Source organism: Plantibacter lichenum (genome assembly GCF_050587525.1).
Taxonomy (GTDB): Bacteria; Actinomycetota; Actinomycetes; order Actinomycetales; family Microbacteriaceae; genus Plantibacter.
This window is the reverse complement of record NZ_JBOBFT010000007.1, coordinates 169,154-225,874: the sequence shown is the minus strand read 5'-3', so window position 1 is coordinate 225,874 and position 56,721 is coordinate 169,154. Positions and strand designations below refer to the sequence as shown.

60 protein-coding genes (2 of these 60 only partly in view) are annotated in these 56,721 nt (G+C 67.2%); 58 read left to right on the top strand and 2 right to left on the bottom strand.

Annotated features, from left to right (window positions below; all coding sequences use genetic code 11):
- From ACQ3HB_RS11790 to coaA, 56 genes are all read left to right on the top strand, one after another.
- A protein-coding gene (locus ACQ3HB_RS11790; RefSeq protein WP_430920245.1) for a WXG100 family type VII secretion target crosses the window boundary here: on the top strand, nt 1–11 show its final stretch. Its footprint begins 286 nt before the window's first position; the window shows 11 of its 297 coding nt (coding positions 287–297); the start codon falls outside the window, past its left edge; its stop codon occupies nt 9–11.
- Nucleotides 12–202: 191 nt separating this feature from the next.
- A complete protein-coding gene (locus ACQ3HB_RS11785) occupies nt 203–697 on the top strand; it encodes a WXG100 family type VII secretion target (protein WP_430920243.1) in 495 nt (164 codons plus the stop codon).
- The gene (locus tag ACQ3HB_RS11780) at nt 694–1,740 is read left to right on the top strand and encodes a hypothetical protein (RefSeq protein ID WP_430920242.1); all 1,047 of its coding nucleotides are present in this window, start codon (nt 694–696) and stop codon (nt 1,738–1,740) included. Before ACQ3HB_RS11785 ends, ACQ3HB_RS11780 begins: the two co-directional genes overlap by 4 nt.
- Entirely contained in the window at nt 1,737–3,389 is a 1,653-nt protein-coding gene (locus ACQ3HB_RS11775) for a hypothetical protein (RefSeq protein ID WP_430920241.1), read from the top strand. The genes ACQ3HB_RS11780 and ACQ3HB_RS11775 overlap by 4 nt, the downstream gene beginning before the upstream one ends.
- Nucleotides 3,390–3,429: 40 nt before the next feature.
- Nucleotides 3,430–3,930 (top strand): hypothetical protein, encoded by a 501-nt coding sequence (locus tag ACQ3HB_RS11770; protein ID WP_430920240.1) that lies wholly within the window; start codon nt 3,430–3,432, stop codon nt 3,928–3,930.
- A 2-nt stretch (nt 3,931–3,932) separates the two neighbouring features.
- Nucleotides 3,933–4,754, top strand: a complete 822-nt coding sequence (locus tag ACQ3HB_RS11765; RefSeq protein ID WP_430920239.1) for a PP2C family protein-serine/threonine phosphatase — start codon at nt 3,933–3,935, stop codon at nt 4,752–4,754.
- Between the two features lie 11 nt (nt 4,755–4,765).
- The gene (locus ACQ3HB_RS11760; RefSeq protein WP_430920238.1) at nt 4,766–6,097 is read left to right on the top strand and encodes an FHA domain-containing protein; all 1,332 of its coding nucleotides are present in this window, start codon (nt 4,766–4,768) and stop codon (nt 6,095–6,097) included.
- Nucleotides 6,097–7,758, top strand: coding sequence for a protein kinase domain-containing protein (locus ACQ3HB_RS11755; protein ID WP_430920237.1), 1,662 nt, complete (start codon nt 6,097–6,099; stop codon nt 7,756–7,758). The genes ACQ3HB_RS11760 and ACQ3HB_RS11755 overlap by 1 nt, the downstream gene beginning before the upstream one ends.
- Nucleotides 7,759–7,880: 122 nt before the next feature.
- Nucleotides 7,881–8,666, top strand: a complete 786-nt coding sequence (locus ACQ3HB_RS11750; protein ID WP_430920236.1) for a hypothetical protein — start codon at nt 7,881–7,883, stop codon at nt 8,664–8,666.
- A gap of 172 nt (nt 8,667–8,838) precedes the next feature.
- Nucleotides 8,839–14,097, top strand: coding sequence for an Ig-like domain-containing protein (locus ACQ3HB_RS11745; protein ID WP_430920234.1), 5,259 nt, complete (start codon nt 8,839–8,841; stop codon nt 14,095–14,097).
- A 44-nt stretch (nt 14,098–14,141) separates the two neighbouring features.
- Nucleotides 14,142–15,110, top strand: coding sequence for an AAA family ATPase (locus ACQ3HB_RS11740; protein WP_430920233.1), 969 nt, complete (start codon nt 14,142–14,144; stop codon nt 15,108–15,110).
- The gene (locus tag ACQ3HB_RS11735) at nt 15,107–16,444 is read left to right on the top strand and encodes a DUF58 domain-containing protein (protein ID WP_430920232.1); all 1,338 of its coding nucleotides are present in this window, start codon (nt 15,107–15,109) and stop codon (nt 16,442–16,444) included. The genes ACQ3HB_RS11740 and ACQ3HB_RS11735 overlap by 4 nt, the downstream gene beginning before the upstream one ends.
- Nucleotides 16,441–18,867 carry a transglutaminase TgpA family protein gene (locus tag ACQ3HB_RS11730; protein ID WP_430920231.1) on the top strand — a complete coding sequence of 809 codons (2,427 nt, stop codon included), beginning with the start codon at nt 16,441–16,443 and terminating at the stop codon, nt 18,865–18,867. The genes ACQ3HB_RS11735 and ACQ3HB_RS11730 overlap by 4 nt, the downstream gene beginning before the upstream one ends.
- A gap of 67 nt (nt 18,868–18,934) precedes the next feature.
- Complete coding sequence (locus ACQ3HB_RS11725; RefSeq protein ID WP_430920230.1) at nt 18,935–19,582, top strand: spermidine/putrescine ABC transporter substrate-binding protein; 648 nt, start codon at nt 18,935–18,937, stop codon at nt 19,580–19,582.
- Nucleotides 19,583–19,733: 151 nt separating this feature from the next.
- Complete coding sequence (locus ACQ3HB_RS11720) at nt 19,734–21,320, top strand: hypothetical protein (protein WP_430920229.1); 1,587 nt, start codon at nt 19,734–19,736, stop codon at nt 21,318–21,320.
- Nucleotides 21,321–21,706: 386 nt separating this feature from the next.
- Nucleotides 21,707–22,081: a 30S ribosomal protein S12 gene (rpsL, locus tag ACQ3HB_RS11715; RefSeq protein ID WP_347867121.1), complete on the top strand. Its 375-nt coding sequence runs from the start codon at nt 21,707–21,709 to the stop codon at nt 22,079–22,081.
- The gene (gene rpsG / locus ACQ3HB_RS11710; RefSeq protein WP_430920228.1) at nt 22,081–22,551 is read left to right on the top strand and encodes a 30S ribosomal protein S7; all 471 of its coding nucleotides are present in this window, start codon (nt 22,081–22,083) and stop codon (nt 22,549–22,551) included. The genes rpsL and rpsG overlap by 1 nt, the downstream gene beginning before the upstream one ends.
- A 93-nt stretch (nt 22,552–22,644) precedes the next feature.
- A complete protein-coding gene (fusA, locus tag ACQ3HB_RS11705) occupies nt 22,645–24,759 on the top strand; it encodes an elongation factor G (protein WP_430920227.1) in 2,115 nt (704 codons plus the stop codon).
- Nucleotides 24,760–24,897: 138 nt separating this feature from the next.
- Nucleotides 24,898–26,088 carry an elongation factor Tu gene (tuf, locus tag ACQ3HB_RS11700; RefSeq protein ID WP_430920226.1) on the top strand — a complete coding sequence of 397 codons (1,191 nt, stop codon included), beginning with the start codon at nt 24,898–24,900 and terminating at the stop codon, nt 26,086–26,088.
- A 290-nt stretch (nt 26,089–26,378) separates the two neighbouring features.
- Nucleotides 26,379–27,335: a hypothetical protein gene (locus ACQ3HB_RS11695; protein WP_430920225.1), complete on the top strand. Its 957-nt coding sequence runs from the start codon at nt 26,379–26,381 to the stop codon at nt 27,333–27,335.
- 580 nt (nt 27,336–27,915) lie between these two features.
- Nucleotides 27,916–28,224 (top strand): 30S ribosomal protein S10, encoded by a 309-nt coding sequence (rpsJ, locus tag ACQ3HB_RS11690; RefSeq protein WP_005050520.1) that lies wholly within the window; start codon nt 27,916–27,918, stop codon nt 28,222–28,224.
- Nucleotides 28,225–28,248: 24 nt separating this feature from the next.
- The gene (gene rplC, locus ACQ3HB_RS11685; RefSeq protein WP_430920224.1) at nt 28,249–28,905 is read left to right on the top strand and encodes a 50S ribosomal protein L3; all 657 of its coding nucleotides are present in this window, start codon (nt 28,249–28,251) and stop codon (nt 28,903–28,905) included.
- Between the two features lie 4 nt (nt 28,906–28,909).
- Entirely contained in the window at nt 28,910–29,575 is a 666-nt protein-coding gene (gene rplD / locus ACQ3HB_RS11680; RefSeq protein ID WP_430920223.1) for a 50S ribosomal protein L4, read from the top strand.
- Nucleotides 29,572–29,871, top strand: coding sequence for a 50S ribosomal protein L23 (rplW, locus tag ACQ3HB_RS11675; RefSeq protein WP_430920222.1), 300 nt, complete (start codon nt 29,572–29,574; stop codon nt 29,869–29,871). Before rplD ends, rplW begins: the two co-directional genes overlap by 4 nt.
- A gap of 28 nt (nt 29,872–29,899) precedes the next feature.
- Nucleotides 29,900–30,739, top strand: coding sequence for a 50S ribosomal protein L2 (gene rplB / locus ACQ3HB_RS11670; RefSeq protein WP_430920221.1), 840 nt, complete (start codon nt 29,900–29,902; stop codon nt 30,737–30,739).
- 12 nt (nt 30,740–30,751) lie between these two features.
- Nucleotides 30,752–31,033, top strand: coding sequence for a 30S ribosomal protein S19 (gene rpsS / locus ACQ3HB_RS11665; RefSeq protein WP_064296700.1), 282 nt, complete (start codon nt 30,752–30,754; stop codon nt 31,031–31,033).
- Nucleotides 31,034–31,059: 26 nt separating this feature from the next.
- On the top strand, nt 31,060–31,455 hold the full coding sequence (gene rplV / locus ACQ3HB_RS11660; protein WP_430920220.1) for a 50S ribosomal protein L22: 396 nt from the start codon (nt 31,060–31,062) through the stop codon (nt 31,453–31,455).
- On the top strand, nt 31,455–32,243 hold the full coding sequence (rpsC, locus tag ACQ3HB_RS11655; protein WP_430920219.1) for a 30S ribosomal protein S3: 789 nt from the start codon (nt 31,455–31,457) through the stop codon (nt 32,241–32,243). Before rplV ends, rpsC begins: the two co-directional genes overlap by 1 nt.
- A 2-nt stretch (nt 32,244–32,245) precedes the next feature.
- Complete coding sequence (gene rplP, locus ACQ3HB_RS11650; protein ID WP_430920218.1) at nt 32,246–32,665, top strand: 50S ribosomal protein L16; 420 nt, start codon at nt 32,246–32,248, stop codon at nt 32,663–32,665.
- Complete coding sequence (rpmC, locus tag ACQ3HB_RS11645; protein ID WP_430920217.1) at nt 32,665–33,006, top strand: 50S ribosomal protein L29; 342 nt, start codon at nt 32,665–32,667, stop codon at nt 33,004–33,006. The genes rplP and rpmC overlap by 1 nt, the downstream gene beginning before the upstream one ends.
- 2 nt (nt 33,007–33,008) lie before the next feature.
- Nucleotides 33,009–33,329 carry a 30S ribosomal protein S17 gene (gene rpsQ, locus ACQ3HB_RS11640; RefSeq protein WP_430920216.1) on the top strand — a complete coding sequence of 107 codons (321 nt, stop codon included), beginning with the start codon at nt 33,009–33,011 and terminating at the stop codon, nt 33,327–33,329.
- A 35-nt stretch (nt 33,330–33,364) separates the two neighbouring features.
- Nucleotides 33,365–33,733 (top strand): 50S ribosomal protein L14, encoded by a 369-nt coding sequence (rplN, locus tag ACQ3HB_RS11635; protein WP_056008123.1) that lies wholly within the window; start codon nt 33,365–33,367, stop codon nt 33,731–33,733.
- A gap of 2 nt (nt 33,734–33,735) precedes the next feature.
- Entirely contained in the window at nt 33,736–34,095 is a 360-nt protein-coding gene (gene rplX, locus ACQ3HB_RS11630) for a 50S ribosomal protein L24 (protein WP_430920215.1), read from the top strand.
- Nucleotides 34,095–34,679: a 50S ribosomal protein L5 gene (rplE, locus tag ACQ3HB_RS11625; protein ID WP_430920214.1), complete on the top strand. Its 585-nt coding sequence runs from the start codon at nt 34,095–34,097 to the stop codon at nt 34,677–34,679. The genes rplX and rplE overlap by 1 nt, the downstream gene beginning before the upstream one ends.
- A gap of 153 nt (nt 34,680–34,832) precedes the next feature.
- A complete protein-coding gene (gene rpsH, locus ACQ3HB_RS11620) occupies nt 34,833–35,231 on the top strand; it encodes a 30S ribosomal protein S8 (RefSeq protein ID WP_430920212.1) in 399 nt (132 codons plus the stop codon).
- 6 nt (nt 35,232–35,237) lie between these two features.
- On the top strand, nt 35,238–35,774 hold the full coding sequence (rplF, locus tag ACQ3HB_RS11615; RefSeq protein WP_430920211.1) for a 50S ribosomal protein L6: 537 nt from the start codon (nt 35,238–35,240) through the stop codon (nt 35,772–35,774).
- A gap of 2 nt (nt 35,775–35,776) precedes the next feature.
- Nucleotides 35,777–36,136, top strand: coding sequence for a 50S ribosomal protein L18 (gene rplR, locus ACQ3HB_RS11610; RefSeq protein ID WP_430920210.1), 360 nt, complete (start codon nt 35,777–35,779; stop codon nt 36,134–36,136).
- A complete protein-coding gene (rpsE, locus tag ACQ3HB_RS11605; RefSeq protein WP_430920209.1) occupies nt 36,133–36,840 on the top strand; it encodes a 30S ribosomal protein S5 in 708 nt (235 codons plus the stop codon). The genes rplR and rpsE overlap by 4 nt, the downstream gene beginning before the upstream one ends.
- A complete protein-coding gene (gene rpmD, locus ACQ3HB_RS11600) occupies nt 36,840–37,025 on the top strand; it encodes a 50S ribosomal protein L30 (protein ID WP_022883265.1) in 186 nt (61 codons plus the stop codon). The genes rpsE and rpmD overlap by 1 nt, the downstream gene beginning before the upstream one ends.
- On the top strand, nt 37,025–37,672 hold the full coding sequence (gene rplO, locus ACQ3HB_RS11595; protein WP_430920208.1) for a 50S ribosomal protein L15: 648 nt from the start codon (nt 37,025–37,027) through the stop codon (nt 37,670–37,672). The genes rpmD and rplO overlap by 1 nt, the downstream gene beginning before the upstream one ends.
- Nucleotides 37,673–37,765: 93 nt before the next feature.
- Nucleotides 37,766–39,091: a preprotein translocase subunit SecY gene (gene secY / locus ACQ3HB_RS11590; RefSeq protein ID WP_430920207.1), complete on the top strand. Its 1,326-nt coding sequence runs from the start codon at nt 37,766–37,768 to the stop codon at nt 39,089–39,091.
- The gene (locus ACQ3HB_RS11585; protein WP_430920206.1) at nt 39,088–39,729 is read left to right on the top strand and encodes an adenylate kinase; all 642 of its coding nucleotides are present in this window, start codon (nt 39,088–39,090) and stop codon (nt 39,727–39,729) included. The genes secY and ACQ3HB_RS11585 overlap by 4 nt, the downstream gene beginning before the upstream one ends.
- 7 nt (nt 39,730–39,736) lie before the next feature.
- A complete protein-coding gene (gene map, locus ACQ3HB_RS11580) occupies nt 39,737–40,579 on the top strand; it encodes a type I methionyl aminopeptidase (protein ID WP_430920280.1) in 843 nt (280 codons plus the stop codon).
- A 65-nt stretch (nt 40,580–40,644) separates the two neighbouring features.
- Nucleotides 40,645–41,538, top strand: a complete 894-nt coding sequence (locus ACQ3HB_RS11575) for an aminodeoxychorismate lyase (protein ID WP_430920205.1) — start codon at nt 40,645–40,647, stop codon at nt 41,536–41,538.
- A gap of 186 nt (nt 41,539–41,724) precedes the next feature.
- A complete protein-coding gene (gene infA, locus ACQ3HB_RS11570; RefSeq protein WP_017885304.1) occupies nt 41,725–41,946 on the top strand; it encodes a translation initiation factor IF-1 in 222 nt (73 codons plus the stop codon).
- A gap of 79 nt (nt 41,947–42,025) precedes the next feature.
- Nucleotides 42,026–42,139, top strand: a complete 114-nt coding sequence (gene rpmJ / locus ACQ3HB_RS11565; protein WP_021759549.1) for a 50S ribosomal protein L36 — start codon at nt 42,026–42,028, stop codon at nt 42,137–42,139.
- Between the two features lie 149 nt (nt 42,140–42,288).
- Complete coding sequence (rpsM, locus tag ACQ3HB_RS11560; protein ID WP_430920204.1) at nt 42,289–42,663, top strand: 30S ribosomal protein S13; 375 nt, start codon at nt 42,289–42,291, stop codon at nt 42,661–42,663.
- 42 nt (nt 42,664–42,705) lie between these two features.
- Nucleotides 42,706–43,104, top strand: a complete 399-nt coding sequence (gene rpsK, locus ACQ3HB_RS11555) for a 30S ribosomal protein S11 (protein WP_430920203.1) — start codon at nt 42,706–42,708, stop codon at nt 43,102–43,104.
- A 126-nt stretch (nt 43,105–43,230) separates the two neighbouring features.
- Complete coding sequence (locus ACQ3HB_RS11550; RefSeq protein WP_430920202.1) at nt 43,231–44,220, top strand: DNA-directed RNA polymerase subunit alpha; 990 nt, start codon at nt 43,231–43,233, stop codon at nt 44,218–44,220.
- Nucleotides 44,221–44,270: 50 nt separating this feature from the next.
- On the top strand, nt 44,271–44,822 hold the full coding sequence (gene rplQ / locus ACQ3HB_RS11545; RefSeq protein ID WP_430920201.1) for a 50S ribosomal protein L17: 552 nt from the start codon (nt 44,271–44,273) through the stop codon (nt 44,820–44,822).
- A 127-nt stretch (nt 44,823–44,949) separates the two neighbouring features.
- Nucleotides 44,950–45,981 carry a GNAT family N-acetyltransferase gene (locus tag ACQ3HB_RS11540; RefSeq protein ID WP_430920200.1) on the top strand — a complete coding sequence of 344 codons (1,032 nt, stop codon included), beginning with the start codon at nt 44,950–44,952 and terminating at the stop codon, nt 45,979–45,981.
- A complete protein-coding gene (locus ACQ3HB_RS11535) occupies nt 45,971–46,891 on the top strand; it encodes a tRNA pseudouridine synthase A (RefSeq protein WP_430920199.1) in 921 nt (306 codons plus the stop codon). The genes ACQ3HB_RS11540 and ACQ3HB_RS11535 overlap by 11 nt, the downstream gene beginning before the upstream one ends.
- A 174-nt stretch (nt 46,892–47,065) precedes the next feature.
- Nucleotides 47,066–47,512: a 50S ribosomal protein L13 gene (rplM, locus tag ACQ3HB_RS11530; protein WP_430920198.1), complete on the top strand. Its 447-nt coding sequence runs from the start codon at nt 47,066–47,068 to the stop codon at nt 47,510–47,512.
- 31 nt (nt 47,513–47,543) lie between these two features.
- Nucleotides 47,544–48,029: a 30S ribosomal protein S9 gene (gene rpsI / locus ACQ3HB_RS11525; RefSeq protein WP_430920197.1), complete on the top strand. Its 486-nt coding sequence runs from the start codon at nt 47,544–47,546 to the stop codon at nt 48,027–48,029.
- A 21-nt stretch (nt 48,030–48,050) separates the two neighbouring features.
- Nucleotides 48,051–49,412, top strand: a complete 1,362-nt coding sequence (gene glmM, locus ACQ3HB_RS11520; protein WP_430920195.1) for a phosphoglucosamine mutase — start codon at nt 48,051–48,053, stop codon at nt 49,410–49,412.
- 88 nt (nt 49,413–49,500) lie between these two features.
- Complete coding sequence (coaA, locus tag ACQ3HB_RS11515; RefSeq protein ID WP_430920194.1) at nt 49,501–50,454, top strand: type I pantothenate kinase; 954 nt, start codon at nt 49,501–49,503, stop codon at nt 50,452–50,454.
- Nucleotides 50,455–50,540: 86 nt separating this feature from the next.
- Here coaA and ACQ3HB_RS11510 read toward each other — a convergent pair whose 3' ends face one another.
- Nucleotides 50,541–51,914: an APC family permease gene (locus ACQ3HB_RS11510; RefSeq protein ID WP_430920279.1), complete on the bottom strand. Its 1,374-nt coding sequence runs from the start codon at nt 51,912–51,914 to the stop codon at nt 50,541–50,543.
- 288 nt (nt 51,915–52,202) lie between these two features.
- The gene (locus ACQ3HB_RS11505) at nt 52,203–53,300 is read right to left on the bottom strand and encodes an alcohol dehydrogenase catalytic domain-containing protein (RefSeq protein ID WP_430920193.1); all 1,098 of its coding nucleotides are present in this window, start codon (nt 53,298–53,300) and stop codon (nt 52,203–52,205) included.
- A gap of 169 nt (nt 53,301–53,469) precedes the next feature.
- Between ACQ3HB_RS11505 and ACQ3HB_RS11500 the strand changes: the two genes are divergently transcribed.
- Both ACQ3HB_RS11500 and glmS read left to right on the top strand, forming a co-directional pair.
- Entirely contained in the window at nt 53,470–54,906 is a 1,437-nt protein-coding gene (locus tag ACQ3HB_RS11500; RefSeq protein ID WP_430920192.1) for a PucR family transcriptional regulator, read from the top strand.
- 50 nt (nt 54,907–54,956) lie between these two features.
- A protein-coding gene (glmS, locus tag ACQ3HB_RS11495; RefSeq protein WP_430920190.1) for a glutamine--fructose-6-phosphate transaminase (isomerizing) crosses the window boundary here: on the top strand, nt 54,957–56,721 show its 5' portion. 83 nt of this gene lie beyond the right edge of the window; 1,765 of the gene's 1,848 nt are visible here — the first part of the coding sequence; it begins with the start codon at nt 54,957–54,959; the stop codon falls past the right edge of the window.

Here is a 56,721-nt window from a genome sequence, read left to right as displayed (position 1 = left end):
CCGGTCACTGAGTCAGCTGAGCTGAACCAGCCGCACTGAACCAGCACCGGTTTACCAACCGAACGGTCCGCTCGCACCGGCATCACACCGGGCAGCCGACCATCAGGCCATCGAGACCATTCGTCCGAGTCCCTGAACGCAACACGCACACCACCGGTGTGCGCCGAGCGTTCAGGGACCGGCCCGCCCGAGGAGCGACGTCGTGTACGGGGACACCCAACAGATCAGGCTGCGAGCCGCCGAGTTCCGCACGCTCGCAAGCGATGTCCGTACCAGGGCGACGCAGTTGCGAGCCGCGACGGGCCTCGAATGGACCTCGACGGCAGCAGACAGATTCACCGAGGACCTCACGGAACAGGCGACGAAACTCGATGCCTCCGCCCGGCAACTCGACGACGCGGCGACGAAGCTCGACGCCCACGCCGACGCCGTCGACCACGTGAAGCAGGCCATCGAGGACGCCGCCCGCTGGGTCGGCGACCGCTGGCACGACGCGACGAAGCTCGTCGGCGGGGCCGTTGAAACCGTCAAGGACGGCGTCGGGAAGGTCTTCGAATTCTTCGGCCAGGAGGTCCCCGACTTCCTCGTCCACCAAGCCAAGGAGATCGTCTCCTCCACACCGGCGCTCCCCAGCCCGGGCAGCAAGGACTGGCTCGACCTGTCCGACCTCTACCGCAACCGAGGATGGACCCCGTGACCGGATCGAACAGCAGCACGACGAACAACACCTCGAGCAACACCTCCAACAGCACCTCGAACGGCAACTCGAACGGCAACGGCATGACGGGTCCCGGAGCATCGGCCGCCGCGTTCCTCCTGTCGGCGGACGAACTCCACGTCCTCGAGAGCCGCAGCCCCCACATCGTCCTCCCCGCAGCGTTCAGCACGCGCTGGGAGTCGAGCCTCGACCCGGCCGAGATCGATGCGCGTGAACGCACCGCCGTCGAACGCTTGACGAGCCGCGGCATCCTGAGCGCAGGCAGCGCAGCTACCAGCCACACGAGCCCGATCCCCGCTGATCTGACGGACCGCGTCAATCCGGACTTCGGCCGGTTCATCTCGATCCCTCAGTTCGCGACCGTCACGATCGATGCGACGTCGTGGACACTCGACCGCACGGCCGTCCAGTCGATCTCCGCACTCGGGGGGTTCGCCGTCGAACTGCTCCGCACCCAGCGCGTCGACCACACACGCGTCGCTGACGGGAAGGGCGCGGCAGCGCAAGACGAGGACGCCGTGGAGATCCGCGCGTTCACGATCGACGGCGTCGCCGATCAACTCCTCCGCCCGCTCACCGCCTGGGACGACTCCACGGAACGTCCCGGCCGCACCCGTGAGACGGTCGTCCTGTCGCTCATCGACGCGGAAGCACTCGTCCTCGCGCTCCGCGACGCACGCCCGGAGGTCCTCGCGGCCGTCCTCGACCGTCTCCAGAGCCCCGGCGCATCGGCCGTCTTCGGCGGCATCGCAGCGCGCATCGACGGCGGGTTCCGCTTCGATCTGCTCTCGCGCGTCTCCGGCAGCCGGATGACCCGCGTCTGGCTGCGGAGCGCCGACGGCTGGGTCGCCGTCGCGATCGACCACCCGGACGTCACTCCGGACACGACGACGGAAGCGTTCCGGGACGGCACCAGGGTCGCCGTGAAGGCGGTCCGGAAGGCGGACATCGTGTCGGAGATCCTCACCCTCGGCGCACTCCTCGTCGGAGAAGCCGCACGACTCCAGGGAGACGCAGCATGAGCGACGTGACCGTTTCCGGAGGCGCGGGAGGCATCGGCGCCAAGCTCGACGACATGCGCCTGCAAGCGCAGCAGTTGTCGTCGCTGTCCTCCGACCTCGTCGAGCAGGCGATCGCCGCGGGCGGCAAGGCGGCCGACGGCGACCTCCTCGAATCGATGGTCCTCTCGCCTGTCACGGGCGCAGCGGCGGAGGGCGCGATCGTCGTCGCCTCCGGTTCGCTGCTCCTGGTGGCCACGCAGACGGGTGTCGCCGCGATCTTCCTCGAGGGCGCCGTCATCGCCTATGAGACAGCCGACCAGGCGCTGGCAGCCCTGACGACAGCCCTGCACAACGGCGTGGCGTTCGTCATCGGTGTCGTCGCCATCCCGTTGGCCCTCGTGACCGCGGCTGGCGCGGCCGCGGTCGGCATCGTGTACGCCGTGGGCGTCGCGGGCTACAACGTCGTCGCGGAGGGTGTCGAATCCGTCGTCGAGGGCGCCCAGAAGACGCTCGACCAGGTCGGCGAGAACCCCTGGCTGCTCCTCAGCCCCGCAGGCGTCGCCGGTGTCTTCGCGAGCAACACCATCCAGTCCTACTCGCCGCAGGAGGTCGTGGACCGAACGCTCGCCACCTACGCCGCATCGCTCGCCGCCCTGCAGGCCATGGCTCCAGGCGTCATGCAGGACGTCAACGAATGGCTCGGCGAGAACGCGTGGATCGCGGACATCCTGACCGATGGCGCGCCAGGGCTCCTCGCCGGTCTCACCTTCGTCGGCGGCCCGTTCCAGCCGCTCGTGAACGCAGGCATGAGTGCGCTCACCGGTCAGCCGTGGCCGCCGCTCAGCTACGAGGACGCGATCGCGGCCATCGCCGGCGGCGGAGGGACGTTCGGGCTCTTCGACGACGGCACGGGCGGGCTCGCGGTGGACCCGAACGATCCGTCGAAGCCGCTCGCGGTGACACAGGACCGCGACGTCAACGGGCTCGGTGACCTGCTCCAGGGGTCGGCGGACATCGATAAGGGCGAGAGCGAGCTGAGCAGCATCCGCGTGATCCACTCCGACGGTCCTCCGCCGAGCTGGATCGTCCAGATCCCGAGCACGCAGGTGTGGGATCCGCATGGCGGCGCGATCTCCAACGACCTCACCTCCGACATCGCCGCGATGCAGGGGAACCAGACGGCCCTGGCCCAAGCGGTCAAGGACGCGATGATCGCCGCGGGTGTCAAGCCGACGGATCCGGTGATGCTCGAAGGATTCAGCCTGGGCGGCATCACGGCCGGTCAGATGGCGTCGGACCCGAACCTGGGGTTCAACGTCACGCATGTCGTCACGGCCGGATCGCCGATCGCCCGGTTCGACATCCCGAGTGACGTGCAGGTCATGTCGCTCGAGTTCCATGAGGACCCGGTGGCTCGTCTCGACGGTCGCGGCAACCCGGATTCCGGCAACTGGACCACGGTCCAGAGCGATGCGCCGAGACTCGGCGGGAAGAATCCGGAGACGGTCGATCCCGGTATCGCCGGCGCGCACAACGCACAGCGCTATGAGATGCTGGCCGACCAGGCGACCACGTCGGGCGATCCCAGCGTGGACGCGTACCTGGATTCCGCGAAGGGCTTCTTCAGCGGTGACCAGACCGTGACCGACTACAGTCCGACCCGGAAGTGACGGGGCGGCGACTCCGCCGCACCAGACAGTGAGATCCTCCATGCGCACCAGCACCATCGTCAGATCGGGCATCGCCTCCGTCGTCCTGATCGCAGTCCTGAGCGGGTGCGCGATCGGCGCCCCGTCGGCGAAGCGGTCGCCGTCCCGGTCGCTCGCGACGGTCGAAGCGGCCGTGGCGGAGGTACCGGGGGCGACGTTCTCTGCGGCGAGAGCCTGGGACGGGACGACCGCGTACGTGACTGCGACGCTGAAGGCGTCGGACGCGTTCACCGGCGATCCGGCCCAGCTCGTCGACTACTCACTCGCCCAGCTCGCTTCGCAGGACGAGGTCGACCGTGGTCGGTTCGTGCGTTTCGCCTTCGAAGCCCCGGGGCAGACGGTCGAGACGACGAGGGCGCTCCTCGCCTCCCTGGACGTCGATTCGGACCAGTACGCGGGTGGTTCCTCGCTCGAACTGGCGAGTTCGGACCTGGACAAGCGCTACGGCGCCTGGCCGGCGGCGGTCCCGGAGCTTCCCGCGTCGCTCGGCGCGACCGGCTGACCGTGCAGGTCATCGACACGCCGCGCTCGACGCACACGATCCGGAGCGAGGGGCGCACGGACGTCGGGCACACGCGTGCGCTCAACGAGGACGCGTTCTACGCGGGAGCGCCCGTCTTCGTCGTCGCGGACGGGATGGGCGGTCACGAGCGGGGCGATGTCGCGAGCCGCGAATTGGCGGCGGCCGTGCAGCGCGGCATCCCCACGGGCTCGCCGACGACGACGGAGGCCGTGGTCACGACGATCGTCGCCGCGAACTCCGTGATCCGCGCGATCCCGACGCCGCAGGGCATCGTCGGCACGACCGTCGCGGGGCTCGCTCTCGTGACCCTCTCGCCGCAGACGGACAGCCACTGGATGATCTTCAACGTGGGCGATTCGCGCGTCTACACCTGGACGGACGGTGTGCTCCGTCGCATCACGGTCGATCACTCTGCGGTGCAGGAACTCGTCGACGCCGGCACGATCACGGAGGCGGAGGCGTCTGTCCACCCCGACCGCAACATCGTCACGAAGGCGATCGGCGTAGAACTCGGTATCGACCCGGACGTCTGGCTCATGCCTGCCGTGGGCCGACAGGGTTTCCTGCTGTGCTCGGACGGGCTCACGGGTGAACTCTCGGACACCCGCATCGCCGAACTCATGGGCGACGGATTCGACGGCGCGGCGGAACGCTTGGTGCAGGCTGCGCTCGACGCCGGCGGGCGGGACAATGTGACGGCGCTCGTCGTCGACGTGCAGTCCTCGTCGACGGAGGAGGCCGGACCCGGATACGATGACGGCGATCATCTCGGGTATCTTGAAGAGACGATTCCGCGAACCTAGGAGGGTGGGCCGTGTTCTCGTACGATGCGGAGCCCGCCGGTACCCGGCGCTGGCTCGCCACGGCCGCGGCCGGGAGGCTGTTGCTCGTCGACTGCGCCGGTGACGCGGAGGCCGCCGCCGCGTTCGCGGCGACCGTCCCGGACGACGCGTCGCTCGCTCTCGTCCTCGACCGCCTCGCCGCTGGAGGACTGTCCTCGACCCCGTCGTTCGCCGCTGCCGCCTGGGACGCCGACGGGGTGACCGTCATCGTCCGCGGTGCTGCGACCGCGACGGTCGTCTCGGCCGACGGCGCCACCACGGTGAGTGCCCCGCAGGCCACGACCTGGATCGAGGAACGGCATCCCGCCGCGACCTCGGTCGTTCTGAGTGGATCGACAGGAGGCCCGGGGACGCCGTTGCCGATCGGCTCCGGCTCGGTGTGGGCGAGCAGCATCACGGCGCCGCTCGGTGCTGCGAACGGTGCGCCTGAGCGGGTTGCGGCTGCCGTGGCGGCGCCGGCTGTAGCAGCGCCGGCCGTCGCACCGCCCATGGCCCCGGCCACCGCCGAACCCGAATCGCGGCCCGTGCCAGACACCCGTGCTCCGGAGGAGACGCAGTTCTTCATCGACGGCGACGACGACCTCGACGGGGCGGAGGCTCCGCCCGTCGACCCCGCGAACGATGAAGCCGATCTCGGTTACGACTACCTGTTCGGGCAGACGGTCGTCCGGCCGGTGGGCGCCGCCGCCGTCCACGAGCCCGGTTCTGAGGCAGAGCGTGATGCGGCACAGGCCGTGCAGCCCGCAGTGCAGGCCGCTGTGCCCGCGCCAGCATCGAGTCCTGTGCCCGAACCCGTTGTGCCCGAACCCGTTGTGCCCGCAGACGAGGCGACCCCGCTCGGGGACCACGACGGACACACGATCTTCGCCGAGGACCTCGCCGCTCTCCGAGCAGGTCGTGCGCAGCAGCCCCAGTCGCAGCAGACGCAGCATCCGCAGCAGTCGCACTCGTCACCGACCCCCGCCGTTGCACCGCGCATGTTCCTCGAACTGCCGGGCGGACGCCGACAGTCGCTCGACACCCCGGCCGTCCTCGGTCGTGCGCCGAGCGTCTCCCAGGTACCGGCATCGGTCGTTCCGGCCCTCGTGACGGTCGCGGGGGAGGACATCTCCCGCAGCCACGTGCGCGTCGGCGTCGAGGGCGGAACAGTCGTCGTGACCGACCTCCACTCGCGGAACGGCACGCAGGTCGTCCTGCCCGGCCGCGATCCGCAGTCGCTCCGTCCGGGCGAACCGACCCCGGTCATCGTCGGCACCGTCATCGACCTCGGCGGCGGCGTCACGCTCCGCGTGCGGGAGGGCTAGTGCGGCGCTCACCATCGACGCCGCCCCAGATCCCCGGGCTGCGCTTCGAACGGCTGCTCGGCTCCGGCGGGTTCGCCGACGTCTTCCTGTACGAGCAGCAGCTGCCGAGACGTCAGGTGGCGGTCAAGGTCATGCTCGCGGAGCATCTCACCGAGCAGACGCGTGAGGCGTTCGTCGCGGAGGCGAACCTCATGGCGCAGCTGTCCGCGCACCCGTACATCGTGACGATCTACACGGCGGACGTCGCGCCGGACGGTCGTCCGTACCTCGCGATGGAGTACTGCGCGGGTCCGAGTCTCGCCGAGCAGTACAAGACCCGAGCGTTCAGTGCGGCAGACGCCCTGCGCACGGGCGTCCGTCTCGCGAGCGCGGTGGCCACCGCCCACTCGGCGGGCATCCTGCACCGCGACATCAAACCGGCGAACGTCCTCACGAACGCCTACGGGTGGCCGGCCCTCACCGATTTCGGGATCTCCTCGACGGTCGAGGTCGACCTTCCGACGCAGACGGTCGGTGCAGCTGCCGATGCCGACGGCGCGTCGGGGACGAGCGGTACGCAGTCGGTGGGCATGTCGATCCCGTGGTCGCCGGCGGAGATGTTCGACGACGCCCCGAAGCCCGATGTGCGCTCGGACGTCTTCTCGCTCGCGGCGACCGTCTACACGCTTCTCGCCGGACGGACGCCGTTCGAAGTGCCAGGGCAGCCGAACGGCGCCGCGGACCTCATCAGCCGCATCGAACGCGGAACCGTCACCCCGCTCGGCCGTGATGATGTCCCACGTTCGCTCATCGCCGCGCTCGACAAGGGACTGTCACGCGATCGCGGCGACCGATTCGACACGGCCGTCGACTTCGCCAGGGCACTGCAGCGGGTCGAGATGGAGCTGTCCTACGCGCCGACCCCCATCGACGTCCCGAACCTCGTCCAGCCGCAGCACGGTCGTCAGACGACGGGCGCCGCGGGCGCTACGGGCGCCTCGGCCGATGAGACGAAGGTTCGCGCGGTTCCCACGATCGAGGCGCAGCCGCTCCGTCCTGCCGCACCGGGAACCGCCGCACCCGGGACGACCGTCGACGAGACCGTGGTGCGCGGTGCCATCCCGCACGCCGTCCAGCCGGTCGCGCCGCCGGACGAGACGGTCCGCCGGAAGACGTCCATCGCGCCGTCGAACGGTCCGGCCGCGCGTGCAGCATCGACCGACGCACGTGCGAGCACTCCGTCCGAGCAGACCCGCACTGGCCTCGGCCGCGGCGCGAAGGGGTCGATCATCGCCGCCGTGGTCGTGCTCGTCGTCGGGGGAGTGACCGCGGGGATCGTCCTGCCGATGCTGTCGCCGGCACCGGCGCCGACGAACGGTCCGAACGCCACGGGAGCGCCGATCCAGGTGGACGCCGTTCCAGCTCCGGAGCCCGTGAGCGTCGAACCCAACGCGGACGGCACGGCCGTGACCTTCGTCTGGAAGAACCCGGACCCCGAGGACGGCGACCGGTTCGTCTGGCAGCGCACCGACGGCCGGAAGGACACGCGGAAGACGCCGACGACCGAACCGACCGTCACGATCAGCGAGCTGACGCCGGGCCAGAACGTCTGCATCGAGGTCTATACGGTGCGTGCGGGGGTCACGTCCGCCGATGCGCTGGAGTCCTGCCTCGACGGCTGAGCGAGACAGCACCGCCCGAAGGAACACTGCACCGCCCGAAGGAATACAGCAGCACCCGAAGCATCACTGCACCACCCGAAGACAGCCCACACCGAACGACACAGGGGAACGGATCGGAACCGATGAGCGTGCATCTCGAATTCTGCGGCGAGCACTACCAGGTGAGCGAGGACGCACCGTTCCTCATCGGCCGTGAAGGCGATCTCGTCGTCGACGAGAACCCGTTCCTGCACCGCACCTTCCTCAGCATCACGCACGAGAACGGCCTCTGGTGGCTGTCGAACATCGGCAACGCCCTCTCGGCGACCGTGACCGATGCGACGGGCAACGTCCAGGCGTGGCTCGCGCCGGGTGCGCGGTTGCCGATCGTGTTCCCCGAGCTGCAGGTGCTCTTCAGCGCGGGGACGACGACCTACGACTTCACGATCTTCTCCGATCGTGAGTACTTCACGCCGTCGCAGTTCACGACGACCGATGCGGGGACCACGACCGTGGGACCGATCCACCTGACGAGCAGTCAGCGGCTGCTCATCGTGGCGCTCGCCGAACACGTGCTCACGCAGTCCTCGCCCGGCAGGGGCGAGATCCCGGCATCGGCCGCTGCGGCGAAGCGCCTGGGGTGGAGTCAGACGACGTTCAACCGCAAGCTCGACAACGTGTGCGACAAGCTCGACAAGTTCGGCGTGCAGGGGCTGCGCGGGGGACCGGGGAAGCTCGCGACGGGGCGCCGCGCACGACTCGTGGAGTACGCCGTTTCGACGCGCATGGTCGACGTCAACGACCTGCCCCTGCTGGATCGCGCGGCGGCGGAAGCGGCCGAGGCGGCTGGTGCGGTGGCCGGCGCAGGGCCAGCCGCGGCAGCAGGCGGCACTCCCGCCGCCGGTCTCCGGAAGCCCGCCGCACGCTGATCGAACGGTTCTCGGGGGTAGCCCGGATGTGAGCTGGGCGAGGTGAGGGTAGGGCCTCTGAGATCGATTTCGGCGAACTCTGCAACCCGTGCAACAAATTCACAGGTGTTTGTTAGAGTGGTCCCCGGTCGCGGCCGGGGGCTTCGGCGAAGCGACGATCAGACGGGGGAACGTGAGTAACTGGAGCGGATGGCTGCGCAAGCGGAAGACCGCTGCATCGGTCACGGCGTTGTCCCTCCTCGTCGGTGTTCCCGTCGCGGCGGCGATCATCCACCAGGGGTTTCCCGTCACGGAAGTCGACCTCTCCGCCCGTGACGTGTGGGTCACGAACGGCGAATCGCTCCTCGCCGGCCGCCTGAACAAACAGATCTCCGAACTGGACGGCGCCGTCTCGACCGCATCGAACAACACGGATGTGTTGCAGAACGGCGACGACGTCTTCCTCCAGGACAAAGCCCTGTCGTCCCTCGAACGCATCGATCCGGCGTTCACGAGCCTCGTCCAGCGGGTGACGCTCCCGGTCGGCGCTGCGCTGTCCTACGGCGGCGACCGCATCGCCGTCGTCGCCGGCGAGACGGGCAAGCTGTGGTCGGTCGACACCGCCGGCGAACTCCGGTTCGATCCGGTCGAGACGAAACCGGTCGCGAAGATCGGCAAGAGCGGTCAGGCCGTCGTCACATCGAAGGGCACGATCCTCGCGGTCTCGCCGACGAAGAAGCTCCTGTACCGGATGGCCGTTGACGGCAAGCTCACCTCGAGCGCCCTGCCCTCCCTCGACGACGGCTACCAGCTGAGTGCCGCCGGCGAACAGGCCGTCATCCTCGACGTCAAACGGCACGAGCTCATCCGCCAGGACGGGACGACGACGGAGCTCCCCGGCAAGCCGCTCAAGATCCAGGCGCCCTCCGCCTCCGATGACGCCGCCGTCGTCGCGACCGGTGAGAGCCTGCTCAAGGTCCCGCTCGGCGGCGGCGACATCGAGACGCTCGACGCCGAGATCGTCACACCCGCGAAGACGGCCGACGAGGTCACGGCGCCCGTCTACCTCGACGGCTGCATGCACGGCGCGTGGGCGTCCGCGAGCCGATATGCAGCGGAGTGCGCGGGCGAGAAGCCCGTCACCCCTGAGATCACTCCGGAGACGGTCGGACAGCAGCTCGTCTTCCGGGTGAACAAGTCCGTCATCGCGCTCAACAACGTGCAGACGGGCAGTGCGTGGCTCGTGCAATCGAACATGCGCCTCGTCGACAACTGGGACGAGGTGACGCCGCCCCAGCAGGAGGACGGCGAGGAGGGCGACGAGAAGGCGTCGGAGCAGTCCTTCGAGGACACGCTCGCCGAGCGCACGGAGGAGAACCGGCCGCCCATCGCGCGCGACGACACCTTCGGCGTCCGCCCGGGCCGGGCCACGGTCCTCCCGCTCCTCGACAACGACTCAGACCCCGACGGCGACGTCCTCACGATCCAGAACCACTCCGACATCGCTCCGGAGGCGGGGACGCTCGAGACGATCGACGGAGGTCGCGCCCTGCAGTTCACGCCGGCGGAGGGCTTCACCGCCGGCACAACATCCTTCCGCTACTCCGTCAACGACGGGCGTCCAGGCGGCGTCGCCGAGGCGGCCGTCAGCATCACGGTCCGCCCGCCGGAGGTCAACGAACCGCCCGCCTCGCACCGCGAAGCAGCCGTCTCGGTCGAAGCCGGGCAGACCGTCACCTACAACGTGCTCGCGGACTGGCGGGATCCCGATGGTGACGACATCTTCCTGCAGTCCGCCTCACCGGCTTCCGGCGACCTCGTGCGGTTCACCCCGGACGGCTTCGTGACCTTCACCCACACCTCGCCCGAGATGGGCCCGCGCGACGTGAAGTTCGTCGTCTCGGACGGCACCGTGTCCGCAGAGGGCACGCTCAAGGTCGACGTCCAGCCCGCCGGTGCGCTCAACCCCATCGGAACGCCCGACTACGTCTCGACCTTCGTGGGCGAGCAGGCGGTCGTCCTGCCGCTCAAGAACGACCTCTCGCCGAGCGGTGCCCCGCTGAGCCTCCTCGGCGTCGAGGCGCTGCAGGGCGGCGTCGTCGCAACCCCGAGCCTCGAGAAGCAGTCGGTCACGGTCTCGGCCAACGAGGCCGGCTCCTACTACCTCAAGTACACGCTCGGCGCCGGCATCGCATCGAGCATCGGCCTCATCCGGGTGGAGGTGCGCGAGAAGCCGGACACGGTCGTCCCGCCCATCCCCGTCAAGGACACGGGCTACCTGCGCCCGAATGAGACCATCACGATTCCGGTGCTCACGAACGACGTCTCACCGAGCGGGCAGGTGCTCGCCGTCCAGTCCGTACAGGTGCCGGACGAGTCGAAGGCCCTCTCCGTCGAGGTCCTCTCGAGTGCCGTCATCCGGGTCTCGTCATCGACGCCGCTGACGGGACAGCTGCAGTTCAGCTACACGGTCTCCGACGGCACGGGCACGGCGGATGCAGCCGTCACGATCGTCCCGGTGCCGCCGCTCGCGAAGCATCAGGCCCCCGTCGCGAACGACGACGTCGCAGTGGTCCGAGCGGGTGACATCGCGAACGTCGCCGTGCTCGCGAACGACTACCACCCGGACAGTGCGGCGATGCTCGTCGACCGCGAACTCGTCGAGGCGCCGAGCGCCGGCCTCGCGTTCGTCGACGCGGACCAGGTGCGCTTCCAGGCGCCCATGGAGCCGGGCACGTACACCGCGACCTACCGGGTGACCGACACCTTCGGCGAGGCCGATACGGCGACCGTCACGTACAACGTCGTCGGTGAGGACAAGAAGAACAACCAGGCGCCCGTCCCGCAGGTGCTCACCTCCCGCGTGTTCGCCGGCGCGACCGTCAAGGTCGAGGTGCCGCTCGACGGGCTCGACCCCAACGGCGACTCCGTCGTCCTCGACGACATCGCGTCGGCACCGCTCCTCGGCCGCGTCATCTCGAAGACGAGCACCGGCTTCGTCTACGAGGCGTCGCCGGACGCGTCCGGCACCGACACCTTCCAGTACCGCGTGCGCGACACCTACGGCGCCGTGGCCGTGGCATCGATCAAGATCGGCGTCATCGGTCGCCCCGCGGTCGACGGCCAGCCGAACGCCGTCGACGACTACATCGAGCTGCAGCCGGGCAAGGTCGCCTCGGTCCCCGTCCTCGAGAACGACTCCGACCCGAACGGCTACCGGCTGAAGACGTCGCCGAAGCTCCTCGCCGTGGACGAGGGGCTCACCGCCGAGGTCGCGAAGAACCGCGTCATCGTGAACGCGCCGGAGGACGAGGGCTTCTTCACCGTCCGCTACGAGATCACGAACGGCAAGGGCGGCATCGACAGCGCGTTCGTGCAGGTCAACGTCACGAAGGACGCGAAACCGCAGTACCCGTCGGCGATCGACCACGTGATCGAGGTCGCGGACATCGTCGGCAAGCAGACGATCGACATCGACGTCCTGAAGGACGCGCAGAACCCCGGCGGACTGATCGACGACCTCGTGCCGACGCTTGAAGGAGCGAACGCCGCGTCCGCGGCCGTGCGCGACGGCGGGACCATCCGGGTGACCCTCGGCGAACGACGCCAGGCGATCGCGTACCGGCTGACCGACCCGGTCACCAAGCTGAGCGGGGCCGCGTTCCTGATCGTGCCTGCGGCGACCGACGGCATCCCGCCCTCGCTCAAGGCGAACCTGCCCGAGCAGATCGTGAAGGTCAACGAGACGCGGCAGTGGAAGCTGGCCGACTTCGTCCAGTCGTCCTCCGGCGCCAAGGTCACGATCGGCGATCGCTCCACGGTCTCCAACTTCAAGGGCGACGGGACGTCGAGTTACGTCGACGACGACACGATCACCTTCACGCCGTTCAAGGACTACCGCGGCCCTGCATCGGTCAGCTTCGAGGCGACCGACGGCAAGCAGAGCGCGATGCTGACGCTCCCGATCACGGTCGGCGACCCGAACCTCGAGGACGTCCCGCCGACCTTCACCCCGCCGGACGTGACGATCGAGGCCGGCGAAGCGCCCATCACCCTCGACCTCCGCTCCTCGAGCAACCACCCGAACCCGCGTGTGCTGGCGGCACTCAACTACTCGGGCCTCACGGGCTCGACGGCCGGGGTGCAGGCGACGCTGTCCGGTTCGCAGCTGACCGTCTCCGCCCCCATCGGGACGCAGCCGGGCACCGCAGCGACGCTCGGGGTGACGGTCGGATACAAGGAGTTCTCCGTGCCCGGCACGATCAACGTGCGCGTCGTCTCCTCGACCCGTCCGGTCGCCAGGGCCGCGGACGACGTCGTGCAGGAGGGCCGCAAGAACAAGGCCGAGACGATCGACGTCACGGCCAACGACTTCAACCCGTTCCCGCAGACGCCGCTCAAGGTGCTCGACGCGACGGTCGACGCGGCACCGCCCGGCGGGGCGACCGCCGTCGTCACGAACAACAAGATCGTGGTGACGCCGGGCCCGTCGAAGAGCGGCACCGTGAGCGTCGTCTACACGATCCAGGACGCGACGCTCGACCCCGCACGCAACGCGAAGGGGCGGGTGACGGTCACGGTGAAGGACGTGCCTGATGCGCCTGGGATCGCGGTGAGTCGCACGGCGACGGGCAAGGTCTACGTCGTCGTCGAGGGGTCGAAAGCGAGCAACGGCGCAGAGATCACTTCACATACCGTCTCGTGGAGCGGCGGGGAGAACAGAGTCTGCCAGCCGGGTGTCGAGTGCTCCTTCGACACGACCAACGGCAAGAGTTATACCTTCAGCGCGTTCGCGACGAACTCCGTTGGCAACAGCCAGTCCTCGTCTTCAGTGAGTGCCACTTCGTACGGGCAGCCGGGTGCGCCGACCGGGCTGAGCATCTCCAGTAGCGGGGATGCGCCAGCGGTCCTGACCTCGAGCTGGACACGTCCAGCCGATGACGGCGGCAACATCGAGAAGTACGTGTACCGGGTTATGAAGGGCGGCTCCACCTTCGCCGGCACGGACTACGGGAACACTCGCGTGACCAACGGTGGCGCGAGTGCTGGAACCTACGACCTGTACGTGCAGGCGTGTGGCAAGGGCGGATGCGGTCCAGAAGCCGGCCCTGTCTCCGTGTCCGTGAAGGATCCGCCGCCGCCCGCGCCGACCGCTTCACTCTCGAAGTCCGGACCCCCGATCGCGTGCGGAACCGGTGGCGGCGGTTGCCACCGCGTCGGCGTCTCCTACGCGGACCTCCCGAACGGCAACTACAACGTCGACATCCTGCGGGGCGGATCGCCCATCGGCACGACCATGAACATGACGGTCGGCGGTTCCGGTTCCTTCGTCCACGTCAATCACCTCGGCGTGATGGTGAATGACACCGTCTCCGTCCGGTTCTACAACACGGCCAACGGGCAGAGCTACACGCTCGGCACCATCTCAGGCGCCGCCTGGGACGCGATGTAGCCGGGCCCACCCTTCCCCATCCCCAACCCGAAAGACACACACCCATGGCAGTCACGCAAGAGCAGGCCGACTGGTTCGCCGACGCGTTCGGCAAACTGGTCGACAACGTGGAACAGGCGATCCTCGGCAAGGAGCACGTCATCCGACTCGTCGTCACGGCGATGCTCTCCGAAGGGCACGTGCTCCTCGAGGACTACCCGGGGACGGGCAAGACGGTCCTCGCGAAAGCGCTCGCGAACACGCTCGACGGCACGAGCTCACGCATCCAGTTCACCCCAGACCTCCTGCCGTCCGATGTCACGGGCGTGACGATCTACGACCAGGGCAAAGGGATCTTCGAGTTCCACAAGGGCCCGATCTTCGCGTCGATCGTGCTCGCCGACGAGATCAACCGTGCGTCGCCGAAGACGCAGTCAGCGCTCCTGGAGGTCATGGAGGAGGGCATCGTCACGATCGACGGCACGGGCTACGACGCCGGCAAGCCGTTCATGGTGATCGCCACGCAGAACCCGATCGAGCAGGCGGGGACCTACAAGCTGCCCGAGGCGCAGCTCGACCGCTTCCTCATCAAGACGACACTCGGCTACCCCGACCGTGAGACGTCCGTGAGCCTCCTCCTCGACGCCTCGAACCGGGCACGCGCCACCAAGGTGCATCCGATCATCGGCTCGTCCTCCGTCATCACGATGGCGCAGCTCGCCTCCGAGGTGCACGTGGACCAGAGCATCCTCGAGTACGTCGCCGACGTCACGGCCGCGACCCGCACCGACAAGGACGTCGCGCTCGGCGTCAGCATGCGCGGGGCCCTCGCCCTCGTGCGAGCGATGAAGACGTGGGCGATCTCGCAGGGCCGCACCTTCGTCACGCCGGACGACGTGAAAGACCTCGCATCGGCCGTGCTCGCGCACCGCATCATCATCGACCCGGAATCCGACTTCGCCGGCGTGACCGCCGAGGACGTCATCAGCCGGGTCATCGTCGGCATCGATCCTCCGGCGTACCGCGCCGCATGAGCATCAGCACCCCGCCCGCCGAGACGCAGCAGGAGGCGCCCGTCGAGGCATCGCGCCAGACGGATGCCGAGTCCGCTGCGTCTCCGGCGCGCCCGACGATCCGTGAGCGGGTCGTCGGAGCGGGTCACTCGGTCGCGCGGGTGGCCGGTCCGTGGCTGCGGGTGCTCTGGAGCTACATCCGTCCGGTGGCAGAGCTCGTCAGCCCGCTCGGCTGGGTCGTGCTCGTGGTCGGTCTCGTCTGCACCGTCACTGGCCTCGTACTGGGCTGGTCCGAGCTGCTGTTCCTCGGCCTCGTCCCGCTCGCGGCGCTCGTCGTCTCGATCGCGTTCCTCTTCGGCCGGTCGACCTTCGCCGTCTCCATCCACCTGAATCCGACGCGCGTCGTCGTGGGGGAGCGGGCGTTCGGTCAGGTCCTCGTCTCGAACCCGGGGAGCCGTGCGACGACGCCGACCCGCCTCGAAGTTCCTGTCGGGAACGGGATGGCCGAGTTCGCTCTGCCGGCCATCGCGGCGGGGGACGAGCACGAGGAGCTGTTCGCCGTCCCCACGAACCGTCGCGCGGTCATCCTCGCCGGCCCTGCGGTCTCCGTGCGCGGCGACCAGCTCGGCCTGCTCCGCCGCGAAGTGCGCTGGACGGGGCTCGTCGAACTCTTCGTGCACCCCCTCACGACCCGACTGCACCCCACGGCCGCCGGACTCATCCGCGACCTCGAGGGCCAGGTCACCAAGAAGATCACCAACACCGACATCTCCTTCCACGCGCTCCGCGGCTACGTGCCGGGCGACGACCGTCGCTACATCCACTGGAAGTCGTCCGCCAAGACGGGCGAGCTCATGGTGCGGCAGTTCGAGGAGTCCCGCCGCTCGCAGCTGACGATGGTCATGACGAGCGACGAGCGCTACTACGCCGACGCGGACGAGTTCGAACTCGCGGTCTCGCTCACGGCCTCGATCGCGACGCAGGTCATCATCGACCAGGTCCAGATCAGCGTCGTGACCGATCAGCTCGCGCTCCGCACCCACACCGTGACCTCCTTCCTCGACGACTCCTGCCGCCTGCAGCTCGTGCGCGACGTCCACGACACCCCGCGGACCTTCGCGCGGGAGACGACGAAGCGCCTGCCCGCGCCGAGCGTCGTCATCATCGTCGCCGGATCGCACCTGCAGGCGCCCGAGTACCGCGGCATCCAGCGGCTCTTCGGGCCGGACGTCAACGTCATCGGCATCCGTGTGGAGACGGGTGCCAAGCCATCCATCAAGGACGTCGCGGGCATGTCCGTCATGACCCTCGGCAGCCTCGGCGATCTCGCCAGAGTGATGGCGAGGGCGATGTGAGCGAGGAGCAGACCCGGGTCCGGCCGCAGAGCGCCTCGACGGCGGCGGACGTCAACGTCCAGGGCATCGTGCCCACCTTCGTCGCCCCGTGGCCATTGCCTGCGCGCTCCTGGATCGACCTCGCGGTCGTCTTCGTCCTGGCCGGGATCGGCATGCTCGGTTTCGGCGCTGCGCTCGGCGGGACCGGGTTCCTCCTCGCCGGTCTCGGCGGCCTCGTCGTCGGCCTGGCCGTCGGCGTCGCCTCGCACGCGCTCAAGCTCGGTGCGGTCCTCACCGCCCTCGCGACCGTCGTCGCCTTCTTCCTCTTCGGCAGTGCGCTCGCGATGCCGGCGGCCGCGACGATCGGCTTCCTTCCGAACCTCACGACGCTCAGCGGCCTGAGCATCGGCTCGGTGTTCGGCTGGAAGGACTTCGTCACCCTCGCCGCACCGCTCGAGGCGCCCGCCTACATCATGACGCTGCCGTACCTGTGCGGCCTCATGATCGGTGTCGTCGCCGCGGTTCTCGCCGTCCGCTGGCTGCCGCGCCGACCGCAGCTCGCGAGTCGTTGCGCCGTCGTCCTGATCGGCCCGATCGTGCTCTTCGCGACCTCGGTCCTGCTCGGCACCTCGACGCCGTTCTTCGCGGCCGTCCGCGGCATCCTGTTCGCGGTCATCGCGCTCGTGTGGTTGGGCTGGCGTCCCGCCGCGGGACGTGGCGAGAACGTCGCGGCATCGACCTCCGCGGTCCTCCGGCGCAAGAAGTTCCTCGGCGTGAGCCTCCTCGCCGTGTGCGCGATCGTCCTCGGTGGGGGAGCCGCCTTCGCGGCGACGCCGCCGACCGACGGGCGGTTCGTGCTCCGCGAAGCGATCACCCCGCCGTTCGACCCTTTCGACTACCCGAGCCCGCTGTCCGGCTTCCGCTCTTACACGAAGGACCTCGACGACACGACGCTCTTCACGGCGACGGGACTGCACCCCGGCGACCGCCTGCGCATGGCGGCGATGGACAGTTACGACGGCAAGCTCTGGACGGTCGCCGGGCCGTCCGACGCGACCGACGGATCCGGCGCGTTCCAGCTCGTCGGCTCCACGATGCCCGAGCCGAAGCTGCTCACCGAGGGCGGCACGCGCGACGTGACGATCGACGTGAGCGGCTACCACGACATCTGGCTGCCCGGCGTCGGCTACCTGTCCTCGCTGCAGCTCGACGGGAAGACGGCGAAGCGATCCGAGGACGTCCGGTACAACGCGACGAGCGGCGCCGCGGTCCTGACGAGCGGCGTCCGCGCGGGCGACCGGTACGAGGCGACCGCCGAGACGCAGCGTGTGCCGAACGACACGGCTCTCGCATCCACTCCGACGGCCGACGTCACGCTGCCGCCCGTCACCAACATCCCCGACATCGTCGTCGCGAAGGCGTCGGAGCTGGTCGGCTCGGAGACGGCGCCCATGGCGCAGCTGCGGGCGATCGAGCAGACGCTCCGCACCACGGGCTTCCTGAGTCATGGTCTCGCCTCGGACACGACGCCGTCGCGCGCCGGGCACGGCGCCGACCGGATGGCGGAGCTCTTCACCCGCACGCCCATGGTCGGCGATGAGGAGCAGTACGCGTCCGCGTTCGCGCTCATGGCCCGTTCCCTCGGTTACCCCGCACGTGTCGTCATGGGGTTCGCACCGGAGGTGACCGAAGGGCAGTCGAGCGTGAAGGTCACTGGGCACGACGTCACCGCGTGGGTGGAGGTCCCGTTCGAGGGCTACGGCTGGGTGGCGTTCTCGCCGACGCCGGACGAGACCGAGATCCCGCAGGACCAGGACCCCAAACCGAAGACCGAGCCGCAGCCGCAGGTGCGTCAGCCCCCGCGCTCCGACAACATCGACGACAGCCTGCTGACCGACGCCGACATCGATGACGGCGACGACAAGGACAAGCAGAATCCGTTCGTCGTCCCGGAGTGGGTCTGGTGGCTCGCGGGGGCGATCATCGTTCCGTTGGCCGTCTACGGCATCCCGTTGCTCGCGATCCGCGCCGCAAAGCGCCGACGTCTGCAGCGGCGCCGTGGCGCCCCGACGGGTGATGCGCAGGCCGCAGGGGCGTGGGACGAGCTCATCGATCGGTATGCGGAGGCCGGGTACACGATCCCCGAGCACAGCACACGGAGCGGGATCGCCACGGCGGTCGGCGCGCAGCTGGTCGAAGCCCCGGCTGCGCTCCCGGCGCTCGCCCGCGAGACCGATGCCGCCGTGTTCTCCGGCGACGACGTCGATGCGGCGACGGCCGATCGCCTGTGGGCCGAGGCCATCGCGACGAGCGAGGCGGCGACCGCGGAGCTCGGCTGGTTCCGACGACAGGTGAGCCGATTCCGCCTGCGGACGAAACGCAGTCTCGGCTCCGTGCTGCGTGTGCCGGACCGACTCGCGAAGCGCATCGGCCAGCGTGACTGATCGGGATCATCGCATCGCCCGTGCGTCCGTTCCGCTCATCGGGCCCGACCCGGTAGCGTAAGGCCCCATGGAGCGTGTCCTCGACACTGCGGTCGCCGGGGCCGTCGACGCCTGGTTGCGTTGGCTGCCGCGTTGGCACCCGTCGAGCCATCGGGGCCGCACGAGGGTCTGCCGCAGGTGTCTCGGGTCGCCCGTCCTCGCCGCCGCCGGTCTCACGACCGACGTCCCGCACGCGGTGCAGCACGGGCTCGCGACGCGCATGAAGACGATCGTCGATCACGCCGTCGCCGAGTACACCGACCGCAACCTGCCGCTCCTCCGCGGTGAACTGCGCGATGCCGACGCCCGTGCGGCGGCCAAGGCCTACCGTCCGGGGGAGGGCCTCGACCCCGAGTTCGACGGCCTCCAGCTGGACCCCGATCCCGACCCAGAGCAGCCGTACCTCTTCACCCTCGCCGAACTCGGCACCGAGCCCGCCGACATCGTGTCCCAGCCGGTCCCCGCGCCGCTCTCCGACGCGGAGAAGCAGGCCCTGCGAGCAGAGATCGCCCTCGCCGACGAATGCGCGAACGATGTGGGGCGGCGCGTCTGCGAGTTGCTCATCGGTCATCGGCGCCGCATCCACGACGGCATCGCCCGCTATGTGGAGCCACAGGTGGCAGCGCTCCTCGACGACCTCTCGCTCGAACTGGACTCGCCCAGATCCCCCTGGTGATGCCCGTCGCTGCCGCGCGGATCGGCGCGTCCCTGGCCTCCCTGAATGGGGAGCTCTCCCCATGGTCGGCGGTCGAGGCCGTCACTATACTTTCACCCAATGCACAGTTTTCTGTGCAGGCACATTCCACTGCCTTTGGGGGCGCAGCACCATGACGAACACCGACAACCCGAACCAGGCACCAGAGGAACCGGAGCGTCAGCCCGAGCAGAGCGGTGCGCAGGAGCCCGTCGCGCCCGTGTCTCCGGTGCAGCAGCCTGTGCCTCCGGTGCAGCAGCCCGCGCCTCCGGTGCAGCAGCCCGCAGCCCCCGCGCAGAACACCTTCGCGCGCCCCGATCAGAACGCGCCGCAGCCTCAGCCTCCGGTCCAGCCCTCTGCGCCGCAGCAGTTCGGCGGACCGCAGCACACCGGCCAGCAGCCGACCGGTCAGTACGGCCAGCAGCCGACCGGCCAGTACGGCCAGCAGCCGACCGGTCAGTACGGCCAGCAGCCCTCGCAGCCGCAGCGCCCGTACGGCCAGCCTCAGCAGCAGCAGCCCGGTCCCGTGAACCCGAACCAGACGCAGCCGACCGTCGCCTTCGGCGCGCCTCCCCAGCCCGGTCAGCCCGGTCAGCCGGGTCAGTACGGCCAGGGTCAGCCGGGTCAGTACGGCGCCCCCGGAACGCCTCAGAACACCGGCCAGTACGGGTGGAACGGGCAGCCGCCGCAGCCCCCGAAGGAGAAGAAGCGGCTCAGCAAGGGCGCGCTCACGGGCATCATCGCTGGCGGCAGCGTCCTCGTCCTCCTCATCGTCGGCGGGATCGTCGGCGTCGGCATCGGCAACGCGACCCACGCGCCCGAGGTGACGGTCAAGGCGTACCTCGACGCGCTCAAGGCAGGCAAGGCCGAGCAGGCGCTCTCGATGACGGGCGCGGAGCGCTCCGACGCCGACGTCCTCCTCACCGATGAGGCGTACTCGCAGGCCACGCAGCGCGTGAGCGCGTACACGGTCGGCCGCACGCGCACGAGCGGCGACACCGCGACCGTCGCGGTCCGGATCAAGCAGGCCGGTGAGACCTTCGAGCAGGACTTCACGCTCACCCGCACCGGCAAGGACGCGGTCATCTTCGACAAGTGGAAGCTCAACGCACCGGAGCTCACGACACTCGAGGTCGACGTCGCGGCTCCCGCCGACGCTGGCGTCACGGTCGCCGGCGTCGAGCTGAAGGACGTCGAGCCCGTCACCGACGGCGTATACGAACTCCGCGCGTTCCCCGGCACCTACGACGTCGCCCTCGCGGACAGCAAGTGGTTCTCCGCGGAGGAGTCCGAGGCGACGGCGCTCGGCTTCGGCCAGGCCGCCGCGCCGGCGCTGCTGACCGCGACGCTCACCGACGAGGGCACGAAAGCGGCCGACGCGGCCGTCAACGCCTACATCGACGGCTGCGGCGCAGCGACCACCCTCGAACCGGACGGCTGCCCCTTCGGCATCAAGAACGACACCGGCTACACGCCCTCCGACGTCAAGTGGACGTTCGACACCCGGCCGACCTTCTCGGTCGGCGAGTTCTCCGGCGGCTCCTGGAACGTCGACGGCGAGACAACGGGCCGCATGTCGATGACCTGCACGCTCACCAACCCGGCGAACGGCGCGACCGGCCCCGGCTACAGTGTCGCCCCGGTCAACTTCCAAGTGCGCGGGACGATCACGGCCTTCGACGACAAGGGCGCGACGTTCGTCCCCGCACCCGTCCTGTAGCGCCAGTCACCGCTCCACCCGGACATGCAACACGCGCTCGGCGCGGGCGCACCACGCGGTGCACCCGCGCCGAGTCTGTGAACGGCCCCCGACTGTTTGACCGCGTTCCCACCAGCGGCTAACATTGATTCAGTGTGCGCTTTTGTCGTGCGCTCTCGTGATGTCCGGATTCGCAAGAACCCGGAGGTCCGGAGAACGTCAGGCCGCAGGCACATACGGGTGGATCCGGGAACCGGATCGCCCCCACGGCATAACCCACCACGCTAGGCAAGGCACACTCGTGCTCTGCCGGTGGGTCCATATGACCTCGCGCAGCGGGCAACCGCAGCGCGAATGCTGACATTCAGTACCGCTGTCACCGTGCAGTAACCATCAAGGAGCAAGTAGTGCCAACCATTCAGCAGTTGGTTCGGAAGGGCCGCAGCCCCAAGGTCACCAAGACCAAGGCGCCCGCCCTGAAGAGCAACCCGCAGCAGGCCGGCGTATGCACTCGTGTGTACACCACCACCCCCAAGAAGCCGAACTCGGCAATGCGCAAGGTCGCCCGCGTGAAGCTGCGCAACGGCACCGAGGTCACCGCGTACATCCCCGGTGAAGGCCACAACCTCCAGGAGCACTCGCTGGTCCTGGTTCGCGGCGGTCGTGTCAAGGACCTCCCCGGTGTCCGCTACAAGATCGTTCGCGGCGCCCTCGACACGCAGGCCGTCAAGAACCGCAAGCAGGCTCGCAGCCGCTACGGCGCGAAGATGGAGAAGAAGTAATGCCTCGCAAGGGTCCAGCTCCGAAGCGCCCCGTCGTCGCCGATCCCGTATACGGCGCACCCATCGTCTCCCAGCTCGTCAACAAGATCCTTCTTGATGGCAAGAAGGGCCTCGCCGAGCGCATCGTCTACGACGCACTCGAAGGCGTTGCGGCGAAGAACCAGCAGGACGCCGTCGTCACCCTGAAGAAGGCGCTCGACAACGTGCGCCCCACGCTCGAGGTGCGTTCGCGTCGTGTCGGTGGTTCCACCTACCAGGTGCCGGTCGAGGTCAAGCCTCACCGTGCCAACACCCTCGCGCTGCGCTGGCTCGTCAGCTACGCCAAGGGTCGCCGCGAGAAGACCATGACCGAGCGTCTCCAGAACGAGATCCTCGACGCGTCGAATGGTCTCGGTGCAGCCGTCAAGCGTCGTGAAGACACGCACAAGATGGCCGAATCGAACAAGGCGTTCGCTCACTACCGCTGGTAGTCGGCGCCTGATGAGGAGGCCGACCGCGAAAGCGTCGGCCTCCTCATCTCTGAGAGTTTCAGCTCCAATCCACCCAATTCCCGGAGGAACCCCGTGGCACAAGACGTGCTCACCGACCTGAACAAGGTCCGCAACATCGGCATCATGGCCCACATCGATGCCGGCAAGACCACCACCACTGAGCGCATCCTGTTCTACACGGGCGTCAACCACAAGATCGGCGAGACCCACGACGGCGCCTCGACCATGGACTGGATGGCTCAGGAGCAGGAACGTGGCATCACGATCACGTCCGCTGCAACCACCTGTTTCTGGGACAAGAACCAGATCAACATCATCGACACCCCCGGTCACGTCGACTTCACGGTCGAGGTGGAGCGTTCGCTCCGCGTCCTCGACGGTGCCGTCGCAGTGTTCGACGGCAAGGAGGGCGTCGAGCCCCAGTCCGAGACCGTCTGGCGCCAGGCCGACAAGTACGACGTCCCCCGCATCTGCTTCGTCAACAAGATGGACAAGCTGGGCGCCGACTTCTACTTCACCGTCGACACCATCATCAACCGCCTCGGCGCAAAGCCGCTCGTGCTCCAGCTCCCCATCGGCGCCGAGTCGAACTTCGAAGGCGTCGTCGACCTCGTCGAGATGCGCGCGCTCACGTGGCGCGGCGACTCCAAGGGTGACGTCGAGATGGGCGCCAAGTACGCCATCGAGGAGATCCCGGAAGACCTCAAGGAGAAGGCTGCTGAATACCGCACCGCCCTCCTCGAGACCGTCGCCGAGACCGATGACGCACTCATGGAGAAGTACTTCGGTGGCGAAGAGCTGACCGTCGCCGAGATCAAGGCTGCGATCCGCAAGCTCACCGTCAACAGCGAGATCTACCCGGTCCTCTGCGGCTCGGCGTTCAAGAACCGCGGCGTTCAGCCGATGCTCGACGCCGTCATCGACTACCTGCCTTCGCCGCTCGACGTCCCCGCCATCGAGGCGCACGACGCTCGCGACGAGGAGAAGGTCGTCCTCCGCCACCCCGACGCCACGGAGCCCTTCACGGCTCTCGCGTTCAAGGTCGCCGTCCACCCGTTCTTCGGTCGTCTGACCTACGTTCGCGTGTACTCCGGTCGCCTCGACAGCGGTGCGCAGATCATCAACTCCACCAAGGGCAAGAAGGAGCGCATCGGGAAGATCTTCCAGATGCACGCCAACAAGGAGAACCCGGTCGACTTCGTCACCGCCGGTCACATCTACGCGGTCATCGGCCTGAAGGACACCACCACCGGTGACACCCTGTCCGACCCGAACGCGCAGGTCGTCCTCGAGTCGATGAGCTTCCCGGAGCCCGTCATCGAGGTCGCGATCGAGCCGAAGACCAAGGCCGACCAGGAGAAGCTGGGCACCGCGATCCAGAAGCTGGCCGAAGAGGACCCGACGTTCCGCACCGAGCAGAACACCGAGACCGGCCAGACCGTCATCAAGGGCATGGGCGAGCTCCACCTCGACATCCTGGTCGACCGCATGAAGCGCGAGTTCAACGTCGAGGCCAACGTCGGCAAGCCGCAGGTCGCGTACCGTGAGACCATCAAGCGCAAGGTCGAGAAGTACGGCTACACGCACAAGAAGCAGACCGGTGGTTCGGGTCAGTTCGCAAAGATCCAGTTCGACCTCGAGCCGATGGACGTCACGCCGGACTCGACGTACGAGTTCGTCAACGCCGTCACCGGTGGTCGCATCCCGCGCGAGTACATCCCGTCGATCGACGCTGGTTTCCAGGACGCACTCCAGGTCGGCGTCCTCGCCGGCTACCCGATGGTTGGCGTCAAGGCCATCCTGACCGATGGTGCCGCGCACGACGTCGACTCCTCGGAGATGGCGTTCAAGATCGCCGGTTCCATGGGCTTCAAGGAAGCGGCGCGCAAGGCCAACCCCGTGCTCCTCGAACCGCTCATGGCGGTCGAGGTCCGTACTCCTGAGGAGTACATGGGCGACGTCATCGGTGACCTGAACTCCCGTCGTGGACAGATCCAGTCCATGGAGGATGCTTCGGGCGTCAAGGTGATCCGCGCCAACGTACCCCTCTCGGAGATGTTCGGATACATCGGCGACCTCCGGTCGAAGACCTCTGGTCGTGCCGTGTACTCGATGACCTTCGAGAGCTACGCGGAGGTCCCGAAGGCTGTCGCCGACGAGATCGTCCAGAAGAACAAGGGCGAGTAGTCACTCGGTCCTTCTTGCGGTTCGGTTGGGTGTGCGAACACCCAGCCGGATCGCGTAACATCAATACAAATCCCTGCAGCGTGTCGGGCACTGAATCGTGCCCTGGTGCTCTGCACAACGTCCTGAGGAGGACCCACAGTGGCTAAGGCCAAGTTCGAGCGGACCAAGCCGCACGTCAACATCGGAACGATCGGTCACGTTGACCACGGCAAGACCACGCTCACCGCAGCGATCTCCAAGGTCCTTGCCGACAAGTACCCTTCTGCAACGAACGTTCAGCGCGACTTCGCGTCGATCGACTCTGCGCCGGAAGAGCGTCAGCGCGGTATCACGATCAACATCTCGCACGTCGAGTACGAGACGCCGAAGCGCCACTACGCGCACGTCGACGCCCCGGGTCACGCTGACTACATCAAGAACATGATCACCGGTGCAGCTCAGATGGACGGTGCGATCCTGGTCGTCGCCGCCACTGACGGCCCGATGGCTCAGACCCGTGAGCACGTTCTGCTCGCCAAGCAGGTCGGCGTTCCGTACCTGCTCGTCGCGCTGAACAAGTCCGACATGGTCGAGGACGAGGAAATCCTGGAGCTCGTCGAGCTCGAGGTCTCCGAGCTCCTCGCTTCGCAGGGCTTCGCCGAGGACGCACCGGTTGTGCGCGTCTCCGGCCTCAAGGCTCTCGAAGGCGACGAGAAGTGGGTGCAGAGCATCCTCGACCTCATGGACGCCGTGGACGAGAACGTCCCGGACCCCGTGCGCGACAAGGACAAGCCCTTCCTCATGCCGATCGAGGACGTCTTCACGATCACCGGTCGTGGAACCGTCGTCACGGGCCGCGCCGAGCGTGGCACGCTGTCGATCAACTCCGAGGTCGAGATCGTCGGCATCCGCCCGACGCAGAAGACCATCGTCACGGGTATCGAGATGTTCCACAAGCAGCTCGACGAGGCATGGGCCGGCGAGAACTGTGGTCTGCTCCTTCGCGGCACCAAGCGCGAAGACGTCGAGCGTGGCCAGGTCGTCGTCAAGCCGGGTTCGGTCACGCCGCACACGAACTTCGAGGGCACCGCGTACATCCTGTCCAAGGATGAGGGTGGGCGTCACAACCCGTTCTACGCGAACTACCGTCCGCAGTTCTACTTCCGTACCACCGACGTCACCGGCGTCATCACGCTGCCCGAGGGCACCGAGATGGTCATGCCTGGCGACACCACCGAAATGACCGTTGAGCTGATCCAGCCCATCGCCATGGAAGAGGGCCTCGGCTACGCCATCCGCGAGGGTGGCCGTACCGTCGGCGCCGGCACCGTCACGAAGGTCCTCAAGTAGGTTCCTTCGCGGCCTGACGGCTGTACAGCAAGGGCCCGGAGCGTTCATCGCTCCGGGCCCTTCGTCGTCCCCGCCTCGCCTCGGCCCCGCCCACCCGCCCTCGCCTACCCGCCCGCCCGCCCCCAAACCTCCGTTTTCGTGCAATACGTGCCCTCGAAAACGTCCGTCTCGCACGAAAACGGAGGTCTCGGGGCGGTCGGGGCTCCTCCACAGAGAGCGGCCGGCCGTCGTTGCTCCACAGTCTCGGACACGCGGCGCCGCAGCGGGCGCAAGGTCGCGAGCATGGACCGATGACTATCGATGTGGGAAGCCAACTCAAATTCGTCCGTGACACGACCCGGATCATCGGCGACGATTCGACGCTCAGGCGCGCGGCCGTCCAAGGCAGCGTGATCCGTGTGCGTCCTGGGGTGTACATCGACACCGCCACCTGGGAAGCCCTGGACCGCGACGCACGATACCTCGCTCGCATCCATGCCGTGGCGCGCACCAGGCGAGCGAATACGCCCTTGGTGTCGCACCTCTCCTCGGCAGCGTTGCACCGGCTCCCCATTGCGGGCGCCTGGCCTGCTGAGGTCCATCTCACCTGCAAGCGATCGATGACCGGTCGCCGGGTCAGCGGCGTCACAAGGCATGCCACGGGATACGAGGGCACATACCCGGAGGTCATCGATGGAGTGACCGTGACCGGTCTGGCGCGCACACTCGTCGACGTCGCGGCCACGGAGCCGTTCGTCCGTTCCGTTCCCATGCTCGATCACGCGCTGAGGCTCGGGTGGGTGACCGTCGAAGAGTTGCTGATGTCGGTGGAGCAGCGGTCTCCGTTCCGTGGCGCCCGGCGAGTCCGACTCGCGATCGAGTTCGCGGATGCAGCTGCGGAATCCGTCGCAGAATCGGTGAGCCGGGTGAACTTCTCTCGGATCGGTGCGCCCCGCCCCGTCCTGCAACGTGCGTGGAGGCATCCAGACGGGCGGACGTTCCGGACCGACTTCCACTTTGAGGCGTACGACACGATCGGCGAGGTCGACGGCCGCGGGAAGTACAAGCGTGCTGAGATGCTCCATGGGCGAACGCCGGAGGACGTCCTTTGGGAGGAGAAGCAGCGTGAGGACTGGTTGCGAATGCGAGCGCGCGCGTTTCTGCGCTGGGACTGGTCAGTCGCGATGTCGCCGGAGGATCTCCGGAGACGCTTGGCGGGCGTCGGAATCCCAACCGGTCTGAGCTCGCCTCTGCGCGGTCTGGCCTGACGACCCCAAACCTCCGTTTTCGTGCAATACGGCCGTTTTCGAGGGCACATATTGCACGAAAACGGAGGTTTGGGGGAGGGGGAGGGCTGGGTGGACAGGGGGCGAAACTGGCAGGGGGCTGGGGGTGCGCGAGGCGCGACACGCCCGGGTTGCATGCACACTGGATCCGTGGCAGACTAGTCCAGTTCAGTATTCCGAACGAGTGCGTCTTGCGCGCTCTGCCGGATCACTGCCAGGCAGTACATAGGAGATATCGGGTGCGGCGACGCATCAGGGTATGGAGCCTAGGTCGCGGGTAGCAGAACATCCACTCATCAACACACCACGACATGGTTCGCGCTCACGCGCGTCCGCGTCCGGTCACCGGCCACAAGCCGAGATGCAGCGGAATGAAGACCATGACGGTCGAACGGAACCCACGGCGTAAGCGGTGATCCGCGCGAGGCATGGTCTTTGACAGAAGAACAGTGGTGCGACAGCAGTAGTGCCAATGGCGTGGAGCAACAGACCGTTGCAAAACGCATGAAGCGCGTCCAATGCGAAGAGATTCGTAAGACGCTAGACAGAGAGTGAGTCACACATGGCGGGACAGAAGATCCGCATTCGACTTAAGTCGTACGACCACGAGGTCATCGACACCTCGGCGCGCAAGATCGTCGACACAGTCACCCGCGCGGGTGCAACGGTCGTCGGCCCCGTGCCGCTGCCGACGGAGAAGAACGTGGTCTGCGTGATCCGTTCTCCTCACAAGTACAAGGACAGCCGGGAGCACTTCGAAATGCGCACCCACAAGCGTCTGATCGACATCATCGACCCGACCCCGAAGGCCGTCGACTCGCTCATGCGTCTCGACCTGCCTGCGGACGTCAACATCGAGATCAAGCTCTGAGCCGGATAGGGGACACGAATTAATATGTCTACTACTGACAAGACCAGCAAGGGTCTGCTCGGCACGAAGCTCGGCATGACTCAGGTGTGGGACGAGAACAACAAGCTTGTTCCCGTCACCGTGATCGAGATCACCCCGAACGTCGTCACCCAGGTGCGCACGCCCGAGGTCGACGGCTACGACGCCGTCCAGATCGCCTACGGCCAGATCGACCCCCGCAAGGTCAGCAAGCCTGACGCGGGCCACTTCGAGAAGGCAGGCGTCACGCCTCGCCGCCACGTCACCGAGATCCGCACCGCGGACGCTTCCGACTACTCACTCGGTCAGGAACTCTCCGTTGACGGCGTCTTCGAAGCCGGCCAGAAGGTCGACGTCGTCGGCACTTCAAAGGGCAAGGGCTTCGCCGGTGTTATGAAGCGTCACAACTTCAAGGGAACGGGCGCCTCTCACGGTGCTCACCGCAACCACCGCAAGCCGGGCTCCATCGGCGCCTCCTCGACCCCGAGCCGTGTCTTCAAGGGCATGCGCATGGCCGGTCGTATGGGCGGCGAGCGCGTCACCGTGCTGAACCTCCGCGTTCACGCGATCGACGCCGAAAAGGGCCTGCTGCTGGTCAAGGGCGCCGTTCCCGGCGCTCGTGGCCGCATCGTATTCGTTCGCACCGCAGTGAAGGGAGCGTAGTTTCATGGCTACCGCTACTCTCGACGTGCTCGACACCAAGGGCAAGAAGGCCGGCACGGTCGAACTTCCCGCAGAGGTGTTCGACGTTCAGACCAACATCCCGCTCATCCACCAGGTGGTCGTTGCGCAGCTCGCAGCAGCTCGCCAGGGCACTCACAAGACCAAGCGTCGTGGTGAGGTCTCCGGTGCAGGCCGCAAGCCGTTCAAGCAGAAGGGCACCGGTAACGCTCGTCAGGGCTCCATCCGCGCTCCTCAGATGACCGGTGGTGGCATCGTCCACGGACCGACTCCTCGCGACTACTCGCAGCGCACCCCCAAGAAGATGATCGCGGCAGCACTGCGCGGCGCCCTCTCGGACCGCGCCCGCGGCAGCCGTCTCCACGTCGTGGACTCGTTCTCGGTGGCTGACAAGCCGTCGACCAAGGCTGCTTCCGAGTACCTGACGACCGTCGCTTCCTCGAAGCACGTCCTCATCGTCCTCGAGCGCACCGACGAGCTCAGCCGTCTCAGCCTTCGCAACCTCGCGAACGTGCACGTGCTGAACTTCGACCAGCTGAACGCATACGACGTGCTCGTCTCCGACGACATCGTCTTCACCAAGGCCGCCTTCGAGGCATTCGTCGCCAGCAAGTCCGGCGTCAAGGCCGCAACCGAGGAGGTCTCGGCATGACCGCGATCAACAAGGACCCGCGCGACGTCATCATCGCTCCGGTCGTCTCCGAGAAGAGCTACAGCCTGATCGATGAGGGAAAGTACACCTTCCTGGTGGACCCCCGCTCGAACAAGACTGAGATCAAGCTCGCGATCGAGAAGATCTTCAGCGTGGAGGTTGCCTCCGTCAACACCCTGAACCGTCAGGGCAAGACCCGCCGTACGAAGTTCGGTGCCGGGAAGCGCAAGGACACCAAGCGCGCGATCGTCACGCTCAAGTCCGGTGCCATCGACATCTTCACGGCTGTTGGCTAAGACGGCCGGGAACGAAGAGGAATAAGAAATGGCTATTCGTAAGTACAAGCCCACGACCCCTGGTCGTCGCGGTTCGTCTGTCGCGGACTTCGCGGAGATCACTCGTTCGACCCCGGAGAAGTCACTGCTTCGTCCGCTGTCGAAGACCGGTGGTCGCAACAACCAGGGCCGCATCACGACCCGTCACATCGGTGGTGGCCACAAGCGCCAGTACCGTGTCATCGACTTCCGTCGCAATGACAAGGACGGCGTCAACGCCCGCGTCGCTCACATCGAGTACGACCCCAACCGCACGGCACGTATCGCGCTGCTCCACTTCGTGGACGGCACCAAGCGCTACATCATCGCTCCGAACAAGCTCAGCCAGGGCGACATCGTCGAATCGGGCGCGAGCGCGGACATCAAGCCGGGCAACAACCTGCCGTTGAAGAACATCCCCACCGGTACGGTCATCCACGCGATCGAGCTGAAGCCGGGCGGCGGCGCCAAGATGGCCCGTTCCGCCGGTGCATCGGTTCGTCTCGTCGCCAAGGACGGCCCCTACGCGCAGCTCCGTCTGCCGTCGGGTGAAATCCGCAACGTCGACATCCGCTGCCGCGCCACGATCGGCGAGGTCGGCAACGCCGAGCAGTCGAACATCAACTGGGGCAAGGCCGGACGCAAGCGTTGGTTGGGCGTCCGCCCGACCGTCCGTGGTGTCGCCATGAACCCTGTCGACCACCCGCACGGTGGTGGTGAGGGCAAGACCTCCGGTGGACGTCACCCGGTCAGCCCGTGGGGCCAGAAAGAAGGCCGCACGCGTCACCCGAACAAGGAAAGCGACAAGCTCATCGTTCGTCGTCGGACCGCCGGCAAGAAGCGCAAGTAGGAGTAAGAGAAGATGCCACGCAGTCTCAAGAAGGGCCCCTTCGTCGACGACCACCTGCTCCGCAAGGTTGTCACCGCGAACGAGGCCAACAACAAGAACGTGATCAAGACCTGGTCGCGCCGCTCGATGATCATCCCCGCCATGCTGGGACACACCATCGCGGTGCACGACGGTCGGAAGCACATCCCGGTGTTCGTCACCGAAACCATGGTTGGGCACAAGCTGGGCGAGTTCGCCCCCACCCGCACCTTCCGTGGCCACGTGAAGGACGACAAGAAGGGCCGTCGCCGCTAACGCGGTGACGTGAAGGAGGAAGAGAAATGGTGGAGTCGATCGCCCGCGTGCGACACATCCGCGTCACCCCCCAGAAGGCCCGTCGTGTCGTCGCACTCATCCGCGGCAAGCAGGCTCAGGAGGCTTTGGCCATCCTGAAGTTCGCGCCGCAGACGGCAAGCGAGCCCATTTACAAGCTGGTTGCTTCGGCCATCGCGAACGCTCGCGTCACGGCCGACAAGGACAACCTGTTCCTGGACGAGCAGGACCTGTTCATCTCGAACGTGTACGTCGATGAGGGAACCACCCTCAAGCGTTTCCGTCCGCGTGCACAGGGCCGCGCGTTCCGCATCCTCAAGCGCACCAGCCACATCACCGTCGAGCTCTCGACGCCCGATGAGGCCAAGGTCGCTGCCAAGGCATCCAAGAAGGTGAGCAAGTAATGGGTCAGAAAGTCAATCCATACGGCTTCCGTCTGGGAATCACCACCGACCACGTGTCGCGTTGGTTCTCCGACAGCACGAAGAAGGGTCAGCGTTACAGCGACTTCGTCGCTGAGGACGTGAAGATCCGTCGTCTGCTGGCGACCTCGCTCGACCGTGCCGGCGTCAGCCGCATCGAGATCGAGCGCACCCGTGACCGCGTCCGCGTCGACATCCACACCGCCCGTCCGGGCATCGTGATCGGTCGTCGTGGCGCCGAGGCAGAGCGCATCCGCGCCGACCTCGAGAAGCTCACGAGCAAGCAGATCCAGCTGAACATCCTCGAGGTGAAGAACCCCGAGGCAGACGCTCAGCTCGTCGCTCAGGGCATCGCCGAGCAGCTCTCCGCACGTGTGGCCTTCCGCCGCGCGATGCGCAAGGGCCTGCAGGGCGCCCAGCGCACCCCCGCTGTCAAGGGTGTCCGTATTCAGGTCTCCGGCCGCCTCGGCGGCGCCGAGATGAGCCGTTCGGAGTTCTACCGCGAAGGCCGTGTGCCGCTGCACACGCTCCGCGCGAACATCGACTACGGCTTCTACGAGGCGAAGACCACCTTCGGCCGCATCGGCGTGAAGGTCTGGATCTACAAGGGCGACATCACCAACAAGGAGCTTGCTCGCGAGCAGGCAAACCAGAAGTCGACGCGGCCTGAGCGCCGTGACGGCGGAGATCGTCCCCGTCGCAATGCCGGTCCGAGCACTGCCCCCAAGGCAGCTGCCGAGGCACCGGCCGCAGCAGGAGTTGAGGCATAACCATGTTGATTCCACGTAAAGTCAAGCACCGGAAGCAGCACCACCCCGGTCGCAGCGGCCAGGCAACCGGTGGCACCAAGGTGTCGTTCGGCGAGTACGGCATCCAGGCACTCAGCCCCGCGTACGTGACGAACCGTCAGATCGAGTCCGCTCGTATCGCCATGACGCGTCACATCAAGCGCGGCGGCAAGGTGTGGATCAACATCTACCCTGACCGTCCGTTGACCAAGAAGCCCGCCGAAACCCGCATGGGTTCCGGTAAGGGTTCACCCGAGTGGTGGGTCGCGAACGTCAAGCCGGGTCGTGTGCTGTTCGAGGTCGCCGGTGTCGATGAGACCCTGGCCCGCGAAGCGCTCACCCGCGCAATCCACAAGCTGCCCCTCAAGGCACGCATCATCAAGCGCGAGGAGGGCGACGCATAATGGCGATCGGATCCAAGGAGCTCACCCCAATCGAGCTCGACACCTTTGAAAACCCGCGGCTCCTCGAGGAGCTCCGCAAGGCCAAGGAAGAGCTGTTCAACCTGCGCTTCCAGTCCGCAACGGGGCAGCTCGAGAACCACGGCCGTCTTCGCGCCGTGAAGCGCGACATCGCTCGCATCTACACGGTCATCCGTGAGCGCGAGCTCGGCATTCGTGCCACGCCGACCGTCGAGGTCGTCGAGGCCACGCCTGCGAAGAAGCCCAAGAAGGCCAAGGCTGCACCGAAGTCCACGGACGACGCTGCCGCTGAAGCTTCCGAGACCGACACGAAGGAGGCCTAGACATGGCTACCGCCACCGACAAGGCCGCTGAAGGCCACCAGTCGTCTGAGCACGACGTCAAGGACGTCTCGGCTCGCGGCTACCGCAAGACCCGCCGTGGTCTCGTGACCAGCGACAAGATGGACAAGACCATCGTCGTCGAGGTCGAAGACCGCGTGAAGCACCCGCTCTACGGCAAGGTCATCCGCCGCACCTCCAAGGTGAAGGCTCACGATGAGACGAACTCCGCCGGCATCGGCGACCTCGTCCTCATCAGCGAGACCCGCCCCACGAGCGCTACCAAGCGCTGGCGCCTCGTCGAGATCCTCGAGAAGGCCAAGTAGGCCCCGCCTACTTTCGTATTCAGGAAGAGTGAAGAATGCTTCAGCAGGAATCTAGAGTCAAGGTCGCCGACAACACCGGCGCCAAGGAACTCCTCACCATCCGGGTGCTCGGTGGCTCCGGCCGCCGGTACGCCGGCCTCGGCGACACCATCGTCGCGACCGTCAAGGACGCGATCCCCGGTGGCAACGTGAAGAAGGGTGACGTCGTCAAGGCGGTCATCGTTCGCACTCGCAAGCAGACCCGTCGTCCCGACGGTTCGTACATCAAGTTCGACGAGAACGCGGCAGTGATCCTGAAGGCGGACGGGGACCCCCGTGGTACCCGTATCTTCGGGCCGGTCGGTCGTGAACTTCGCGACAAGAAGTTCATGAAGATCGTCTCGCTGGCGCCGGAGGTTATTTAGTCATGGCAAAGATCAAGAAGGGCGACCTCGTGCAGGTCGTCTCCGGCCCGAAGCAGGACCGCGGTGGTTACCGCGGCAAGCAGGGTCGGGTCATCGAGGTCCTGGCAGACCGCAACCGTGTGATCGTCGAGGGAGTCAACTTCATCACGAAGCACACGAAGGTCGGCCAGACCCAGCGTGGAACGAAGACCGGCGGCATCGAAACCGTCGAGGCCTCGATCCACATCTCCAACGTCGCACTCGTCGACCCGGAGACCAAGGGTCCGACGCGTGTCGGACACCGTGTCGAAGAAGTTGTGAAGGACGGCGTCTCCAAGACGGTCCGCGTTCGCTACGCAAAGAAGTCAGGTAAGGACCTCTAATGACGAACACTGAAGTGGGAACTGGCAAAATCCAGCCCCGTCTCAAGCTCAAGTACCGCGCTGAGATCCTTCCGCAGCTGCAGAAGGACTTCGGCTTCACGAACGTGCACCAGGTGCCCGGTCTCGTGAAGGTCGTTGTGAACACCGGTGTCGGCGAGGCCGCCCGCGACAGCAAAGTCATCGACGGCGCTGTTGCAGACCTCACCAAGATCACCGGTCAGAAGCCGCTCGTCACCAAGGCTCGCAAGTCGATCGCACAGTTCAAGCTGCGCGAGGGCCAGCCCATCGGCGCTCACGTCACGCTTCGTGGCGACCGCGCCTGGGAGTTCCTGGACCGCCTGATCAACCTCGCACTGCCCCGTATCCGCGACTTCCGCGGTCTCTCGGACAAGCAGTTCGACGGCAACGGCAACTACACCTTCGGTCTCCAGGAGCAGTCAGTGTTCCACGAGATCGATCAGGACAAGATCGACCGCGTCCGCGGTTTCGACATCACTGTCGTCACCACGGCGAAGACTGACGAAGAGGGTCGCGCGCTGCTCAAGCAGCTCGGCTTCCCCTTCAAGTCGGCCGACCCGCAGTAAACCCTGTAAAATCAGCACGGCCCGTCCGGTCCTCGGGAAACCGAGGACCGGGCACCATCCGGCTCCGCGAGCTTCGCGGCGTCGGTTCAACCACCACAGGTCGGCACCCTTGCACAGGATGTCGAAACCTGGTGAACAAAGGAACTACACGACATGACCATGACAGATCCGGTCGCAGACATGCTGACCAGACTGCGCAACGCGAACTCGGCGCACCACGACACCGTGTCAATGCCCCACTCGAAGCTCAAGGTGAACATCGCCGAGATCCTCAAGGCGGAGGGCTACATCGCCGCCTGGGAGATCAGCGAAGCTCCGGTCGGACAGACGCTCACGCTGAGCCTCAAGTTCGGACCGAACCGCGAGCGCTCGATCGCCGGTATCAAGCGCGTTTCCAAGCCCGGTCTCCGGGTGTACTCGAAGTCCTCCGAGATCCCCAAGGTCCTCGGTGGCCTTGGCGTCGCGATCTTGTCCACCTCCAGCGGCCTCCTCACGGACCGCCAGGCCGAGAAGAAGGGCGTGGGTGGGGAAGTCCTCGCCTACGTGTGGTAGCCAGTCATGTCTCGTATTGGAAGACTTCCCATCGACGTCCCCGCAGGCGTGACCATCGACGTGAACGGCCAGTCCGTTTCGGTCAAGGGCCCCAAGGGTGAGCTGTCGCTCACCGTTGCGAACCCCATCGAGGTCAAGCTCGAGGACAACCAGATCCTCGTGACCCGTCCCGACGACGAGCGCAACTCGCGTTCGCTCCACGGCCTCACGCGTACGCTCCTCGCCAACCAGATCATCGGTGTGACGCAGGGCTACACGAAGGGCCTCGAGGTCGTCGGCACCGGTTACCGCGTTGCTCAGAAGGGCACCTCGGTCGAGTTCGCCCTGGGCTTCTCGCACCCCGTGACCGTTGAGCCGCCCGTCGGCATCACCCTCACGGTCGAAGGCAACAACAAGCTCACCGTCTCCGGCATCGACAAGCAGGCCGTCGGTGAAGTTGCTGCCAACATCCGCAAGATTCGCAAGCCTGAGCCCTACAAGGGCAAGGGTGTGCGCTACGCCGGCGAGGTCGTTCGTCGCAAGGCCGGAAAGGCTGGTAAGTAAGCATGGCTCGTCCAACTAAGACTGCCGCACGTGGCCGCCGTCACCTGCGTCTGCGCAAAAAGGTCGAGGGCACCGCGGTTCGTCCGCGCCTCGTCGTGAACCGTTCGGCTCGTCACGTCTTCGTGCAGGTCGTCGATGACAGCAAGGGTCACACCCTCGTCTCGGCTTCCACCATGGAGAGCGACCTCCGGACCTTCGAAGGCGACAAGACCGCCAAGTCCCGCAAGGTCGGCGAACTCATCGCCGAGCGTGCGAAGGCAGCTGGCATCGAAGATGTCGTTTTTGACCGTGGAGGCAACCGGTACGCGGGTCGCGTGGCGGCCATTGCCGATGGTGCTCGAGAGGGCGGATTGAACCTGTGAGCGAAGACAACAAGGAGCAGAAGGTGGCCGAAACGGCTGTCGCAGAAACTGCGCCCGCAACGACTGCTGCTGCAGAGCCCACGGCTGACCGTGAGCCTCGCGAAGCACGCCGTGGCGGTCGCGAGCGCAACCCCAACAGCGATCGCGGAAGCCGCGACAGCGAGAAGAGCCAGTTCCTCGAGCGCGTCGTGACCATCAACCGTGTGTCGAAGGTGGTGAAGGGTGGTCGTCGCTTCAGCTTCACCGCTCTCGTCGTCGTCGGTGACGGCAACGGTCTCGTCGGCGTCGGATACGGCAAGGCCCGCGAAGTGCCTCTCGCGATCTCGAAGGGCGTCGAGGAGGCGAAGAAGAACTTCTTCCGCGTCCCCCGCGTCGGTTCGACGATCCCGCACCCCACCCAGGGTGAGGCCGCAGCCGGCGTCGTCCTCCTGCGTCCGGCAGCTGCCGGTACCGGTGTTATCGCCGGTGGTCCGGTTCGCGCCGTGCTGGAGTGCGCTGGCATCCACGACGTCCTGAGCAAGTCGCTCGGTTCGTCCAACACGATCAACATTGTGCACGCCACCGTGACGGCACTGAAGCAGCTCGAGGAACCTCGCGCCGTTGCAGCCCGTCGTGGTCTCGAGTTCGACAGGGTCGCTCCGGCCCGTCTGCTGCGTGCCGAAGCAGAGGCTGTCAAGGCAGCCGCAGCGAAGGTAGGTGCTTGATGGCCGCGCGCCTGAAGGTCACGCAGATCAAGTCGAAGATTAGTGAGAAGCAGAACCAGCGCGACACGCTTCGCAGCCTGGGTCTCAAGCGCATCGGTGATGTGGTCGTCCGTGAGGACAACTCGCAGAACCGTGGCTATGTGAACACTGTTGCTCACCTGGTAAAGGTTGAGGAGATCGACTAATGGCTGAAAAGAAGGAAACCTCGGCCGAGGAGACCGCCCCGAAGAGCACCGCCAAGGCTGCTGACAAGGCGCCTGCGGCTGCAAAGGCAACGAAGGCCGCTCCCAAGGCGTCGGCGAAGGCCGACACCGCTGAGAGCGCCGAGAAGGCCCCGAAGGCTGCCGCCAAGGCAGCTCCGAAGGCCAAGAAGACCGAAGACGCGCCCAAGCGCGAGCAGGTCCTCAAGGTGCACCACCTCCGCCCGGCTGCCGGCGCGAAGAAGGACCGCACCCGTGTGGGCCGTGGTGAAGCGTCCAAGGGTAAGACCGCCGGCCGTGGAACCAAGGGTACGAAGGCGCGTTACAGCGTCCGCGTCGGCTTCGAGGGTGGGCAGATGCCTCTGCACATGCGCACCCCGAAGCTCCGTGGGTTCAAGAACCCGTTCCGGGTCGAGTACCAGGTCGTCAACCTCGAGAAGCTCGCCGAGCTGTACCCCAAGGGTGGTGACGTCACCATCGGTGATCTCGTCGCCAAGGGTGCCGTCCGGAAGAACGAGAAGGTCAAGGTTCTCGGAAACGGTGACATTGCGGTTAAGCTGACTGTTGCAGTTGACAAGGTCTCGGGCTCAGCAGAGCAGAAGATCGTGGCAGCTGGAGGCTCCGTCAAGTAGCCTCCGGGCCGGCTCCGCACAGGAGCACACCCGGGTGGTCGGCTTTCGCCGGCCACCCGGGCCGACCTTGCAACATCTCACAGGAGGCACTTTTTGTTCAGCGCCATCGGGCGGATCTTCCGTACACCTGACCTTCGTCGGAAGATCGGGTTCACCCTCGGGATCATCGCCATCTACCGGCTGGGTTCGTTCATTCCCGCGCCGTTCGTGAACTTCCCGAACGTGCAGCAGTGTCTCGCGAACCAGCAGTCGAGCACCTCCGGGTTGTACGAGCTCGTCAACCTGTTCAGTGGTGGTGCGCTGCTCCAGCTCTCCATCTTCGCGCTGGGCATCATGCCCTACATCACCGCGTCGATCATCGTGCAGCTCTTGCGCGTGGTCATCCCTCACTTCGAGACGCTGCACAAGGAAGGCCAGTCCGGTCAGGCTCGCCTCACGCAGTACACGCGGTACCTCACCATCTTCCTGGGCGTGCTCCAGTCGACCACGCTCATCACCGTCGCCAAGAGCGGCGCACTGTTCGGCAACCAGGGCGGCGTCTGTGCCGACCTGATCACCGCTCAGGGCGGCACCTGGTACGGCATGCTCCTCATGGTCATCACGATGACGGCCGGCACCGGTCTCGTCATGTGGATGGCTGAGCTCGTCACCGAGCGCGGCGTCGGCAACGGCATGTCGCTCCTCATCTTCACGTCCATCGCAGCGACCTTCCCCGGTTCGCTCGGCGCCATCTGGACCGCGAAGGGCCCGGAGGTCTTCCTCCTCGTCCTGGCAGTCGGCCTCGTCATCGTGGGCCTGGTCGTCTTCGTCGAACAGTCGCAACGTCGCATCCCTGTTCAGTACGCGAAGCGCATGGTCGGCAGGCGTACCTACGGCGGCAACAACACGTACATCCCCATCAAGGTCAACATGGCCGGTGTGGTGCCCGTGATCTTCGCGTCGTCGATCCTGTACCTTCCTGCGCTCATCGCGCAGTTCAACCAGCCGGCGACCGGTTCTCCGGCTCCGTGGGTCCTCTGGATCCAGCAGTACCTCACCAAGGGCGACCACCCGCTCTACATGCTGATGTACTTCCTGCTCATCGTCGGGTTCACGTACTTCTACGTCGCCATCACCTTCAACCCTGAAGAAGTGGCCGACAACATGAAGAAGTACGGCGGCTTCATCCCCGGCATCCGTGCCGGACGCCCGACCGCCGAGTACCTCGACTACGTGCTCACGCGCGTCACCCTGCCCGGCTCGATCTACCTCGGTCTGATCGCGTTGCTGCCCCTTGTGGCGCTCGCCCTCGTCGGGGCGAATGCGAACTTCCCGTTCGGCGGCGCTTCGATCCTCATCATCGTCGGTGTGGGTCTCGAGACCGTCAAGCAGATCGACTCGCAGCTGCAGCAGCGTCACTACGAAGGACTGCTCCGATGACCACGCAGCAGGGGGACGTCCAGAACGACGTCTCCCCGCTCGGTCGGAAGCCCCGTCTCCTGATCGTCGGTCCGCCCGGCGCAGGCAAGGGCACGCAGGCCGCCGTGCTCGCCGAGCGGTTCGGCATCCCCGCGATCTCGACCGGAGACATCTTCCGGGCGAACATCAAGGAGGGAACGGATCTCGGCAAGCAGGTGCAGGCGATCGTGAGCGAGGGCGGCTACGTGCCCGACTCCCTCACGAACGAGATCGTCCGCGATCGCCTCTCGCAGCCGGATGCCGTCGACGGGTTCCTGCTCGACGGCTACCCGCGCACGACGGACCAGGTGGACGCGCTCGACGCGCTGCTCGCGGCTGAGGGCAACCGCCTCGACGCCGTCGTCCAGCTCGTCGCGGACACCGACGAGGTCGTCGCCCGCCTGCTGAAGCGTGCTGCCGACCAGGGTCGAGCGGATGACACGGAAGAGGTCATCCGTCACCGTCTCGACGTCTACGAGCACGAGACGGCTCCGCTGATCGCCCTGTTCAGCGAACGCGGCCTCGTCTCCGCCGTCGACGGCCTCGGCGCCGTCGACGACGTCACCGCTCGCGTCGACGAAGCACTCGCCGCTCGCGGCATCGTCGTCGTCTCGGCCTGACGTGGGCATGTTCCGCAAGCCGTCGATCTACAAGACGGCTGAGCAGATGCGCGCGATGGTGGCGCCCGGTCTCGCGACCGCGGCGTCCCTCGACGCGGTCCGCGCCGTCATCGCCCCCGGCGTCACGACGCTCGAGCTCGACCGGGTCGCGGAAGCTGCCATCGTCGCGCTCGGCGGCCACTCGAACTTCAAGCTCGTCCCCGGGTACCGTCACACGATCTGCGCGTCGGTCAACGACGACGTCGTCCACGGCATCCCGGACGACCGTCCGCTCGAAGCCGGCGACATCGTCTCGATCGACAGCGGTGCGGAGATAGACGGCTGGAACGGCGACTCCGCGATGACAATCGTCGTGCCGGACGCCGCCCGCCCGGAACTGATCGCGGAGCGGGAGCATCTCTCGTCCGTGACCGAGGGCTCGCTCTGGGCCGGCATCGCCCGTCTCGCCGTCGCGAAGCATCTGAACGAGGTCGGCGACGCCGTCGAGGACTTCGTCGAGGCGAATTCGCCGGAGGGACGCACGTACGGCATCCTCACCGATTACGTCGGTCACGGCATCGGCCGGACCATGCACGAGGCTCCGCCCGTCTTCAACTACCGGGTCCGTCAGAAGGGCCCGGACGTGAAGCCGGGTCTCGTCGTGGCGATCGAACCCATGGTCGTCGCCGGTGACCCGGAGACGTTCACGCGGGACGACGAGTGGGCCGTCGCGACGGTCGACGGTTCGGCTTCCGCGCATTGGGAGCACAGCGTCGCCGTGCACGACGGCGGCATCTGGGTCCTCACCGCGATCGACGGCGGCGCCGCTGGACTCGCACCGTTCGGCGTGACGCCCGTCCCCATCGCCTGAGTTCGGGAGACACGGACGACGGTCTGGTTCATCGGCGTGATGGCGCACGCGGGTAGAGTCGCAGGATGACCACCCCGATCGTGCTCCTCCTCGACGTCCTGCCCGCCGACGCTTCCGTCCCGGACGACGAGCTGCTCGCGACCATCCACGATGCCGGGGACGGCACGGGCGCGCTGAGCGTCTTCGACCTCGGTGCGTCCCGCGGCGACGGGGTCTTCGAGACCCTCGGCGTCGTGAACGGGTTCGCGCAGTCGGTCGACGCGCACGTGGAGCGCCTCGCGAACTCGGCCGCCGCCCTCGACCTCCCGGCTCCGCACCTCGCCCAGTGGCGAGCCGCGATCGCCGCACTTGCTGCCAGGCTCCCGTCCGAAGGGCAGAGCTCGATCAAGCTCGTCCTGACCCGGGGCGTCGACGGCGCGGGCAAGCCCACCGGCTGGATCGCTGGCGTGCCGTCGTCCGGCGGATTCCCCGAGCGTGAGCACGGCGTCCGCGTCGTCCTCCTCGAACGCGGGTACGCGAGTGACGTGCAGGAGCGGTCACCGTGGCTGCTCGCGGGGGCGAAGACGCTCTCCTACGCGGTCAACATGGCGGCCATCCGAGAAGCGAAGCGCAGGGGAGCGGACGACATCCTCTTCACGAGCAGCGACGGCTACGTCCTCGAGGGGCCGACGTCGACCCTCATCGCTCGCATCGACGGCGTGTACGCGACCCCGCCCGCCTCGAGCGGCATCCTCGCCGGCACGACGCAGCTCGCGCTCTTCGAGCACCTCGAAGCGGAAGGCGACGCCACCGCGTACCGGATGCTGACGACCGACGACCTCGCGAGGGCCGACGGGATCTGGCTGCTCTCGAGCGTGCGTCTGGCCGCGCCGATCTCCGAACTCGACGGCGTTCCCTGCCCCTTGCACTCCGAGCTGACGAGGCGCTTCAACGACGCGTTGCTCGCCCGGACCGATTGAGCGGCCGACACGACGCCAGGACCTGCGTCGGCGTGTCGCGGATCCGACGCGCCCCGAGTTGGCGGAACGCGGAAACATAGCATAAGATTGACCTTTGGTGCTTTCTGCATGCCTTCAGGCTGCCGATCTTCGCACCGCAATCCATCCGCACGACCAGTACAACCAATCTTTAGCGACAGTGAGGCTATGGCCAAGAAAGACGGCGTCATCGAGATCGAGGGCCAAGTGGTAGAGGCTCTGCCCAACGCGATGTTTCGTGTTGAGTTGACCAACGGCCACAAGGTACTTGCCCACATTTCGGGCAAAATGCGTCAGCACTACATCCGCATCCTCCCGGAGGACCGCGTGATCGTGGAACTGACCCCCTACGACCTGACCCGTGGTCGGATCGTTTACCGCTACAAGTAGGGCGTGCTGTAAGTAACGGCCATGCCGCCACGACCCAGGTCGTGGGCGTCAGGCACGACGACAGCGAAAAGAGAGAACTATGAAGGTCAAGCCCAGCGTCAAGAAGATCTGCGACAAGTGCAAGGTCATCCGTCGCAACGGACGCGTCATGGTGATCTGCGAGAACCCGCGCCACAAGCAGCGCCAGGGCTAATCGCAGCACCTGCGTCACCGCACCACTGAACACCACAACGGCACTTCCAGATCGTTGCGCACCGTAGGGCGCGCAACGGGACACCTCGGGCAGGAGGCCCGGGCACCGGAAGTGCTCCACACCTCCACACACTCCTAGGAGAAGCCACCATGGCACGTCTCGCCGGCGTAGACATCCCACGCGACAAGCGCGTGGAAGTTGCACTGACGTACATCTACGGTGTTGGACGCACGAGGGCCCTCAAGACCCTCGCCGACACCTCCATCAGCGGAGACATCCGCGTGAAGGACCTCACCGACGACCAGTTGCTTGCACTTCGCGACTACATCGAAGGCAACTACAAGGTTGAAGGTGACCTCCGCCGTGAGGTTGCAGCCGACATCCGCCGCAAGGTCGAGATCGGTTCGTACCAGGGCATCCGTCACCGCCGTGGCCTGCCGGTACGCGGTCAGCGCACCAAGACCAACGCTCGTACCCGCAAGGGCCCGAAGCGCACCGTAGCCGGCAAGAAGAAGGCCCGCTAGGTCTCGACCTAGTCGCCTCGCCTCAAGGATTCAGGAGAAATCATGGCAGCACCAAAGACGGCTGTTCGGAAGCCGCGCAAGAAGGAAAAGAAGAACATCGCCGTGGGCCAGGCCCACATCAAGTCGACGTTCAACAACACGATCGTCTCGATCACCGACACCACTGGTGCGGTCATCAGCTGGGCTTCGTCCGGTGGCGTCGGCTTCAAGGGTTCGCGCAAGTCGACCCCGTTCGCCGCACAGCTCGCAGCCGAGTCGGCCGCGCGTCAGGCGCAGGAGCACGGCATGAAGAAGGTTGACGTGTTCGTCAAGGGACCCGGCTCCGGCCGCGAGACCGCAATCCGTTCGCTTCAGGCCGCTGGCCTCGAGGTCGGTTCGATCAACGATGTGACGCCCCAGGCTCACAACGGTTGCCGTCCGCCCAAGCGTCGCCGCGTCTGATCCTTCGGTGATCCGCGATCTGGCCCCGTCCATTCGACGGGGCCAGGTCGCGGCCCAGCGGACACAACTCAATACCTCGACATCGCAAGTGTCATATAGCGGACACTTAGCCGAAAGGAACCAATAGTGCTGATTGCACAGCGTCCCACGCTCACCGAAGAAAACATCTCGGAGTTCCGCAGCCGGTTCATCATCGAGCCGCTCGAACCCGGCTTCGGATACACCCTCGGGAACTCGCTCCGCCGCACCCTGCTCTCCTCGATCCCGGGCGCAGCGGTCACCAGCATCCGCATCGACGGCGTGCTGCACGAGTTCAGCACGATCCCCGGTGTGAAGGAAGACGTCACCGAGATCATCCTGAACATCAAGGGACTCGTCGTCTCCAGCGAGCACGACGAGCCGATCACGGCGTACCTGCGCAAGACCGGCTCCGGCCAGGTCACGGCTGCGGACATCTCGGCTCCGGCCGGTGTCGAGGTGCACAACCCCGAGCTCGTCATCGCCACGCTCAACGACAAGGCGAAGTTCGAGCTGGAGCTCACGATCGAGCGCGGCCGCGGTTACGTCTCGGCAACGCAGAACCGCAACGAGTTCAGCGAAGCCGGTCAGATCCCGATCGACTCGATCTACTCGCCGGTCCTCAAGGTCACCTACCGCGTGGAAGCCACGCGTGCCGGTGAGCGTACGGACTTCGACCGCCTCGTCGTCGACGTGGAATCGAAGCCGGCCATCACCCCGCGCGACGCGATCGCATCCGCCGGACGGACGCTCACCGAGCTGTTCGGCCTGGCTCGCGAGCTGAACACCGCGGCTGAGGGCATCGAGATCGGTCCCGCACCGGTCGACGCAGTCCTGCCCGGCGAGCTCTCGATCCCCATCGAGGACCTCGACCTGTCCGTGCGCTCCTACAACTGCCTGAAGCGCGAGGGCATCAACAACGTCAGTGAGCTCGTCGCCCTCTCGGAGACGCAGCTCATGAACATCCGCAACTTCGGCCAGAAGTCGGTGGATGAGGTTCGCGACAAGCTGACCGAAATGGGACTCTCGCTCAAGGACTCGGTTCCCGGGTTCGACGGCGCCCACTTCTACAGCGGCTACGACGACGAAACCGTCTGATCCAGTTCCGCGTTCCACACTGACGACTTCCAACCTGAAGAGAGACAACAATGCCTACTCCCACCAAGGGACCCCGCCTCGGAGGCGGCCCAGCCCACGAGCGTCTGCTGCTCGCCAACCTGGCGGCCGCGCTGTTCACGCACAAGCGCATCCAGACCACCGAGACGAAGGCCAAGCGCCTCCGCCCGCTGGCTGAGCGTCTGATCACCTTCGCGAAGCGTGGCGACCTGCACGCTCGTCGTCGGGTGCTTGCGACCATCACCGACAAGAGCGTCGTGCACGAGCTCTTCACGGAGATCGCGCCCCTCGTCGCCGACCGTCAGGGCGGCTACACGCGCATCATCAAGACCGGTTACCGCAAGGGCGACAACGCGCCGATGGCAGTGATCGAGCTCGTTCTCGAGCCCGTCACGCCGAAGGCCAAGCCGGCCAAGGCTGCTGCGAAGCACGCTGCTCCCGTCGAGGAGCCCGTTGCCGAAGCTCCCGTCGAGGCTGAGGCCGAAACCGAGGCTGCTGCGGCAGTCGAGGCGACCGACACCGATGCTGCCGCGGTCGACGCTGCAGACGAGGCGCCGGAAGCTGCGGAAGCAGAAGCCAAGTAGCACTCAGCACCACCCGCACGAAGCCCCGTCGTCCACTGGACGGCGGGGCTTCGTCGTGCACAGAGGACCGTCTCCTCCGCTGTATCCTGCCCAGGATCCTGCGCGGCCGGTGGCCTAGGCTGGAAGCATGAGTGAGCACATCGGCACCCTGCACGAGCGCGTCCCGGCACCCGCGGAAGTGACGCCGCCGACCCATCCGGACGTCGCGGAATGGCGTCCGGCGACGGTCGCGGACATCGATGCGCTGCTCGCTCTCCACCGTGCGATGTCCGCCATCGATCATCCGGAGCAGATCCCGAGCCGAGAAGACGTCGCGGACGAGTTCGACAACCCCGCCATCGACATGGCGGTGGACAGCATGCTCGGCTTCGCGGCCGACGGCGTCCTGATCGCGCACGGAGAGGTCTCGCTGCACCCCGACCACACGACGCGCATCCAGTCCCACCTCGGCGGGGGAGTCCACCCGGCATGGCGCGGGCGCGGCATCGGACGGGTCCTGCTGGCGTGGGAGGAAGCCCGTTCGCTGCAGCAGCTCGCCTCGTTCGACGTGGATCTGCCCGGCTGGTCGATGTCCTACGCGCAGGAGCGCAACACTGCGGCCGTTCGGCTCTTCGAACGCGCGGGTTTCAGCGCTGCGCGGTACTTCACGATGATGGAGCGGGTGCTCGCGGATGCGATCCCCGAACTTCCCCTGCCGGAGGGCATCCGCGTCATCGGCTACTCGCCCGAGTACTCCGACCGCACGAGGCTCGCCCGCAACGACTCGTTCCGTGATCACTGGGGGAGTCTCGCGACGCCCAGCACGCAGTGGGAGCAGTTCGTCGGCGGGCCCCGCTTCCGCAACGATCTGTCGGTCATCGCCGTCGACGAGTCGGACGAGGTCGTCGGGTTCGTGCTGACCGAGGTCGATGAGGAGGACTGGGCCGCCCAGGGCTTCTCGGGCGGCTACATCGCGCTCGTCGGAATCGTCCGGTCGGCTCGCGGCAAACGGCTCGCGCCGGTGATGCTGTCCGAGGCGCTGCGTCGTCAGCAGGCCGCCGGGTACGAGCGCGCCACGCTCGAGGTCGACACGGAGAGCCCCACGGGAGCGCTCGGCCTGTACGAGCGCATCGGATTCCAGGCGACGCACCGGGAAGTCTCCTTCGTCCGTGAGTACTGAGCCGATTCCGATCCATTCCGGCACGCATCGTTTCACGCTCGACCTCGCGTACGACGGCACGGACTTCGCGGGGTGGGCCATCCAGCCCGGCCTGCGGACCGTGCAGGGCGTCCTCGAGGAGGCGTTCGCGCGCATGCTGAGCCGAACGGGGGAGCCTCCGCGGCTCGTGGTCGCGGGGCGGACCGATGCCGGCGTGCACGCCGAAGGCCAGGTGGCACACATCGACCTCACCGACGAGCAGCTCGTGAAGCTCGCCCGCCGGCACGAGCGCCGTCTGGTCGAGGGAGAGGGCGTGCCCGTCACGGACTTCAAGGAGTCGGTGGGGGAGATGCTGGCTCGTCGCATCAACGGCTACCTCGGCATGTACCGCGATGTCGTCGTGCATCGCGCGACGCCGTCGCCGGACGGATTCGACGCGCGCTTCTCCGCCGTCTGGCGGCGGTACCGTTACCGGCTTGCCGACGAGGTCTCGGCGAAGGACCCCGCGCAGCGGCGGTTCACGACCTGGGTCTCGACCACGCTCGACCCCGACCGGCTGAACGACGCGGCGGCCCAGCTCGTCGGGCTCCACGACTTCGCCGCGTACTGCAAGCCTCGGCCGGGTGCGACCACGATCCGGACGCTCGAACGGTTCGTCTGGGGACGCGATGAACGCGGGGTCCTCGTCGCATCGCTCCAGGCAGACGCGTTCTGTCACAGCATGGTCCGCTCGCTCGTGGGCGCGTGCGTCGCGGTCGCGGAGGGCAAGGTCGACGAGTCCTACCTCGCCCACCTGCGCGACGGCGGATCGCGGACCACGGACTTCAAGGTGATGCCTGCCCGTGGGCTCACGATGACCGAGGTCGGGTACCCGGAGCCGGGCCTCCTGTCCGTCCGTGCTTCGGAGACGCGCGCGAGGCGTGCGCTCTGAGCTGTGACACGAGATTGACTGTGGGGCACCTATCGCGTAGGCTTGCTCGTTGGTGCCTGCGCCTTCTGCGGTGCGGTACCCGAAGTTGAGCCCTCCACCTCGGGCGTTCCCCTCGGAACACCCAACGGAGCGGGATTCACGGACAACCAACTCCGATCAGAAAGCAGCACTATTGTGACGCGCACCTATTCCCCGAAGGCCAGTGAAATCCAGCACGACTGGGTTGTCATCGACGCCACCGATGTGGTTCTCGGCCGTTTGGCCAGCCACGCTGCAGCGCTCCTGCGCGGCAAGCACAAGCCCACCTTCGCACCGCACATGGACATGGGTGACTTCGTCATCATCGTCAACGCGGACAAGGTGGCACTGACCGGCTCCAAGGCCGAGCAGAAGAAGGCATACCGTCACTCCGGTTACCCGGGCGGCCTCACGGCTGTGACCTACTCCGAACTCCTCGAGAAGAACCCGGTTCGCGCCGTCGAAAAGGCGATCCGCGGCATGCTGCCGAAGAACACCCTCGGCGCCAACCAGCTCAAGAAGCTCAAGGTCTACACCGGCAGCGAGCACCCTCACGCAGCTCAGCAGCCCAAGCCGTTCAACTTCGACCAGGTCGCCCAGTAAGCGCGCCGGACTAGATTAAAGGATTCCTACAGTGGCGAAGATCGCAGATTCCATCGAAGAAACCCCGCAGAGCTACTCGACCGAGACGCCTGCTGAAGCAGCTGTCACCGCGCCTCGCGCGGTGCTGAGCGTTCCCGGCGCAGCCGTGGGCCGTCGCAAGCAGGCCATCGCCCGCGTGCGCCTCGTCCCCGGCTCCGGCGTCATCACGGTCAACGGCCGTACGCTCGAGGACTACTTCCCCAACAAGCTGCACCAGCAGCTGATCAACGACCCGTTCACGGTCCTCGACCTGGCCGGCGGCTACGACGTCATCGCTCGCATCTCCGGTGGCGGCCCCTCGGGTCAGGCCGGCGCGCTGCGTCTCGGCATCGCTCGTTCGCTCAACCAGATCGACGAAGAGAACAACCGCGCAACCCTGAAGAAGGCCGGCTTCCTCAGCCGTGACGCTCGCGTCAAGGAGCGCAAGAAGGCTGGTCTCAAGAAGGCTCGTAAGGCTCCTCAGTTCTCGAAGCGCTAATCGCGCCCGGACGACTGTTCCATGCCTCAGCTGTTTGGTACTGACGGCGTTCGCGGCCTCGCGAACGCCGACCTGACGGCGGATCTCGCTCTCGGCCTTGCCCAAGCCACCGCAGTGGTGCTTGGGCAGGGCCGAAGTGCTGAGGCCCGCCGCGCCGCCGGGAAGCGCCCCGTCGCCGTGCTCGCACGCGACCCGCGCATCTCCGGCGAGTTCTTGTCGGCCGCCGTCGCGGCCGGCCTCGCGTCCTCCGGCGTCGACGTCCTCGAAGCAGGCGTCCTCCCGACCCCGGCGACCGCGTTTCTGATCGCCGACATCGACGCCGACTTCGGCGTGATGATCTCGGCATCCCACAATCCAGCTCCCGACAACGGGATCAAGATCTTCGCCCGTGGCGGCACGAAGCTCCCCGACGAGGTCGAACAGCGCATCGAGGAATACCTCGACAAGCCCAAGTGGGCGCCCACCGGCGCTGACGTCGGTCGCATCCGCCGGTTCGCCGACGCAGAGGACCGCTACGTCGTGCACCTGCTCGGCAGTCTCCCGCACCGCCTCGACGGCATCCACGTCGTCCTCGACTGCGCCCACGGCGCCGCTGCAGGCGTGTCCCCGGAGACGTTCCGGGACGCAGGAGCGAAGGTCACCGTCATCGGCAACGAGCCGAACGGCATCAACATCAACGACGGTGTCGGTTCGACGCACCTCGACCTCCTGGCGAAGGCCGTCCTCGAGCACGGCGCAGACGTCGGCATCGCGCACGACGGCGACGCGGACCGCTGCCTCGCGGTCGACGCTGAGGGCAACTTCATCGAGGGCGATCAGATCATGGCGATCCTCGCGGTCTCCATGAAGGAACGCGGCAAGCTGAAGGACGACACGCTCGTCGCGACCGTCATGAGCAACCTCGGTCTCCACGTCGCCATGAAGGAGCACGGCATCACCGTGATCCAGACGAAGGTCGGCGACCGCTACGTCCTCGAGTCGATGAACCAGAACGGGTTCTCGCTCGGCGGCGAGCAGTCCGGGCACGTCATCATGAGCGAGTTCGCGACGACGGGCGACGGCATCCTGACCGGTCTCCACATCGTGAGCGAGATGGCCCGCACGGGCAAGACGCTCGCGCAGTTGGCCGAGGTGATGCAGGTCTTCCCGCAGATCCTCGTGAACGTCACCGGCGTCGACCGCGATCGTCTCGCCGGCGACGAGGGCGTCGCCGAGGCCGTGCGCGAAGCGGAGGCGGAACTCGGCGAAGCCGGGCGCGTGCTCCTCCGCCCGAGCGGCACCGAACCGCTCATCCGGGTGATGGTCGAGGCCGCCGATCAGCCGACGGCCGATCGCCTCGCCCACCGTCTCGCCGATGTCGTGCGCGAACGGCTCGGCTCGTAACAGTACTGTTCGTAGCAGTTCGTCTGTTGGCTCGGTTCCGCTCCGGATCGGTACGGAACCGAGCCCACGCGTGTGGAAGAGTGGACGCATGAGTTCGACAGCGACCGGGACCGCCCAGGGCCAGGCATCTCCGTACGTGGAGATCGACCGAGCGGAGTGGGCACGACTCGCCCCCACCGCCAGCCTCCCGCTCAGTGAGACCGACGTCGTCCAGATCCGCGGACTCGGCGACCGACTCGACATGCGCGAGGTCGAGGAGGTCTACCTGCCGCTCAGCCGGCTGCTGAGCCTCTATGCGAAGAACACACAGGACCTCGGCCGTGCCACGAGCCAGTTCATCGGCGATCACGGCTACCGCACGCCGTTCGTCATCGGTGTGGCCGGATCCGTAGCCGTCGGCAAGTCCACGATCGCGCGCCTCCTGCGCGAGCTGCTCGCGAAGTGGCCGGACACCCCGCATGTCGAACTCGTCACGACCGATGGCTTCCTCTACCCGAACGCCGAGCTCGAGCGCCGCGGCATCATGGACCGAAAGGGCTTCCCCGAGTCCTACGACCGCCGTTCGCTCCTCCGGTTCATCACCGATGTGAAGAGCGGCGTGGAGGAAGTGCGCGCGCCGTTCTACTCGCACCTGCGCTACGACATCGTCCCCACGGCCCAGGTGGTCGTGCGTCGCCCGGACGTCCTCATCGTCGAGGGCCTCAACGTCCTGCAACCGGCGGCCTCGAAGAACGGCCTCGCGGTCAGCGACCTGTTCGACTTCAGCATCTACGTGGACGCGAGGACCCGCGACATCGAGGCCTGGTACGTCGAGCGCTTCATGGCCCTGCAGCGCGGCGCGTTCTCGAACCCGAACTCCTACTTCAATGTCTTCGCCGATCTCTCGGAGGAGGAGGCGAGGCGTCGTGCTTCCGGCTACTGGAAGGACATCAACGAGCCGAACCTGCTCGACAACATCCGTCCGACCCGCTCACGGGCCAAGCTCGTGCTCCGGAAGGACTCCGATCACACGGTCTCCTCGGTCCTGCTCCGCAAGCTCTGAGCGGCGCTGACGCAACGATGAACGGCCCGTCCGACTCCACCTGATGGGTGGGCGGACGGGCCGTTCGCGGTCGGCGCCTGCGTTGATCAGCCGACGCCCTCGAGGATGTCGGTCTCGGTGTTGCCGATGTTCCGGATGACCTCTGGGCGACGCTTCGCGAGGTACACGTACCAGCCGATCGCGACCGCGAGGGTGGCGAGGAACAGGTACGGGATGACGTTGAGCGGGAACGCCGGAACGGGCACGACGTTCGCGAAGAACACGTACGCCATGCTGAGGACGGCGATGACGGCGCACACCCAGACGAGGCCGTTCCGCATGCCCTCGCGGCGGGTGTAGACGACGCAGGCGATCGCGACGAGCGCATACGCGACCATGTAGCCGTACGTGCCGTACGTGTCGACCCACACGACGATGTTCATCGGGTCGACGCCGGACGCGATCATGATGACGTCGAGGAGGATGGCGGCGGGCCCGGCGACGAGCAGCACGCGGTGCGGGGTGAGGTGGCGATCGTGGGTGCGGCCGAAGCGCTCGGCAACGACGCCCTCCTTGCCCATGACGTAGACGATGCGGCCCACGACGTTGAGCGGCGCGACGACGACGGCGAAGAACGAGGCGCCGACGCCGAAGGTGAGGACGGGGGCGAACCAGGCCGGCATGCCGATCGTGGTCGCGATCTCCTCGAGGGGGCTCGCGCTCTCGCCGAGGCCGGCGCCGAGGACGACGACCTGCGTGTAGGCGGCGAAGACGTAGAGGAAGCCGACGGTCACGGCGCTCCACATGATGGCGCGGGGGATCGCGACGTACGGGTTCTTCGCCTCGCGGCCGAGTGCGTCCGCCGAGGAGAAGCCGACGAACCCGAGGATGCCGAGGACCATGCCGGCGGCGACGCCCTGGAGCGGCACGCCTTCGAGGCTGAACTGCGATGGGTCCCAGGCCCGCGGTCCGGCCCAGACGAGGGCGAGGACGAGCAGGACCATGATGATCGTGATGGAGACGAGCTCGAGGACGAGGGAGACGCGGGCGGAGAGACGGATGCCGCGGATGGTGAAGAGCGTGGCGAGGCCCCCGACGACGATGGCGATGATCGCGTAGGAGACGGGCCCGCCGACCGGAAGGCCGATCAGGACGAGGAACTGGTTGAAGTAGGACACCGCGCCGCCGAGGGAGCCTGCGGCGATGCCCCAACAGCCGATGAGGAGGGTGACGCCCGCGAGGTAGGCGCCGAACGGTCCGAGGCCCTTCGCGACGTAGGTGTAGAGGGAGCCGGCGGAGGCGTGGCGCTTCGCGAAGACCGCGACGCAGTAGCCGACGCTCAGGATCACGATCGTGGCGAGGACGAACGAGAGGATCGTGCCGTTGCCGGCGCCGAGGTAGATCGCGGCGGCGGTGAAGGCGATGACGGCGCTCGGGGCGATGTTCGCGATGGCCTGCGCTGCGAGCTCCGGCCCGCTCATGACGCCGCGGCGGAGCCCGGCGTCGGCGGGGGAGGACTGGCCGGAAGCTGGTCCGGACGGAGGTGATGCGGTGCGTGAGGACATGTGCAGGCTCTCCTATGAGTCGGGTCGGGTCGGGACGGGCGGTGGGGCCGAACGGGTGGGGTGTGCGGGGTACTGCTGCGGGGTGTCGCGGGGTGCTGGTGGTGGTGCTGGTGGTGCTGGTGGTGCTTGGGTCGGCGGAGACGTTCCTGGGGATCGAAACGCCCCCGCCGGGTCTGGGGTGCGGCTCAGGGGATGAGCAGCGGCTCAGGGGATGAGCAGCGTGCGGAGCGCGTTGCCGGACTGCAGGTCGTCGAACGCCGCCGCCGCCTCCGCGAGGGGCCGGCGCGAGGAGACGAGCGGGTCGAGCATGAGCTGCCCGTCCATGTAGCGGTCGACGAGAGCGGGGATGTCGATGGACGGCCGGACGCTTCCATAGTTCGAGCCGAGGATGCGCTGGTCGGCTTCGGCGAGGACGAGCGGTTCGAAGGACGCCTTCGCGCCGGTCGGTGGGAGGCCGACGATGACCGCGGCGCCGCCGAGCCCGAGCATCTGGATGGCCTGCTCCGTGGTGGTCGTGCGGCCGATGGCGTCGAACGCGTAGTCGGCGCCGTCCGGCAGCATCTCGAAGAGCGCCTTCACGGCATCGGTCTTCGACGCATCGATGCGGTCGGTCGCGCCGAACTGGACGGCGAGTGCGGTCTTGTCGTCGCGGACGTCGACGGCGATGATCCGTTCGGCGCCGGCGAGCTTCGCGCCCTGGACGACGTTGAGGCCGACGCCGCCGCAGCCGATCACGACGACCGTGGACCCGGGTTCGACGGCCGCCGTGTTGAGGACGGCGCCGACGCCCGTTGCGACGGCGCAGCCGACGAGGGCGACGACGTCGAGGGGGGCGTCGTCACGGACCTTGATGGCGCCGGACGCCGGCACGACGACCTCTTCCGCGAAGGAGGAGACGCCGAGGTAGTGGTGCAGCGGCTCGCCGTTCGTCGAGAGGCGCGAGGTGCCGTCGAAGAGGACGCCGAGCGGGGCGACCACGGTCGCGACCTTCTGGCAGCGGGCCTCGTGGCCGGAGCGGCAGTACCGGCACTCGCCGCACGGCGGGACCCAGGAGAGGACGACGTGGTCGCCGACGGAGAGCGAGGTGACGCCTTCGCCGAGTTCGACGACGACGCCGGAACCCTCGTGTCCCATCACGAGCGGGACTGCCGCATCCCATTCTCCGCGCTTGACGTGCAGGTCGGAGTGGCAGACGCCGGCCGCGGCGATCTTGACGCGGACCTCGCCCGCCTTCGGGCTCGCGAGGTCGACGTCGACGACCTCGATGGGTTCGTTGGGTGTGCGGAAGACGACGGCCTTCATGGGGTTCCTCTCGGGCTGGTCGGGCGGGACGATGGTGACGATCGGTGACGATCGGTGACGATGGTGACGATCGGGACGGCTGAGACGATGGTAAGGAGCCGGGTGCACGATGGCACTGTGAATTTGTGTGAATGGCCACGCATCTTTCGCCATCTCGTACACTCGTCTCATGAGTCGCGACCTCGCATCCGTCGTCCGAGCGCTCGGTGCCGAACTCTTGCCCGGCGCCGTGGCGACGACGGCGCAGATCGACCAGGCCGTGCGGCTCGTCGACTTCACGGTGCTCGCCCACCCCGACTTCGTCACGGTCGTCGTGGCCGATGCGGCGACCGCAGTGAGCGCGCTCGCCGACGGACCGGGGCACAAGGCGTCCCTCACGGGTGCCGCCCTCGTCGTCGGTCCGGCCTCCGAGGGTCAACGTCGACGACTCGCGGCATCCGGCACGACCGTGCTGTGCTGCGACGCGGACCCCGCCGTGCTCCTGCCGACGCTCGTCGCGCTCCTCGCGAACGATCAGGCAGCCGAGGACCGACTCGTCGCGAGCGGGACGCGTGTGCTGACCCAGGTCGCCAGGCGCGGCGGGGTGGGAGCGGTCGTCGCCGAGCTCGCGCAGCGCATCGACGGGTGGGCGGTTCTCCTCGACAGCCACGGGCAGACGATCGCGAGCGCCGGTGCCGGAGGCCTCCACGTGCAGGACGCGGTCGCCGTCGCGTTCCAGCGTCCCGTGCGCGTGCGCCACCCGGGTCTGCAGGTGCACCCCATCGGCCTCGGCGAGGACCTCGCGGCCCACCTCGTGATCTCGTCCCGCGAAGGATCGCTCAGCCGGAGTCGTTCCCTCGCCTCCCAGGCCGCGGCGCTCCTCGACCTCATCCTCCGCACGCACGACCACACGGTGACGGAACGGCTCGGCCGCGAGGTCATGATCGACGCGCTGCTCTCCGGCGACCCCGTCGAGGTCCGCTCCCTCCTGCTGCGCTGGGGTGTGCGGGAGACCGAGCTCACGGCGTTCGTCCTCTCATCCCGATCGAAGACCGTCGACGTCGAGCAGATCGCCAGCCGGTGGTTCGACGAGCTGGACTGCGAGCAGATCATGACGGTCAGGCACGGGCAGGTGCTCGGCTTCATCCGCGACGACCGGGTCGACGCGCTCGTGGACCGCATCGAGGCGTTCGATCAGACCGCACCCGTCCCCGTCCGATGCGGCCTCGGCGGAAGCGCCTCGCTCGACGCCCTCGCCCGGACGGCACGGGAGGCGGCGCAGGCGCACGAGGTCGCGGCGACCGACGGCCGCGTGCTCGCCAGGTACCGCGCCCTGCCGACGGTCAGCTACGTGTTCGACCGTCTCGACCCGGCCGCAGCCGACCAGCTCGCGACCGTGCTCGACGGCCTCCGAGACGGAGACGGTCGACACGGGGAGCTGACCGAGACGCTGCGCCGCTACCTCATTGAGGACGGCTCGTGGGGTGTGACCGCCGAGCGCCTCGGGATCCACCGTCAGACGCTCCGCACGCGGATGGAACGCATCGAAGAGCTGACCGGGCTCTCGATGGGGGATCCGGACGACCGCACGGCCGCCTGGCTGGGCCTGCGAGCACTCGAGCGCTGAGCCGATTTCGTGCGGCGTCCTCCCAAAACCGCGCGGTTATGCTCGTTCCTATGTGTGGAATCGTGGGTTACGTCGGAGACGACAAGACGGTCGACGTCTTGCTCGGTGGACTGAAGCGGCTCGAGTACCGCGGGTACGACTCGGCGGGCATCGCCGTGCTCGACGCGAACGGCGAACTGCACACCCGCAAGCGCGCCGGCAAACTCGTCAAGCTCACGGACGACCTCGACGCGAACCCCATCGCGAGCGGCTCGACCGGCATCGGCCACACCCGCTGGGCGACCCACGGCGGACCCACCGACCGCAACGCGCACCCCCACCTCGGTGACGACGGCAAGCTCGCCCTCATCCACAACGGCATCATCGAGAACTTCGCCGATCTGCGGGCCGAACTCCTCGCGGACGGCTTCACCTTCGAGAGCGAGACCGACACCGAGGTCGCCGCAGCCCTCATCGGCCGAGAGTACCGCGCCACGGGCGACCTCGCGGAGGCGTTCCGCCGGGTCGTCAGCCGCCTCGACGGCGCCTTCACCCTCCTCGCCATGCACCAGGACCTCCCCGGCGTCGTCGTCGGCGCCCGCCGCAACTCGCCGCTCGTCATCGGGCTCGGCGACGGTGAGAACTTCCTCGGCTCCGACGTCGCCGCGTTCGTGCAGTTCACGCGCCGTGCCGTCGCCATCGGCCAGGACCAGATCGTCACGATCACCCCGAACCAGGTCACCGTCACCGACTTCTTCGGCCAGCCCGTCGAGACCGAGGCCTTCGACGTGCAGTGGGACGCCTCCGCCGCCGAGAAGGGCGGCTGGTCGAGCTTCATGGCCAAGGAGATCAGCGAAGAGCCCGACGCCGTCGCCAACACCCTGCGCGGCCGCATCGCCGACGGCCAGGTCGTCATCCCGGAACTGAGCGGCCTCGACGAGCTCTTCAGCGAGATCAACCGCATCGTCATCATCGGCTGCGGCACGGCCGCGTACTCCGGTCTCGTCGGCACCTACGCGATCGAGAAGTGGGCCGGCATCCCCGTGTCTGTCGAACTCAGCCACGAGTTCCGCTACCGCGACCCCGTGATCGACGCCAAGACGCTCATCGTCTCGATCAGCCAGTCGGGCGAGACCATGGACACGCTCATGGCCGTCCGCTACGCCCGCGAGGCCGGCGCGAAGACGCTCTCCATCTGCAACACGCAGGGCGCCACGATCCCGCGGGAGTCCGACGCCGTCGTCTACACGCACGCCGGCCCGGAGGTCGCGGTCGCCTCGACCAAGGCGTTCGTCGCGCAGGTCGCCGCCATCTACCTCTTCGCCCTGCACCTCGCCCGCGTGCGCGGCGCGCAGGAGCCGGCGGTCCTCGCCGAGCAGGTGGCCGAGCTGAACGGCATCCCGGACAAGATCGCCAGCATCCTCGGCGCGTCCGAGAAGATCGCCCAGCTCGCGCACTGGATGGCCGACACGCGCGCCGTCCTGTTCCTCGGTCGTCACGTCGGCTACCCGATCGCGCTCGAGGGCGCGCTCAAGCTCAAGGAACTCGCCTACATCCACGCGGAGGGCTTCGCGGGCGGCGAGCTCAAGCACGGTCCGATCGCGCTCATCGAGCCTGGCCAGCCCGTCTTCGTCGTCGTCCCGAGCCCGCGCGGCTCCGCCGTCCTGCACCCGAAGGTCGTCTCCAACATCCAGGAGATCCGTGCCCGCGGCGCTCGCATCATCGCGATCGCGGAACAGGGCGATGCAGCAGTCCTCCCGTTTGCGGACGAGGTCATCCAGATCCCGCTCGCCGCGCCGCTCTTCGAGCCCATGCTCGCCGTCATCCCGCTCCACA

What these genes read in the sequence shown, in the direction of transcription:
- ACQ3HB_RS11775 (WP_430920241.1), top strand. Translation starts at nt 1,737, where the DNA reads ATGAGCGACGTGACCGTTTCCGGAGGCGCGGGAGGCATCGGCGCCAAG.
- ACQ3HB_RS11510 (WP_430920279.1), bottom strand. Translation starts at nt 51,914, where the DNA reads ATGAGCGGGCCGGAGCTCGCAGCGCAGGCCATCGCGAACATCGCCCCG.
- rpsM (WP_430920204.1), top strand. Translation starts at nt 42,289, where the DNA reads ATGGCACGTCTCGCCGGCGTAGACATCCCACGCGACAAGCGCGTGGAA.
- rplW (WP_430920222.1), top strand. Translation starts at nt 29,572, where the DNA reads ATGACCGCGATCAACAAGGACCCGCGCGACGTCATCATCGCTCCGGTC.
- rpsJ (WP_005050520.1), top strand. Translation starts at nt 27,916, where the DNA reads ATGGCGGGACAGAAGATCCGCATTCGACTTAAGTCGTACGACCACGAG.
- rpsQ (WP_430920216.1), top strand. Translation starts at nt 33,009, where the DNA reads ATGGCTACCGCCACCGACAAGGCCGCTGAAGGCCACCAGTCGTCTGAG.
- glmM (WP_430920195.1), top strand. Translation starts at nt 48,051, where the DNA reads ATGCCTCAGCTGTTTGGTACTGACGGCGTTCGCGGCCTCGCGAACGCC.
- ACQ3HB_RS11585 (WP_430920206.1), top strand. Translation starts at nt 39,088, where the DNA reads ATGACCACGCAGCAGGGGGACGTCCAGAACGACGTCTCCCCGCTCGGT.
- ACQ3HB_RS11575 (WP_430920205.1), top strand. Translation starts at nt 40,645, where the DNA reads ATGACCACCCCGATCGTGCTCCTCCTCGACGTCCTGCCCGCCGACGCT.
- rplF (WP_430920211.1), top strand. Translation starts at nt 35,238, where the DNA reads ATGTCTCGTATTGGAAGACTTCCCATCGACGTCCCCGCAGGCGTGACC.
- rplB (WP_430920221.1), top strand. Translation starts at nt 29,900, where the DNA reads ATGGCTATTCGTAAGTACAAGCCCACGACCCCTGGTCGTCGCGGTTCG.
- ACQ3HB_RS11500 (WP_430920192.1), top strand. Translation starts at nt 53,470, where the DNA reads ATGAGTCGCGACCTCGCATCCGTCGTCCGAGCGCTCGGTGCCGAACTC.
- rplO (WP_430920208.1), top strand. Translation starts at nt 37,025, where the DNA reads ATGGCTGAAAAGAAGGAAACCTCGGCCGAGGAGACCGCCCCGAAGAGC.
- rplP (WP_430920218.1), top strand. Translation starts at nt 32,246, where the DNA reads ATGTTGATTCCACGTAAAGTCAAGCACCGGAAGCAGCACCACCCCGGT.
- rplD (WP_430920223.1), top strand. Translation starts at nt 28,910, where the DNA reads ATGGCTACCGCTACTCTCGACGTGCTCGACACCAAGGGCAAGAAGGCC.
- rpsK (WP_430920203.1), top strand. Translation starts at nt 42,706, where the DNA reads ATGGCAGCACCAAAGACGGCTGTTCGGAAGCCGCGCAAGAAGGAAAAG.
- rpsC (WP_430920219.1), top strand. Translation starts at nt 31,455, where the DNA reads ATGGGTCAGAAAGTCAATCCATACGGCTTCCGTCTGGGAATCACCACC.
- rplX (WP_430920215.1), top strand. Translation starts at nt 33,736, where the DNA reads ATGGCAAAGATCAAGAAGGGCGACCTCGTGCAGGTCGTCTCCGGCCCG.
- ACQ3HB_RS11735 (WP_430920232.1), top strand. Translation starts at nt 15,107, where the DNA reads ATGAGCATCAGCACCCCGCCCGCCGAGACGCAGCAGGAGGCGCCCGTC.
- rpsH (WP_430920212.1), top strand. Translation starts at nt 34,833, where the DNA reads ATGACCATGACAGATCCGGTCGCAGACATGCTGACCAGACTGCGCAAC.
- rplR (WP_430920210.1), top strand. Translation starts at nt 35,777, where the DNA reads ATGGCTCGTCCAACTAAGACTGCCGCACGTGGCCGCCGTCACCTGCGT.
- rpmC (WP_430920217.1), top strand. Translation starts at nt 32,665, where the DNA reads ATGGCGATCGGATCCAAGGAGCTCACCCCAATCGAGCTCGACACCTTT.
- ACQ3HB_RS11505 (WP_430920193.1), bottom strand. Translation starts at nt 53,300, where the DNA reads ATGAAGGCCGTCGTCTTCCGCACACCCAACGAACCCATCGAGGTCGTC.
- ACQ3HB_RS11540 (WP_430920200.1), top strand. Translation starts at nt 44,950, where the DNA reads ATGAGTGAGCACATCGGCACCCTGCACGAGCGCGTCCCGGCACCCGCG.
- ACQ3HB_RS11770 (WP_430920240.1), top strand. Translation starts at nt 3,430, where the DNA reads ATGCGCACCAGCACCATCGTCAGATCGGGCATCGCCTCCGTCGTCCTG.
- ACQ3HB_RS11740 (WP_430920233.1), top strand. Translation starts at nt 14,142, where the DNA reads ATGGCAGTCACGCAAGAGCAGGCCGACTGGTTCGCCGACGCGTTCGGC.
- map (WP_430920280.1), top strand. Translation starts at nt 39,737, where the DNA reads ATGTTCCGCAAGCCGTCGATCTACAAGACGGCTGAGCAGATGCGCGCG.
- ACQ3HB_RS11720 (WP_430920229.1), top strand. Translation starts at nt 19,734, where the DNA reads ATGACGAACACCGACAACCCGAACCAGGCACCAGAGGAACCGGAGCGT.
- coaA (WP_430920194.1), top strand. Translation starts at nt 49,501, where the DNA reads ATGAGTTCGACAGCGACCGGGACCGCCCAGGGCCAGGCATCTCCGTAC.
- rplN (WP_056008123.1), top strand. Translation starts at nt 33,365, where the DNA reads ATGCTTCAGCAGGAATCTAGAGTCAAGGTCGCCGACAACACCGGCGCC.
- rpmJ (WP_021759549.1), top strand. Translation starts at nt 42,026, where the DNA reads ATGAAGGTCAAGCCCAGCGTCAAGAAGATCTGCGACAAGTGCAAGGTC.
- ACQ3HB_RS11725 (WP_430920230.1), top strand. Translation starts at nt 18,935, where the DNA reads ATGGAGCGTGTCCTCGACACTGCGGTCGCCGGGGCCGTCGACGCCTGG.
- rpsS (WP_064296700.1), top strand. Translation starts at nt 30,752, where the DNA reads ATGCCACGCAGTCTCAAGAAGGGCCCCTTCGTCGACGACCACCTGCTC.
- infA (WP_017885304.1), top strand. Translation starts at nt 41,725, where the DNA reads ATGGCCAAGAAAGACGGCGTCATCGAGATCGAGGGCCAAGTGGTAGAG.
- rplQ (WP_430920201.1), top strand. Translation starts at nt 44,271, where the DNA reads ATGCCTACTCCCACCAAGGGACCCCGCCTCGGAGGCGGCCCAGCCCAC.
- rplC (WP_430920224.1), top strand. Translation starts at nt 28,249, where the DNA reads ATGTCTACTACTGACAAGACCAGCAAGGGTCTGCTCGGCACGAAGCTC.
- ACQ3HB_RS11750 (WP_430920236.1), top strand. Translation starts at nt 7,881, where the DNA reads ATGAGCGTGCATCTCGAATTCTGCGGCGAGCACTACCAGGTGAGCGAG.
- rplV (WP_430920220.1), top strand. Translation starts at nt 31,060, where the DNA reads ATGGTGGAGTCGATCGCCCGCGTGCGACACATCCGCGTCACCCCCCAG.
- rpsG (WP_430920228.1), top strand. Translation starts at nt 22,081, where the DNA reads ATGCCTCGCAAGGGTCCAGCTCCGAAGCGCCCCGTCGTCGCCGATCCC.
- rplE (WP_430920214.1), top strand. Translation starts at nt 34,095, where the DNA reads ATGACGAACACTGAAGTGGGAACTGGCAAAATCCAGCCCCGTCTCAAG.
- rpmD (WP_022883265.1), top strand. Translation starts at nt 36,840, where the DNA reads ATGGCCGCGCGCCTGAAGGTCACGCAGATCAAGTCGAAGATTAGTGAG.
- ACQ3HB_RS11695 (WP_430920225.1), top strand. Translation starts at nt 26,379, where the DNA reads ATGACTATCGATGTGGGAAGCCAACTCAAATTCGTCCGTGACACGACC.